This is a genomic window from Parafrankia sp. Ea1.12, from assembly GCF_900465275.1.
GTDB classification, from domain to species: domain Bacteria; phylum Actinomycetota; class Actinomycetes; order Frankiales; family Frankiaceae; genus Parafrankia; species Parafrankia soli.
In genome coordinates, this window is sequence record NZ_UBIZ01000459.1 from 1 (window position 1) to 56,285 (window position 56,285).

Genomic DNA, 56,285 nt, shown 5'->3' on the forward strand with positions numbered 1-56,285 from the left:
CGGGACGTCAGCTCGGCCAGCGGGGCGGTGTCGGAGGAGAGGTCCGCGCTGATGTCGAGTTCGCCGCGGGCCAGCAGCACCGTGATCCCGTGGTCGCCGATCGGCCCGGTGACCAGGACGGCGTCGCCCGGCCGGGCCCGCGCGGCGCCCAGGCGGACGTCCGCGGGGACGAGCCCGATGCCGGTGGTCGTGACGTAGCAGCCATCGGCCCGCCCGCGCTGGACGACCTTCGTGTCCCCGGTGACGATCGACACCCCCGCGTCGGTCGCCGCGCGGGCCATCGAGGCCACGATCCGGCGCAGGTCGTCGACGGCCATCCCCTCCTCGAGGATGACCGCGCAGGCCAGGTGCAGCGGGCGTGCCCCGGCGACCGCGAGGTCGTTGACCGTGCCGTTCACGGCGAGATCACCGATGTCACCGCCGGGGAAGAACAGCGGGGTGACGACGAACGAGTCGGTCGTCAGCGCCAGGCGCGTCCCGTCCACGGTGAACACCGCCGCGTCCTCGAGCGGTTCCAGCAGCGGGTTGCGCAGCCCCTCCAGGAACACGGCGTCGATGAGGGTCGCGGTGGCCTTGCCGCCCGCGCCGTGCGCCGAGGTGATGTGGGTGTCGCGCAGCTTCGGTCGGCGTCGCCGCGCGGCCTCGACCCGGTCCAGGACGCCGCTCTCGCTCCGGCCGGCGGCCACCTTCGCCGCGGTCATGCTCGGCTCATCTCCTTCGCGGGCTCGGTGGCGCGGTGCCGGGCGCGGCCGAAGTTGTAGTAGGCGGCGCAGGCGCCCTCGGGGGAGACCATGCAGGCACCGATCGGCGTCTCCGGGGTGCAGCCGGTGCCGAAGACCTTGCACTCCCACGGCTTGATGACCCCGGTCAGCACCTCGCCGCACTGGCAGGCCTTCGGGTCCTCGACCCGGGCACCCGGCGGCGCGAAGATCCGCTCGGCGTCGAAGGCGGCGTACCGCTCCCGCACCCGCATCGCCGACCACGGGATGCGGCCCAGCCCGCGCCACTCGAAGTCCGGCCGCGGCTCCAGCACCTCGTCGATCACGGCGAGCGCGACCGGGTTCCCCTCGGCCGCCACCACCCGGGTGTACTGGTTCTCCACCTCGCAGCGCCTGTCCCGCAGCTGCCGCAGCAGCTTGTGGATGGACTGCAGGATGTCCAGCGGCTCGAACCCGGAGACCACCAGCGGCCGGCCGTAGTCGCGGGGGATGAAGTCGTACGGCCGGCAGCCGATCACCGTCGAGACGTGCCCGGGGCCGACGAACCCGTCGATCCGCACGTCGGGGGAGTCCAGGATCGCCCGCAGCGCCGGAACGATCGTGATGTGGTTACAGAAGATCGAGAAGTTCGTCAGTCCCTCGGTCGCCGCCCGCCGCACCGTCAGCGCTGTGGACGGCGTCGTCGTCTCGAAGCCGATCGCCATGAACACGACCTGCCGGTCCGGGTTCGCCCGCGCGATCTTCAGCGAGTCCAGCGGCGAGTAGACCATCCGGATGTCGGTGCCCTCGGCGTTGGCGTCGAAGAACGAGCCGTGGCTGCCCGGCACCCGCATCATGTCGCCGAACGAGGTCATGATGACGCCGTCCTGGCGGGCGATGTGCATGGCGTCGTCGACCCGTCCCATCGGGATGACGCACACCGGGCAGCCCGGGCCGTGCACCAACGAGACCGCCGGTGGCAGGTGGTCCTCCAGGCCGTGCTTGTAGATCGTGTGCGTGTGCCCGCCGCACACCTCCATGAACGCGTACGTCCGGCCCGGCTCACAGAGCTCGGCTATCCGGGCGGACAGCGCCCGCGCGGTGCCCGCGTCCCGGTACTCGTCGACGAAGCGCATCTCCTCCGCCTCTCCGTGGTCGATCGCCGCTCCGCGTGGCCTGTCGCCCGCGCTAGTCGATGGACGAGGCGCGCAGCGCGGCCAGCTCGTCGTCGTAGGCACGCCCGATGCCGGTGAGGAAGTCCAGCGCCGCCCGCGCCTCGGCCTCGTCGATCAGGGACAGCGCGAACCCGACGTGGATGAGGACCCAGTCCCCTGGGCGCGGCGGGTGCTCGTCGAGCAACCCGATGTTGATCGCCCGCCGCACCCCGCTGACGTCCACCGTCGCGATGTCCGGGCGGTCTGGCCGGATCTCCACGACCTCACCCGGAATACCGAGACACACGCCGATCACATCCTGCTGAACTCGAGGTATCGGCGCAGATCGGGGGCGATGACGACAGTGGCTGCGCCGGCTCCGACCGCGACCGCGGCGAGCACCATCCAGTGCGACATGATCATTCCTCCCGTTGGGTCTCGATCCGCCTGACTGTGATCCCGGGCGCGCCGTCGATCTCGGACTGGCCGGAGATGACCGACCGGACGAGGCGCGCCGCCGGCTCGACGGCGGCCGCCACCGGCGGCGAGAGCCCGACCTGGTGATCCACCGAGGCCGGCTCGCAGCCGACCAGCAGCACCCGGTCGAGATGCCCGCCGAGCGTGTCGACCAGGTCGAGGACGACGTCCGGGCGCATCCCGTGCGCGTCGACCTCGGACGGCGCCCGCACGTCGGTCAGGTCCACGAGGGACACCGTGCCTGGTTCGTACCCGCGTCCGAGCGCGTCGACGAGCACCACCGTCGAATAACCGCCGGAGCACAGGTCGAAGGCCAGGTGCAGCCCGCTGGTCCCGTAGTCGGCGATGGTCACCCGCGGCGGCGGGCCGGTGCGCCGCAGGTGGCGGGCGACCTGCACGCCGAAGCCGTCGTCGCCGAGCAGTATGTTGCCGACGCCGGCCACCAGCGTGCTCACTGGTTCACTGTCCAACTCATTGCCGCTCCAGCTCGTCAGGGGTGAGGTACAGGAAGCGACCGAATTCCCGGCGCAGGTCAGCGCCGGGGTCGTCGTCCAGGGTCACCGCCACATGGGTCCGGCCGTCCACGTCGTGCAGGACGGCGGCGACGGTGGCGGCGCGGCCGTCGATGAACATGTCCTGCGCGTCGCTGCCGGTCGCGGCCCCGCTCGCCAGACCGGTCAGCGGGCCGGTCAGCATCCGTCCGGGCCGGGGTCGCAGCCGCACCGCGCTGCCCACCGCCGGCTCCGCGCCCGGTGTCGCGTCTGATGCCGGGCCCGGAGCCGGCGGTGGGATGACCCGGCCGCGGCCGTGCAGCTTCTCGGCCATCGCCGGGGCGAGCTCCGCGACGGACGCGAGCAGCTCGGCGGCCCGCGGATCGCCCGTGCGCGCCGCCAGCTTCTCCGCGTCGGTGAGCGTGGACGTCCGCAGGGCCAGCATCTCGTCGATCTCGGTGGCGTCGCAGAACGCGGCCGGGCTCTCCGCCGCGATCTCGGGATGGTCGGGCAGGGTGATCGGCGCGGCAAGCACCGTGTCCGAGCGGCCCGGGCGGCCCGGGCGGCCCGGGCGGCCGAGGAGCGCCGGCCACAGCCGCTCGTTGACGCAGGCCCGCGCGGCGTCCGCCGCCCACTCCGGCGGGTCGGCCAGTGAGAGGAAACAACCGCCGTACGCCCGGGCCACCACCTGGACGGCGACGAACGCCCGGCCCAGCGCCGCGTCCCGGTCGGCGGGCGGCTGGCCGGGCGGGACGGAGACGTTGCGGACGGTGGCGTGGATCCGGTACCCGCCGTAGGGGCCGGGCAGCGCCTGCGCGCCGAGCAGCAGTTCGCCGCGTCCCGGTTCCGGCCCGCCGAGCACCAGGCCCCGCCGGACGGGCTCGCCCGCCAGCTCGCCGACCCGCACCGAGAGCGCCCCCGCCGCGTCGCCGCGGGCGCCGCCGCCCTCCCACAGCCACCGGGCACCGATCCGGAGCGTCGTGCCCGGGCCGCCGTCCAGGAGGAACTCGGTGCGGGCGGCGGAGTGCTCGCCGGTGCCCGCCGCGGCGAACGCCGGCGGCATCAGCACGCCGAACTGCCAGTGGTGGCGGTTCTTCAGCGCGTCCTCCCGGTACGGGTAGAGGAGGTATCCCTCGTAAAGGACGGTGTCGGAGACCGCCCGCGCCGCGTCGTCGAGGAAGCCGACCGGGTCGGCCCGGGCGGGGGCGCCGTCGCCGTCATGAGTGCTCATGGTGTCGCTCCGGACAGCAGGGAGGTGATCGCGGCGTCCGCGGTCGGGATGGCGCGCTCCAGGCGGTACCGCGCGAGCGCGTCGACGGTGCGCCGGTCCAGCCGCAGCCACGCCTCGCCGGGGAAGTACATGTCGATCAGCTCCCGCCAGGTCGCGACCGGCAGCCGGTAGCCGGCCTCCAGATGCCAGGGCACCTGCTCGACCCGCAGGCCGTTCGGGCCGATCCCGAACACCGTCCCGCTGAACATCAGCCGCAGCGGGATCACCCCGTCGCGCAGCGAGCCGAAGTACCGCCCGGACGCGACCTCGAGGTCGTAGCCGCAGGGCACGGCGAGCTCGGTCTCGGTGGAGCCGGCGAAGCCCGGCACCACCGTGGAGACCGTGGCGAACTGGATCGGGTGCGGCGGGCCCGGGCCCGTCCCGAACAGGTGGGTGAGCGCGCGGGACTCGGCGGGGTCGTAGCGCCGGGCGCCCGGGTCGATGCGGATCTGGCAGCGCAGCGCCAGCGCGTGCAGCCGCTCGCCGCCGCGTTCGGCGATGCGCAGCCGGAAAAGCAGCGTCGGGGCCGCCGCGTAACGCTGCGGCGAGACGTCGAGGCAGTCGAAGCCCAGGTCAGCCATCGCGGGCCCCCACCCTGCCGTCAGGCGAACCCGCCCCGCTGTCAGGCGAACCCGCCCTGCGGCGGGCGTCGGCGAGGAAGGCGGCGAGCCGCTGCCGGGCCTGCGAGCCGCCGTCGAAGCCACGCCAGTGCAGCCGGAGCTCGCCGACCAGCCGGTAGCAGGCGTCGATCGGCAGCAGGTAGCCGCTCTGGCCGTCCCGGGTGGTGTGCACGAGCAGGCCCTCGACCTCGGGGGTGAGCTGCCAGCCCACCGCCGCGGCCAGGTCGGCATCGAAGCCGCTGGCCGTCGTGCTGGCCGGCAGCTCGCAGTGCGTCGCGCCTCCCGGGCTCGGGTAGAACGCGCCCACCGCCCCGTCGTGGATCACGAAGAAGGCCAGCCCGACGGGGATGCCCGCCGCCGCGAGCAGCTCGGCCCCGGCGGGGAAGGCCGCCGCGAACAGGTACCTCGTCGGCACCGCCCGGTAGCGGCCGCCGCCGGCGCCGGCCCGGGTGAACAGCAGCCGGCAGCCGGGACACGAACAGAGGATGGAGCGGGTGTCCAGGTCGGTGATGTGCCCGTGCTCCTCGGCGATCCGCTCGCCGCAGAGCTCGCAGCGCGCGGCGCCGGGGCCGGTGCCGGGCGCGAGGTAGCGGCGCAGCGTCGCGGTCACGAGGTGCCCACCCCGACCACGGGGAGCAGGGCCCGCCCCGCGGCGAGGTCGCCCGGCGCGGCGGCCCCGGCCCCCTCGACCAGCACGGTCACCTCGGGGGCGGCCGTCTCGACGGCGTCCTCGACCGCGGCGACCACCGTCGGGCCGGGCGGCCGGCCCGACGAGCGGACGGTGACGACCGGATCTTCCTCCGTGCCGGTGATCTCGAAGCGGAGGGTGTGTGCCCCGGGGAGCTCCCCGAGCCGCGCGAAGGCCTCCTCGACCCGGCGCCGGGTGCTCACCGGGTGCAGGCCGTGCATGGCCAGCAGCGCCCCGAGGTGGGGCTCCGCCGCGAAGGCCCGCACGTTCTCCGCGCCCGCGATCGCCGTGAGCTGGGCCAGGCCCGCCCCGTAGAACTCCATCAGTGCTCGGACGATCTCCTCGGCCAGCACCCTGGTCCGGCTGTCGCCCAGCTGCTCCAGCCGGGTGAGCAGGTCGTCCACCCGGGCCGCCGCCGCGCGCGGGTCGACCGAGTTCCGCGGGCCGGCCGAGTCGCGCTCGGCCGGGGCCCGTGGGCCGGCCGCGCCCCGCGGGTCCGTGCTCGCGACCGCCGTCCCCACTGCCATCGTGATCACCCGGCGGGGGTGAAGGTGTGCGGGGTGTGGACGACGTCCAGCGTGCGCCCGGCGCCGGTGTGCATGTGCACCCCGCAGGGCAGGCACGGGTCGAAGCTGCGGACAGTGCGCATGATGTCTATCCCCTTGAACGACTCCGGCGGGTTCTGCTCGAAGATCGGGGTGTTCTGCACCGCGTCCTCGTACGGGCCGGGCGTGCCGAACACGTCGCGCACGCTGGCGTTCCACGGCGTCGGCGGGTACGGGTGGTAGTTCGCGATCCGGCCGTCCCGGATGATCATGTGGTGCGACAGCACCCCGCGGACGGCCTCGGTGAACCCGCAGCTCACGGCCTCGTCGGGGACGTCGAAGGACTCCCATGTCTTCGAGTGGCCCGCCCGGACCTCGGCCAGCGCCTGCTCGGCGAAGTACAGCGCGCAGGCCGCCGCGTACGCCTGGAAGTAGGTGCGGGCGCGGTTGCGCTCCAGGGTGTTGCTCCAGCGGGGGATCGTCCACTCGTAGGTCCGCTCGCCGACCGTCGCCGACCTCGGCAGCGTGATCCGCACGCTGTGCCCGGTCGCGCGGACGTGGCCGATGTCGACCAGCCCGGACAGCGCCGTGCTCCACAGCCGGGCGATCGGGCCGCCGCCGGTGTCGAGAGGCAGGTGGTCGATGCCGTCGAACCAGCGCGGCGACATCACCCACGAGTACTTGTCGTCGAAGTCGCGCCGGCTCGGGTGGGGGATGGTGGTCTGGTTCCACGGGTGCCGCCGGTCGACCGGGTTCCCCAGCGGGTCGTGGGTGACGAACAGCGGCTGGTCGTCCCAGTCGTCGTAGTACGAACTGCCCAGCAGGACGCGGATGCCGAGGTTGATGTCGACGAGGTTGTTCGTGACCAGGTTGCCGTCGACGACCACCCCCGGGGTGACGAACATGCTCCGGCCCCAGTCGGCCATGTTCCGGTAGGTGAAGTCGCACCGCTCCGGCTCGTTGAACGCCCCCCAGCAGCCGAGCAGGATCCGCCGCCGGCCGACCTCCTCGTAGCCGGGCAGCGCCTTGTAGAAGAAGTCGAAGAGATCGTCGTGCATCGGGACGACGCGCTTGAGGAACTCGATGTAGCGCATCAGCCGGGTGAGGTAGTCCGTGAACAGCTGGACGGAGGCCACCGTGCCCACGCCACCCGGGTAGAGCGTGGATGGATGGACGTGCCGCCCCTCCATCAGGCAGAACATCTCGCGGGTGAGCCGGCTCATCCCCAGCGCCTCGCGGTAGAACTCGCCCTCGATCGGGTTGAGGGCGTGCATGATGTCGCCGATGGTCCGGTACCCGTGCTCGTCGGCGTGCGGCGACTCGGTGGCCCAGGCCAGCTCGAGTACCTCAGGATTGGTCTCGCCGACCATCTTCTCGCAGTAGTCGACCCCCACCAGGTTCTCCTGGTAGATGCAGTGATCGAACATGTACTCGGCGGCCTCGCCCAGATTGATGATCCATTCGGCGAGCGGCGGCGGCTTCACGCCGTACGCCATGTTCTGCGCGTATACCGAGCAGGTGGCGTGGTTGTCACCGCAGATGCCGCAGATCCGGCTGGTGATGAAATGGGCGTCGCGGGGGTCCTTGTCCTTCATGAAGATGCTGTAGCCGCGGAAGATGGACGACGTGCTGTGGCACTCGACCACCCTGCGCGCCGGCCAGTCGATCTTCGTGTAGATGCCGAGGCTCCCGACGATGCGGGTGATCGGGTCCCACGACATCTCCAGCAGGTGGGCGTCCCGGGCATCGGTTGCCGTGTGCGCCGAGGTGGTCGTCATGTCAGCACCTTCTCCCGCGCGCGATCGTCGTCCTGGCCTGCGTGGACGTCCCGGCGCCGCCAGTGCGGTTCGACGTCCGCCTTACGCATCGTGATGGCGCGCAGTCTGCGGATGACCGCGCCGTACAGGCCGCTCGCGGTGGTCGAGACGTGGGCGCCGGGCGGCTCGTCCATGAACGGCATGAAACGGTCCGGGAAGCCCGGCATCGTGCATGCGATGCAGATCCCGCCGACGTTCGGGCAGCCGCCCACCCCGTTGATCCAGCCGCGCTTGGGGACGTTGCACTTCACCACCGGGCCCCAGCAGCCGATCTTCACCAGGCACTGCGGGGTGCCGTACTCCGTGGTGAACTGACCTTCCTCGTAGTACCCGGCCCGGTCGCAGCCCTGGTGCACGGTGGCGCCGAACAGCCAACGCGGGCGGAGCTGGTCGTCAAGGGGGATCATCGGCGCCTGCCCGCTCGCCTGGTAGAGCAGGTAGGTGATCGTCTCCGACAGGTTGTCCGGCTGGACGGGGCAGCCCGGAACGCACACGATGGGGATCTGCGCCTTGGACTTCCAGTCCCAGCCGAGATAGTCGGGCACCCCCATCGCCCCGGTCGGATTCCCGGCCATCGCGTGGATGCCGCCGTAGGTGGCGCACGTTCCCGCGGCGAGGATCGCCAGTGCCTTCGGTGCAAGCCGGTCGAGCCAGGTGCTGGTCGTCACCGGCTGGCGGGTCACCGGGTCGTTCCCGAAACCGCTCCAGTAGCCGCCGTTCGTGATCAGGTCCTCGTTCGGAATGGACCCCTCGACGACCAGGACGAACGGATCGAGCTCGCCGTGGTCGGCCCTGCGGAACCAGTCGATGAAGGTGTCGGCGCCCTGCTCCGGCCCGGACTCGAAATCGATGAGCGGCCAGTGGACGCTCACCTTCGGCAGACCCGGCAGGGTGCCCAGAACGATGTCCTCGATGCTGGGCTGGGTGGCTGCGGTGAGCGCGACCGAGTCCCCGTCGCAGCTGAGTCCGGCGTTGATCCAGAGAATATGGATCGGATCCTCGACTGTGGACACGGTTCTCCCACCCCTTCCGGTCGTTCACCGGTCATTCACACGACGGCGATCGCCTCCCCGGCGTGCACCAGGACGGTGTCGCCGGCCTGCGCCTGCACAAGCGCGATGCTGATCTCCTCGACGCCCGCCGACGCCCGCGCCAGGGCCAGCCCGCCCTCCTCCAGGCGGACGATCTCCATCTCGATCACGCCGTCGGAACAGGTCACGCAGGAGCCCGTCGTCGCGGCGGCCGGGTGGCCGGCGGCCAGATCGGTCAGCTCGCCGGCAGGGTGGCAGGGCGGGGCGCTCGGACCAGATACCTCAGCAGGGTCCTTGCAGCGCGTGTTCATGAGCTAACGGTACGTCTGTGGTGTGGGCGGCACCACCGGGCGCCGCGGGGCGCCTCGCCGGCACCCGGCCGCCTCGTCCGGGCGGCGGGCCATACCCTCGAGGCATGGTCTTCGCCCGGTTGCGTGATCTTGTCGCCGGCGGTGGCGTCGCGGTGCTCACCGGAGCGGGGATGTCGACCGACTCGGGAATCCCTGACTATCGGGGGCCGAACGGCTCGCTGCGCCGGCACACGCCGATGACCTACCAGCAGTTCAACCGGGACCAGGCGGCCCGGCGCCGGTACTGGGCGCGCAGCCACCTCGGCTGGCGCCACGTCGCCGGGGCGCGCCCCAACACCGGGCACCGCGCTCTGGCGGAACTGGAGGCCGCGGGCCTGCTCGACGGCGTCATCACCCAGAATGTCGACGGGCTACACCGGGCCGCCGGGTCGCTCCGGGTCATCGACCTGCACGGCGAGCTCGCCCGGGTCCGCTGCCGGGCCTGCGGGGCGCTCAGTGCGCGGGCCGAGCTCGACCGCCGCCTGCGCGCGGTGAACCCGGGCTTCGCCACCGGGGTGGCCGCCGCGTCGCCGCTCGGCGCCGAGGTCAACCCGGACGGCGACGTCACCCTCCCCGACGAGGCGATCGACGGTTTCGTCGTAGTGGGGTGCGCCGGCTGCGGGGGCGACCTGGAGCCCGACGTGGTCTTCTTCGGCGCCACGGTGCCGCCGGCGCGGCTGGCGTCCGCGGTCGCGCTGGTCGAGAACGCCCGCGGGCTGCTCGTGCTCGGTTCGTCGCTGGCCGTCATGTCGGGCTACCGGTTCGTACTGCGGGCGGGAGAGCTCGGCATCCCGGTCGGGATCGTGAACCAGGGCCCGACCCGCGGCGACGCGCGGGCGGAGTTCACCGTCGACTCGCCACTGGGCGCCGTCCTGCCCCGCCTCGCCGCCGAGCTGCTCGGCGCGGCCGCCTGATGGCCACTGATGCGGATCACCCCGTCGGGGATCGCGCGGAGCTGACCCTGCGCGCCGCCGGGCCGGGCGACGTCGCCGCGCTTGTCGAGCTGATCGAGTCCGCGTACCGGGGCGAGCACAGCCGGGTTGGCTGGACCACCGAGGCCGACCTGCTGGGCGGCCAGCGCACCGACCCGGAGATGCTTGCCGCCGCGCTCGCCGAGCCCGACATCCGGATGCTCCTCGCGCTCGGCCCGGCCGGGGAGCCGGTCGGCTGCTGCCAGCTCCAGCGGCGCCCGGACGGCGCCTACTTCGGCATGTTCGCCGTCCAGCCGGACATCCAGGGGCGGGGGATCGGGGACCGTCTGCTCACCGCCGCGGAGGCACTCGCCCGCGACGAGTGGGCGGCGGCCCGGATGGAGCTGTACGTCATCTCGCTGCGCGCCGAGCTGATCGCCTGGTACGAGCGGCGCGGCTACCGGCGTACGGACCGCCACGAGCCCTTCCCCTACGGGGACACCCGGTTCGGCGTGCCGCTGCGCGACGACCTGGTCTTCGCCGTCCTGGAGAAGGACCTCGGCCACCGGGTCGACGTCGGCGGCCTCGCGCTGCACGTCGAGACCTGGACGGGCCAGGCGCATTCATCCACCCCGCTGCTGCTCCTGCACGGCATCGGTGGGAGCACCAGGGACTGGGCCGGGGTGTCCCGCGAGCTCGCCGGCGCCGTGTCGAGCCGGGTCGTGGCCTACGACCACCGCGGCCACGGAACCAGCGGGCGGGCGGCCCGCCCGGAGTACACCTTCGACCACCTCGTCCGCGATCTCGAGACCGTCGTCGCGACGCTGGAGCTGGCGCCGCTGCACCTGCTGGGGCATTCGATGGGCGGGGTGATCGCGCTCCGGTACGCGCTGGCCCACCCCGAGGCCGTCCGGTCGCTGATCCTGATGGACACCGCCGCGGCGCCGGCAGCGGGTGATCATCTGCTGTCCCGGCTGGGCATGGGCGCGCTCATGGAGGGCATCGCCGCCGCGACCGCGCTGCTGGGGCATGGGGACCACGCCGACCCCGCCGCCCTCGCCGCCTTCGGCCACGAGCTCAACGCCTACCCCTCGATGATCGACCGGCTGGGCGAGATCCGCTGCCCCACGACGGTCATCGTCGGCGAGCGGGACGTCCTGCTGCGCGGTGCCGCGCGGGATCTGGCCGGCGCCATCGAGGGTGCCCGGCTCGCGGTGATCGCCGGTGCCGATCACAACCCGCAGGCCAGTCACCCGCAGGCCTGGCTCAGCGCGGTGGAGCGGCACGCCGCCTTCTGAGAACCGCGGCCATTCATTTTCCGGCCCGGTGGCGGTGGCCGCGGTTGGCAGTGTCCACGGTCACGGGTTCTTCGCACGCCAGAATTTAGGACGTACTGAGATTTCGGGGCGGGATGGTGGCCTGCTTGGCAGCCCGTGTTCGGTCAATGGAGAATGGGTTCATGGCCGCTGGCGAAGATCCGCATCTGTCGTTGGTACGACCTGTCGAGCCCACCCCGCCGGACGGCTGCGGAGAGTGTCTGCGGGTCGGTTCGCAATGGGTGCACCTCAGGCTGTGTCTCACATGTGGCAATGTGGGGTGCTGCGACTCCTCTCCGTCGCGGCACGCCCGTGCCCATGCGCACACCCACGAGCACCCCATCGTCCGCTCGTACGAACCGGGCGAGGACTGGCGCTGGTGCTACGTCGACGAGGCCTACGTCTAGCGGGCACGGCTGCTTGGTCGGGCCCCACCTCCGCCGGGCCCGCTCCCTGGAAGAGGAGCGGGCCCACCGACCCGCCGGTGGGCTAGCGGCCGACCGGATGGCGCTGGTGGCGGTTCGCCCACAACGGCGCGACGAGCGCGACCAGGGCAACGGCGACGCCGACCTGAAGAATGTGCCGAATCCAGTCGATGCCCGACGTGTTACGCACGCCGATTGCGCTGGCGATCACGTTTCCGACCAGGGCGCCGACTATACCGACGACCACGGTGAGCCAGATTGGGATATCCTGCCGCCCGCGCATGATAAGTCGTGCGAGAAGACCGATGACGAGACCTGCCAGCACTATCCAAACAATTTGAAACACGACGGACGGCCCCCCTGGGTCGGGTGATGACTACCCCTCGGGTGTCCCCTCCTCGCAGGCATCGCAAACTGTGTCGTCGACCAGACAGGAATAATACGGATGACGTTGATGGCGGAACGCAGTGAGAACGGCGCTCCGTTCGACACGGGTGTTCGGCTGCTTGCGCCGGACGGCACTCTCGTCGACGACCCGCGTTTCACTGTGCGTGCTGACTCCCGGCAGACGGAGTCGTTCTACCGGGAGATGGTGCGGGCGCGCCGCCTCGACGAGGAGGCCACGGCGCTGCAACGCCAGGGCGAGCTGGTCCTGTGGATTCCGCTGCGGGGCCAGGAGGCCGCCCAGGTGGGCTCGGCGGCCGCCGCCGAGCCGGGGGACTTCCTCTTCCCCAGCTATCGCGAGCATGCCGTGGTCTGGCACCGCGGCATCCCCCCGGTCGAGGTGCTGCGCCTGCTGCGGGGCGTCACGCACGGCGGCTGGGATCCCGAGGCGTACAACGTGGCCAACTACGTGCTCGTGCTGGCGTCGCAGACCCTGCACGCGGTGGGCTACGGCCTGGGCGTCCGCCTCGACGGCGCAGCCGGCCAGGTGGTGATGGTCTACCTCGGTGACGGCGCGATGAGCCAGGGCGACGCGAACGAGGCGTTCGTCTGGGCCGCGAGCTTCGGCGCGCCGGTGGTGTTCTTCTGCCAGAACAACCAGTGGGCGATCTCCACACCCAGCGCGCGCCAGTCACCCGTGCCGCTGGCACGCCGCGCGGCGGGCTTCGGCTTTCCGGGCGTGCGGGTGGACGGCAACGACGTGCTGGCGGTGCATGCGGTGACCACCTGGGCCCTGGAGCACGCCCGCTCGGGTCAGGGCCCCGTCCTGATCGAGGCGAACACCTACCGGATGGCGCCGCACACGACGTCCGACGACGCCAGCAGGTACCAGGAGGCCGCCGAGGTCGCGGCGTGGCGGGCGCGCGACCCGATCGACCGGGTCGCGCTGCTGCTCGGCCACACGCACGACCCGGCCTGGTTCGAGGGTGTGCGGGCGGAGGCGGAGGAAGCCGCGGCCACGCTGCGCCGGGAGTGCCTGGCCCTGCCCGACCCGGCCCCGCGGACCCTGGTGGATCATGTGCTGGTGGGTGGCTCCGCGCTACTTCGGGAGCAGCGGGGTGAGATCTGGGAGGGTTGACGCCGTGATAGACGTTGAGCTTCGCGGCGTGTCCGACCCCCGGCCCGCGGCCGGTGAGAGCCCCCAGCCCGACCAGCCGAACGCCGATCAGAGCACAGAGCAGAGCACCGCGCGCACTGGCGAGCGCCCCGGCGACCCCCAGATCGCCGTGGTGCGGATCGACCGGCCCGAGCGCCGCAACGCGCTGGACACCGAGCACTGCCTCGGCCTGCGCGCCGGCATCGGCCGGGCGCTGGACGCCGGTGTCCGTGCCGTGGTCCTCACCGGCTCCGGGACGAGCTTCTGCGCCGGCGCGGATCTCGACCAGGTCTACGGCGAGGCCTTCACCGACGCGCTCTACGGGGCGCTGCACGCGCTCACCGGCGCGCCCGTCCCGGTGATCGCCGCCATCAACGGCCCGGCCATCGGCGCAGGGCTGCAGCTCGCGCTCGCCGCGGACCTGCGTGTCGCCGTCGAGGAGGCCTCGTTCGCGGTGCCGACGGCGCGGCTCGGCCTGTCGGTGGACCCGTGGACGCTGCGCCGGCTGGCCGAGCTGGCCGGCGGCGGCGCGGCCCGCGCCATCGTGCTGGGCTGCGAGAGCGTCCCGGCGCGCCGGGCCTTCGAGCTGGGACTGGTCCAGCGCGTCGGCGGGCTCGACACCGCCCTCGCCTGGGCCCGGGAGATCGCCGGCCTCGCGCCGCTGACCCTCGCCTACTCCAAGCGCGCGTTCAACGCGGCCGCCGACCCCGAGACGGTGCGTCCCGGTGAGGTGATGGCCGCCTACCAGGCATGCTGGACCAGCGAGGACGCGCAGGAGGGCCGCCGCGCCCGGACCGAGAAGCGCGCACCGGTCTTCCAGGGCAAGTAGCTGACAGCCGGCCGCGTCAGGCGGGCGTCAGGCGGGCGAGGAGACGGGACGGGACGGGACGGTGGTCGCGATGGCGAAGTTCGAGACACGCAATCCGGCGACGGACGAGGTCATCGGGACCTACCTGGCGATGTCCGCCGACGACGTGGCGGCGAGCGTGCGGTCGGCCCGGGCCGCCGCGGGGCAGTGGCGGGCCGCGGGCTTCGCGGGCCGCCGCGCCGCCCTGCTGCGCTGGGACGCCTGGCTCGCCGCCCACGACCGCGACCTGATCGAGCTCATACACCTGGAGAACGGGAAACCGGAGATCGACGGCCGGCTCGAGCTCCTCCTGGCCTGCGAGCAGCTGCGCTGGGCGGCGCGCAACGCGCACCGGGTCCTGCGCGCCCGCCGGGTCCGCACCGGGCTCGTGCTGGCCAACCACAAGGCCCGCATCGACCACCTGCCCTACGGCGTGGTCGGCGTGATCGGCCCGTGGAACTACCCGGTCCTGACGCCGATGGGGTCCATCGCCTACGCGCTGGCCGCGGGCAACACCGTCGTGTTCAAGCCCAGCGAGCTCACGCCCACCGTCGGCGTGTACCTGGCCGAGGCGTTCGCCGCCGCGAACCCGGACCTGCCCCCCGGCGTGTTCACCGCGGTGACCGGGCTCGCCGAGACCGGGGCGGCGCTGTGCACGGCCGGCGTCGACAAGATCGCCTTCACCGGCTCGGCGGCGACGGCGCGGCGGGTCATGGCCACCTGCGCCGAGACGCTGACCCCCGTCCTCGTCGAGTGCGGCGGCAAGGACGCGGCGATCGTCGCGGAGGACGCCGACCTGGCCACCGCGGCACGCGCGGTGGCCTGGGGGGCGACGTCGAACGCCGGCCAGACCTGCGCCGGGGTGGAGCGCGTCTACGTCGTCGCCGGTGTCCGGGACGCCTTCCTCGCCCAGCTGCGCCGCGTCCTCGCCGACATCCGGCCCGGGTCGGACGCCGGCGCCGACTACGGCCCGATGACACTGCCCCGCCAGAGCGAGGTCGTCCGCCGCCACCTCGACGACGCGCTCGCCCGCGGCGGGACGGCGCTGCTCGGCGGCCCGGAGTCGGTGCGCGTGCCGTACATCGACCCGATCGTGCTCGTGGACGTCCCCGAGGACAGCGCGGCCGTGCGCGAGGAGACCTTCGGGCCGATGATGACCGTGCGCACCGTCGCCGACGTCGACGAGGCCGTCGCCCTGGCGAACGGCACCGCCTACGGCCTCGGCGCGACCGTGTTCTCCCGGGCCCACGGCGAGGAGATCGCCGCGCGTCTCGACGCCGGGATGGTCTCGGTCAACGCGGTGCTGTCGTTCGCGGCGATCCCGGCGCTGCCGTTCGGCGGGAGCGGCGACAGCGGGTTCGGCCGGGTCCACGGCGCCGCCGGCCTGCGGGAGTTCGCCCGGCCGCGCTCGGTGGCCACCCGCCGGGTGGGCCTGCCCTGGGTCAACGCGACCAGGTTCAACCCTGCCCCGGGGACGTCCGCGGTGCTGAGGTGGCTCATCCGGCTCCGTCACGCTGTGGGGGGTCACGGGGCGGGGCGTCCAGACGCGGGCCGGCGCGATCCGTCGGGCCAGGGCCAGGGCCAGGGCCGTCGGCCGGCGCGAGCAGCCAGGCGAGCAGCTGGCAGCTGACGCCGGGGACGGCCGGCAGCCCCAGCTTCGCCCGCAGACCCGCCAGCACACCCACCTCGACCGGCTGCCCGCGCAGCGCGAGTACCAGTGCCGCGCGCTCCCGCTCGTCCAGCCGGAGCAGGTCCGGCGCGCGTTCCGGCCGGGTCACCAGCCGGCGGGCGACGTCGCCGTCGACGACGATCTCGCCCCGCACCAGCCGGCTCAGCGTCGAGCGCAGGACGTCGCGCTGGGTGATGTTGGACTTGAGCGCGTAGCCGGTTCCCGGCAGCGCCCCGCCGAGCAGCTCGGTGGCGTAGGGGGCCTCGTCGTCGGCGGAGAACACCAGCACCGCCACGTCCGGGCGGAACGCCTTGATCCGCCGCGCGGTGCGCAGCCCCTCGTCGGTGCCGGTGGGCGGCATCCGCATGTCGACCAGGGCGACGTCCACCGGGGCGGTGGCGGGTGTGGCCATCACCACCGAGACCAGGTCGGCGCCGCGTTCCACCACGGCGACGACGTCCACGCCGAGGCTGGTCAGCAGCGCCCGCAGGCCCTCGCGGAAGTGCGGGCTGTCGTCGGCGATCGCTACCCGCACGGGACCGTCACCCGGGTCGTGGTGGCGCCGCCGGCGGCACCGCGTACGGCGACCCAACCGCCCAGCGCCCGGGCGTGGTCGGCGGCGGCGCGTACCCCGCCGGCCACCGGCACCGCGCAGGTGACCTCGCCGACGAGCATCGCGCCCTCGGCGCGCACCTCGACCCGGGCGGCCCCCCACTCTCTCCTGCCCGCCGTCGGCCCCGCCGCGGCTGGTCCCGCCGCCAGCCCTGACACGCCCGGCCCCACCGCCAGCTCTGACACCACCGGTCCCGCCGCGGCCGGCTCCGGCATCCCCGCGGCCGTGTCCGGCGGTGGAACCGCGTCGGCGGCCGCGATGGCGCGCAGCGCGGCGGCGAGCGCCGCGTACATCGCCCGCTCGGCCGTCGTGTCGAAGCGGCCGGCGGGCACCCGCAGCAGGCTCGGGCCGCCCAGCCCCAGCCCCGCGGCGAGACTCTCCAACGCCGGGAGCAGGCCGTCCCGCTCCAGGACGGCGGGATGGGCCTCCCGGGCGATGTCGGCGAGCTCGCCGTGCGCCGCGCGCAGCCCCTCGCCGATTTCCGCCAGGGCCCGCGCGGTGGCCGGTTCCGACACCGTCCGGGCGACGTCCCCCGCCGCCGCGGCGAGCTCGGCCAGGCGCCGGCGGACGCCGTCGTCCAGCTCCCGCCCGACCAGCGCCCACTCGTGGGCCTGCGTGCGCGCGGCCCGCCGGCGTTCCTCACCCAGGCGGACGAGCTGCGCGCGCAGGCCGCTCTGCGCCCGCGCCTGCTCCAGCGCCGCGGCCGCCGCGGCCAGCGCCGCCGCCACCTGCCGCCGGTGGCAGCGCAGGACGGGATCGATGCTCAGCACCGCGACCGGCGCGCCGGCCGCGGACCGCACCGGGACGTACCAGCGCTGTTCCGGGCCCGGCCGGTCCGACCGTTCCCCCCGGTGGTCCTCCGGGGGGAGGTCCACCACCTGGCCGTGCAGATCCACCAGCACCTCCGTGTCCGGCTGGTGGCAGGTGTCCGGCTGGCGGTAGTAGACCTCGAGGGTGGCGTCGCGCAGCAGGGCCCGCAGCGCCGCCCGCACCGACGCCGGTGTCGGCGACCCGATCTCCCGGCCGAGCCGGTCGGCGGTCGTCGCCAGCAGCAGCCGGCGGTGGGCGCCGACGGCGAGCAGCGCGACGGGGGTGACGATCGACGCGGCCCCCTGCAGCGCGACCGCGTCCTCGACGCGGCCCAGCTCGGGTTCGGCCATCAGGCCCGGGTAGGTCACCGCGGTGACGAGCGCCACGAAGCCCGCCGAGAGCAGCACCGGACCGGCGACGACCCGCTCCAGGCCCCGCGCCGCCCGGATCCGGGCGACCGCCAGCAGCACGAACGTCACGGGCACCAGGACGTAGAGGACGAGCAGGACGTCCAGCGCCGCCTCGAAACGGGCCCGGCCGACGAGCAGCGGCGCGGGCCACAGCACACCGTCGGTGAAGCCGTTCCAGGACGGCCGGGAGATGACGACCGTCAGCACCTGCCCGCCCAGCAGGATCACCGCCGCGGATGTGACCCACCACCGGTCGGCCCGGCCGCGCAGGGTGTTCCCCGGGTAGAGCAGCAGCCCCCAGGCGTAGGCCACCCAGTAGACGGACTGGCCGAGGACGGCGATCAGCGGCAGCGGGCCGACGTCCCAGCTCATCAGCCAGGTCAGCGGGCAGCACAGGCCGCCGAGGGCCAGCAGCTCCCCACACCGGCGTGACGACGGGTCGCCGCGCAGCAGCATGCCGGCGACGACCAGCGCCACCGCCACCGCCACGTTCGGGACGGCGGCCAGCCGGTGGCGCTCCCAGTACGGCCACCCGGCGGCAACGGTCGCCGCGGCCACGAGCAGCGTCGTGGCCGTCGTCGAGGCGGCGAGCCGCGCCGTCGCGGAACGCCCGGAGCCGACCGGCATCCGTCAGGTGTACCCGAGCGAACGCGGGGTTCCTACCGGATGTCCCCCGGAACGGCCCCGGGTTATCCCGGTGCGTGACCGGGCCGTCCGGGGGACGTGAGAAGATCCGGTGTGCGTGTTGCGATCGCCGAGGACAGTGGGCTCATCCGGGAGGCGCTCAGCGTTCTGCTCGCGACCATCGGGGTGGAGGTCACCGCCTCCGTGCCGACCGGGACGGAGCTGCTCGCCGTCGTGCGGGACGCCCCGCCCGACGTCGCGATCGTGGACATGCGGATGCCCCCGACCAGGACCAACGAGGGGCTGCTGACGGCCCGCGCGCTGCGGCAGGCGCACCCGGGGATGGGCGTCCTGGTGGTCACCGCGCACGACGACGACCCGTTCGCCGCGGACCTGTTCGCCGGTGGCGCCGCCGGCATCGGGTACATGCGCAAGGACAACATCACCAACCGGCAGGCGTTGAAGGACGCCCTCGAGCGGCTCCGCGAGGGGCAGCCGGTCATCGACTCGCACATCGCCGCGCGGCTGCTCGCAGGCTACCCGCAGTCGCAGCGACTGAGCGGGCTGTCGGAGCGCGAGCGCCGCATCCTCGAGCTGATGGCCCAGGGCCTGTCGAACAGCGGGATCGCTCAGCGGGTGCACCTGAGCCCGAAGACGGTCGAATCCCACATCGCGAGCATCTTCACCAAGCTGGGGCTGCGGCCGGAGCCAACCGAGAACCGCCGGGTGCTCGCCGTCCTGGCCTGGGCGGACGCCGCCCGCCACGGCTGAGCCCGCCCGCCACGGCTGAGCCCGCCGGCCACGGCTGAGCCCGCCGGCCACGGCTGAGGCCGCCGCCACGCCTGCCGCCGGCCACCCGCCGGCGCCACGGTGGGCGGATTCGGTCGGCTCTGCGGGCCCGACCGCTTACACTCAGATGATCTTATCGTCGTCGTGCGAGGTGCCATGAGCGGGTCGGACGCCCTGAATCGCGTCATCACGTTCTGTGGGAAGTGCAGCTGCGGCTGCCCGGAGCTCTACATCGACCACCACGCCGCGGCCGACCGCCGGGTCGTCCTCACCGACGACTTCGGCCAGCGGATCCAGATGAGCATCGAACAGCTGGAAGTCATCGTCGACGAGGCTCGGGCGGGTCGCATCAGCTCGCTGGTGGCCGCCGAGCTCGCCGCTGGGGGGTGACCCACCGCCACCCGGTGGCCGCGGACCTGGTTCCGCTGGCCGGTCCGCTGGCCGTAGCCGCCGGCGTGGCCTCAATCATCGTCGCAATGATCCACTTGTGGCGGATGCGCGCCCTGTTCCGCCGCCCGGTGGCGGCGGACGGGCCGCGTACGCACGCGTCCGCCGCGGACGGCTGGATCGAGGGCGGGCACGTGCTGGTCGCGGCCGGGATGGCGGTCATGTTCACCGGCCCCGCCCGGCTCGTCGGCTCCTGGCCGTTCCTCGCGCTGTACCTGGCGTTGACGGCGGCGCTGCTCGTCGGGCTCGTCACCCATCCCCGGTGCAGTGCGCCGGGCATGTGGTCCTGCTGTGCGCTGCTCGTCGTGGAGGCGGCGGCGATGGCGTGCATGTCCGGGGCGGCCTGCGTCGCCGGCTGGCCGCTGCGCACCGACGGGGCGATCGGCGCCTGGTGTGTCGTCATCTTCGGCGGGGCGTGCCTGGCGGCGCTGGCCGGCCCGTCGGCGCGCCGGTTCGCCGCGCCGCCGCCGGCGCGCCCGCGCGTCCGTGAGCTGGCCGCCCGGCTAATCCGGATCTTTCCGGAACCGGTCGTCCCGCGCGGATCCCGACTGATCATGTCGGGTGGAATGATCCTGATGCTCCTCGCCCGTACCTGATCGCCCACTCCCGTACCCCCCGGGTGACCTGCTCCGAAACCGCGCATTCCACTCCCTGAGCGGGCGGCGAGCCCGAAGTGCGCCTACGGTCGGCCGGTCGGCAGATACGAGGCCCAAGGGGGCGGTCGCCATGCGTCGAGTCGTGTTCATCTCCGTACTGGCCGCCGCGGTCATCTTGAGCGGGGCGGCGTCTGCGGTGTCCGCCGCGCCGACCGCGGTGCAGTCACCCCCGGCCGCCACACCGGGCGCCGCGCGCAGCCCGGGTGCTGTGGCCAGCTCAGGTGCCGTGGCCAGCCCGTCAGGCCCTGGCAGCTCGGCCGTCGTGGCCGGTTCGTTGAGCCTGGCGGAGGCGTCGGGCCTTGTCCGCGGCCGTGGTTACACACCGATCACCACGGACGGCTACGAGCCCACCCACGATCTCAGCGTGATCGTCGGGCGGCTGTCCACCTCGGTGGACGGCCATCCGCAGCAGGCCTTCTTCTTCCACCGCGGCCGGTTCGTCGGGACGGACGCCGTCGCGAGCGCGGGCGTGCGGTGGGTGTGGTCGACCAGCGAGGTGGTGGCGCTGCAGTACGACCTGTACCGCCCGGCGGACCCGATGTGCTGCCCGAGCGCGGGCGCGGCGAGCGTGCGGTTCCGCTGGGACGGCACGTCGGTCGTGCCGCTCGACCCGATCCCGACCAGCAAGTGGACCGCCGCCGAGAGCCGCCGCTGACCAGCGACGCAGTGCCGGTGGGACCGCCGGCGGGTGGGACCGCCGCCGCGGCCGGGCCCGGGTCAGCCCCCGGGCCCGGCCGCGCTGGTCACGCCGGAGGTCAGTGGCCCTCGGCCGCCTCGACCAGCTCGGTGAGCACCCCGCCGAGGCCCTTCGGGTGCATGAACGCGATCCGGCTTCCGGATGTCCCGTGCACCGGCGTCTTGTTGACCAGGTCGAACCCGGTGACGGTGAGCGCCGCCAGCGCCGCGTCGATGTCCGCCACGCCGTAGGCGATGTGGTGGATGCCGGGGCCCTTCTTCGCCAGGAACTTCCCGACCGGGGTGTCCGGGCGCACCGGCTCGAGTAGCTGGACGTAGGAGCCGCCCGTGTCGCCGTGGTGCACCAGCAGCATCGCCTCGCGCACGCCCTGCGCCTCGTTCGTCTCCTGATGCGCGACCTTCAGGCCGAACGCCGCCTCGTAACGAGGGATGGCCTCCTCCAGCGAGGCCACGGCGATTCCGACATGGTCGATCCTGGTCAGCACAAAAATCGCTCCTGCCTCGTGGACGGGCGGCCCTGGTCGCGTCCTGCCTGGCGGGCCAGAACTCCGAGCCTGCCCGGATCCGGCCCGGCGGTCCACTGAAGCGGCAGGTCGGCCGTGTCGGGCGCGCCACCCCCGCCCGGCCACGGGCTTGGCCACGCCGCCCGGTCGCCGCCCCGTCGCGGCCCGGCACCGGCGTGCCCGGGCCGCGACGTGGACGGCTCGACGGCCGCGCGCCGCCCCTGGATCAGGCGAACAGCCTGTCGTGGGTGAGCGGGCCCACGACGCCGTCCGGGACGAGGCCGTTCTTCTTCTGGAAGTCGACGACCATGTGGTTGGTCTGCGGACCGAACCGGCCGTCGATGGTGATCGGGTAGCCGATGGCGGCGAGCCGCTTCTGCACCAGCGCCACGTCCCAGCGGACGCCCTCGACCCCGAGCCGCATGTAGCCCGAGCTGGCGGGCGCCGGTGCCGTCGCGGCCGGTGCGGCCGGTGCGGCCGGCGTGACGGCCGAGATCGTCCGGGCGCCGGTGCCGCTGCCCACCGCGGCCGCCGCCGCGGCGCCGCGGGCCAGGTACTTCACGTGCATGCCGTTCTTGTAGGCGCTCCAGGCACCGATGCCCTGGCTGGCGCATACCTGCCGTGCGGCCCAGGCGTTGACGTTCGGGTCGTAGAGGTTGCGGCTACCGACCCAGCTCGAGTGCGCGCGCATGTTGATCTGCCAGAGGCCGCGGGAGTCCTCACCGACCGTCGCGTGGGCCGTTGTGTTGCCGCCCGACTCGGCCAGCGCCACCGCGACCCAGGTGCTCAGCGGAATCCCGCGGCAGGACGGCAGGCCCGCGTTCTGCGCCGCCTGCGCGATGGTGACGTCGGAGACGGTGGCCGCGCTCGCCGGGCCCGCGGTGAACATCAGGCCCGCCGACGCGCCGATGACGCTCGCCGCGGTGACCACGGCGGCGCGGCCTCGCCCGGGTCCCCGTCCGGAGGTGTTCGGACGGCTGGACCTGCGGTGCTTTCCATGCGACATCTAAGAATCTCGTTTCTGCTATGAAGAACAGAGCTTCTGAATGTCCGGATGGGAAATTGATCCGTACACGGATCAAAAAGTTACGGCAACGATTCGCCCGGCGAGGGAAGCATGGCTCAGTGCGCCGGCGTTCTGTCGGCGTAAAAGTATTCCGGACCTGGTGGGTCTAGATTTCCTGCGTCAACCCCGGGATGCGGGCACTGTGCGGCCGCGGCGGCTGCCCGAGGGACGGGTGAAAGGCCCGCCTGGGTGATCCAGACATGCGTGCGTACACGACGATCCTTCCCGTACGCCTGCGAGGTTAGCTGTCGGGTTCGGGCCGGGAAGCCCGGTCGGCCTTTACCGCATCTGCGGCGCGGTCGACTTCACCCCGAGGACGGCCGCCCGTGCGCGGGTGGCCGTCCGGAGGAACGTGGTTCCCCCGCTTCTGCCCTGCTGATCGCTAGGAGGGGACGACGGGCCTAGGGCAGAACTCGGCGTACGGCCCGTCGCTTGCTGCGAGCCAGGACACCGTAACGAACTACTAAGGGTAATCGCAAGTACTAATTTTCTTGTACCGACGGCGCATCCTGGTCACGATGCGTACACAGAATCGAGATCGAGACACTCCGGGCAGTAACCGGCGACGCTGCGGCGCGGGCATCCGCCCGGACGTCGCCACACCCGGCGCGGACGGCGACCGGGGCTGCGGGGGAGCTGGGCCGGGCATGCCTCGGCCCGGGCGCCTTCGTGCGCGCCCGGGCCGAGGGTGAGGGGGAGTCAGCGGTGCCGTTGGGTCGGCCGGCTGGAGGTTCCCCGCTGGGTCGGTCAGACCCAGCCGGGCATCGGGTAGGCCGACATCAGGTCCCTGACCTCGCCCGCGATCCGCTCGATGGTCGCCTCGTCCGCGTCGCCGGCGGCCTTGACGGCCTCGTCGATCCAGGCGGCGAGGGTGGGCATCTGCTCCGGACGCAGCCCGCGGGTCGTGATCGCGGCGGTTCCCAGGCGCACCCCGGACGGGTCGAACGGCTTGCGCGGGTCGAACGGCACCGTGTTGTAGTTCAGCTCGATCCCGGCCCGGTCGAGTGCCTTCGCCGCCGGCTTCCCGGCGACTCCGCGACTCGTCAGGTCAATGAGGATGAGATGGTTGTCGGTGCCGCCGGTGATGAGATCGAAACCGCGTCCGGAAAGCGCCTCGGCGAGCGCCTTCGCATTCGCGACGACCCGGTGCGCGTACTCCCGGAAATCTGGTGTCGCGGCCTCCCGCAGGGCGACCGCGACGGCGGCGGTGGTGTGGTTGTGCGGGCCGCCCTGAAGGCCCGGGAAAACGGCCTTGTCGAGTGCCGTCGCGTGCGCGGCGTCCGACATGATCATGGCGCCGCGCGGGCCGCGCAGCGTCTTGTGCGTGGTCGTCGTGATGACCGGAGCGTGCCCGACCGGCGATGGGTGGGCGCCGCCGGCGATCAGCCCGGCGATGTGGGAGATGTCCGCGACGAGCACGGCGTCGATCTCGCGGGCGATCGCCGCGAACCCGGGAAAGTCGATGGTGCGGGGGATCGCCGTCCCGCCACAGAAGATCACCTTCGGCCGGTTCTCGAGGGCGAGGTCGCGGACCTCGTCCAGGTCGACCCGCCCGGTGTCCTGGCGGACCCCGTACCGGACCCCGCGGAACCAGCGGCCGGTCGCCGACACCGTCCAGCCGTGGGTCAGGTGGCCGCCGGAAGGCAGGCCCATTCCCATCACCGGGTCGCCGGGCTGCAGGAAGGCCAGGTAGACCGCGAGGTTGGCGGGGGAGCCGGAATACGGCTGGACGTTCGCGTGCTCGACGCCGAACAGCGACTTCGCCCGGTCGATCGCCAGCGTCTCGATCGGGTCGATGACCTGCTGGCCCTCGTAGTAGCGCTTGCCGGGGTAGCCCTCGGAGTACTTGTTCGTCAGCACCGAGCCGGACGCCTCCAGCACGGCGGTGGAGACGTAGTTCTCGGACGCGATCAGGCGGATTTTCTCGTACTGCCGCCGGGCCTCGGCCTCGACGAGGCCGCCGATCTCCGGATCGGCGGCGGTCAGGTGGGTCATCGCGGGCTCATGCATGTGTACCTCCACGCGGACAGACGTCTACGTCGGAGGCGCCCAGGCGCACGGCGCCGCCAGCAGCTTCGTCGCTTCCCGGTGGTTGCTTCCACCCGAGCGCGCCAGTCACGACCCTTCGCCCGCCATCGTAGTGGCTCGGTCCCGCTTCCCACCGGCGGGTGATCGGCGGCCCCTCCTCGGGTGCGCCGGCCCGCAATGGTGACGTTCGTCACGTCTGGGCTGTCGCTTCGGTTACGGATGGCATCCGAGCTGGCGGTTGAAGTCACCGGGATCGCTGCGCCGCCGCGGTGGTTAATGGCCGAAATGCCTGCCATCAAGAGGAATCTTTGGGAATCGGACATACCCGACAGATGGGATGGGGGCGGCTCCTTGCAGGTCATCGTCCCTGGTCAGCTGTTGACGCCGCCCCGGCCAATCGGGCATTGTCCACCTATGCGGTCGAGATTCCTCCCCGTGGCGTGTCGCTACGTGGACTACCGGCGGACGTCCAGCGCACTCTGTCGCTGACATTTCCGCTTCCGTATCGACCCCTCCGGCGGAAAGGTTCCAGCGGGAGACGCCGACCGCAGCCTGACCGTGCCATGTGATCGCGACCGTCGCTGCGGGTTTGCGGGGTCCAGCGTCACTGGCCAGGTCTCTCATCCCCGTTTCCACTCCACCCCTATCCATGTCTACCGAAGACATGTCCCAGGCGGAGCCCGAATTCAGGGCGTCGGTGACCGCTGATTGCGGCCTGCCTACGCATCGCTACGGGCCACGCCTGCTATTCCGCGCGCCCACTTTTCTGCGAAAGGACGACCGTCCCCCGTGAACGCACCTCTCCGAGCCGATTCGACGCTAATGGGCCGCCGTGGCTTCCTCGGTCTCGGCGTACTCGCTGGCTCCTCCCTGCTGCTCGCCGCCTGCGGCGACGACAGCGGTTCGGTCTCGTCCGCCGGCAAGGAGGGCGGGACGTTGCGTTGGGGCTGGTCGACCGTCACCTCCTGGGACCCGGTGACCTCGTCCGCGGGCTGGGACGTGCACGCGCTTTCATTGGCCTACGCCGCCCTCACCAAGCTCGACGAGAAGGGCAACCCGGTCCCGGCGCTGACCGAGTCGTGGAAGTACAACGCGGACGGGACCCAGGTGGCCTTCACCCTGCGGGCCGGCCTGACGTTCAGCGACGGCACACCGCTGAACGCGACCGCGGTCAAGAAGAGTCTCGAGCGGGGCAAGAGCTTCCCGGGATCGCTCGTCGCCGCGCAGCTCGCCACGGTGGAGTCGGTGGCCGCGGACGACGACGCCCGGACCGTCACCATCGAACTGGCCGCCACCGACTACCAGATCCCGAGCCTGCTCGCCGGCAAGACCGGCATGATCGTCAGTCCGACGGCCTTCGAGAAGGACGCGAAGGGGCTGGCCACCAAGCCGGTCGGGGCCGGGCCGTTCCGGCTCACCGAGTACGTGCCGAACCAGTCGGCGAAGCTCGTCCGGTTCCCCGAGTACTGGGACAAGGCGAACATCCACCTCGACGCCTTCGAGCTGTACCCGGCGCCGGAGGCGGCGACGGCGGTCCCGGCGCTGCAGTCCGGGCGGCTCGACGTCGCCCAGATCCCGGGCAGCCAGGTCGAGGCGGCGAAGGCCGCCGGCCTCGAGGTGCAGGTCATCCCCTCGCTGGTGACGACGGTTCTCGACGTGAACATCACCATGAAGCCGTTCGACAATCCGAAGGTCGTCCAGGCGTTCAAGCACGCCCTCGACCGCAAGGCGCTCGCCGACACCCAGACCTTCGGGCTCGGCGTGGTCAACTACCAGCCGTTCCCGCCGGGGTACGTCGGCCACGATCCGAGCCTGGACAACGCGTTCCCGTACGACCCGGCGAAGGCGAAGAAGCTGCTCGCCGAGGCCGGGTTCCCGGACGGCGTCGAGGTGCCGCTGACCACCACGGGCGTCAGCTCCGCTCTTGCCGAGCAGGTGCAGGCCCAGCTCGCCAAGGTCGGCGTGAAGCTCACCATCGAGACGATCCCGGCGGCGCAGGCCACCCAGATCATGTACATCCAGCACTCGAGGGCGCTGGCCACCGACGGCTTCGCCGGTCGTGACTCCGCTGTGCAGGCCTTCCAGGTGCTGTTCGGCGAGCAGGGCCTGATGAACCCCGGCCGGCAGACGCCCCCCGAGCTGACCGCCGCGCTGCAGAAGGTGCGGGAGACGCCGTTGGACGACCCGTCGTACCCGACGGTGCTCCGGGCCGCCACGAAGATCGCGGTCGAGAAGATGCCGAACATCTTCCTCTTCACCACGCCGCGTGTTCTCGCCCGCAAGAAGAGCGTCTCGGAGCTGGGCAGCTTCCTGGCAGTGCAGCGCTTCGAGGGCGTCCGGGTCGGGTAATGCCAGCCACCGACGGTGAGGGCACCAGATGACGACACTCGAGATCAGCCCGGCGGTCGAGCCGGCCGGCGCGGCGGCTGAGCCCCCGGCCGGCCGGCGGGCCGGCTGGGGCAGGGCATTCGCACGGCCGCTGCGCAGTGCGCTGTCGGTGGGCATTCCGGTGGTGCTGCTCTCCACCTTCATCACCTACGCGATGGGGGCTCTCACCGACACCAACCCGGCGGCCCAGGTGCTCGGCGAGACCGCGACACCGGCGGACATCGACCGGATGAACCACTACTTCGGGCTCGACCGGCCGCTGCTCGTCCAGTACTTCAGCTGGCTCGGCCGCGCCCTCACCGGCGACCTCGGGCGGTCCTACTTCACCACGCTCCCGGTCACCGACAGCATCACCCAGGCGCTGCCGGTGAACGTGTCGATCGCAGTCCTGTCCGTGCTGCTCGCCGTCCTGGTCGGCGGCGGGCTGGGCATCGGGGCGGCGCTGTCGTCCGGCGGCTGGTTCGACCGGGCGGTCACCATGCTGTGCTCGGCCGTGGCCACCGTGCCGCCGTTCGTCGTCGGCATCGGGCTGATCGTGCTGTTCTCGGTGACGGTCCCGATCCTTCCCTCCGGCGGCTACGTGCCGTTCACCGAGGATCCGGGCCAGTGGCTGCGGTTCGCCATCCTGCCGTCGATCGCGCTGTCGGTGGACGCCGCCGCCGGCCTCGCCCGCCAGCTGCGCACCTCCCTCGTCGGGGAGCTGCGGGCGAACTACATCACCGGGGCGGACGTCCGCGGGCTGACGAGGCGAAGGGTCGTCTTCGGGCACGCCCTGCGCAACGCCGCCGGGCCGGCGCTCACCCTCCTGGGTTACTCCATCCCGCAGCTCATCGGGGCCATGGTCGTCGCCGAGGCGGTCTTCAACCTGCCGGGCCTGGGCAAGCTCGGGCTCGACGCGGCGAGCAAGGGCGACATCCCGGTGATCCAGGGCGTGCTGGTCACCATGATCGGGCTTGTCGTGGTCTGCAACCTCCTGGTCAACGCCGCCCTGCTGCGACTGACACCGCACGCGAAGAGGCAGGAACGATGACGCGGAAGACAGCGGGCCCGTTGCGGCGGGCCGTGCGGCTGCGGTCCACGAAGATCGCGCTGGTGATCCTCGGTGCGGTCGCCGTGCTCGGGTTCCTCGGCGGCACGCTGGCGCCGTCCGACCCGCTCGCCCAGGACACCTCCAACCTGCTGGCCGGCCCGAGCGGCGCGCACTGGCTCGGCACCGACTACCTCGGGCGGGATGTGCTCAGCCGGCTGATGGACGCCACCGGCCGGTCGGTGGTCGGCGCCGTGGAGGCGGTCGCGGTGGCCTTCCTGCTCGGCGTGCCGGCCGGGCTGGGCTCGGTCGTCTTCGGCCGGGTCTTCGAGTGGGTGGCGCAGCGGCTGGTGGACGCGGTGATGACCCTGCCCTACATCATCTTCGCGATCGCCGTGACCGGGATCATCGGCAACGGCCGTGACCAGGCGATGCTCGCCATCGGGGTGCTGCTGGCACCGCTGTTCTTCCGGGTCACCCGCGCGGCGGCGCTCGGCTTCACCCGGGCCCAGTACGTCGAGGTCGCCGAGCTGCTCGGCGCGTCCCGCGGCTGGATCATCCGGACCCACATCTGGTCGAAGGTGCTCCCGACGGTCGCGGTCACCACCGCGCAGCTGTCCGCGGCCGCGCTGCTGGCCGTGTCCTCGCTGTCGTTCCTCGGCATCGGGGTGAAGCCGCCGGCCCCGACCTGGGGCGGGATGCTCTCCAGCGACCTGGGCTTCCTGGCCCAGCAGCCGTGGGCGCCGGCGATCCCGGCGCTGGCCATCATGCTGACCGCCGGCTCGCTGAACGCCATCGCCGACGCGATCCGCGACACCACGGGAATCGCGGTGGATCCGATCGGCCGCGGCGCGACCCGTCCGGACGCCGTGCCGGCGCTCCCGGGGGCTCCGGCCGTCCCGGGAGCGCCGGCCGTGGCCGTCCCCGAGCAGGAGGAGAGGATCCATGCCTGAGCCGGGAACCGGCCGGGGGGACCAGCTGCTGACGGTCGACGGCGTTCGGGTCGCCATCGGCGGCGGGCGGACCGAGGCCGTCCACGGGGTGTCGTTCGAGGTGCGGCGCGGCGAGGCGGTCGGGATCGTCGGGGAGTCCGGCAGCGGCAAGACGCTGGTCTGCCGGTCGGTGCTCGGGGTGCTCGCGCCCGGTTGCGCGGTGACCGCCGGCACGATCGACTTCGCCGGCACCTCGCTGGTCGGCCTGCCGCGCCGAGCCTGGGAGCAGCTGCGCGGTACCCGGATCTCCGCGGTGTTCCAGGACCCGGCCTCGTACCTCAACCCGTCCCAGACGGTGGGCCACCAGCTCGCCGAGCAGCTGCGGGTGAAGGTCGGCAAGCCGCGCCGGGAGGCCCGCACCGCCGCGGTGGCGCTGTTCGACGCGATGGGCCTGCACGAGCCCGAGCGGGTCTACCACCAGTACCCGCACGAACTGTCCGGCGGCATGCTGCAGCGGGTCGTGCTGGCCATCGCGGTGTCCGGCGAGCCGGAGCTCCTCGTCGCCGACGAGGCGACGACCGCCCTCGACGTCACCATCCAGGCCGAGGTGCTGGAACTGCTGGGCAGGCTGCGCAGGGAGCGCGGGCTGGCCGTGCTGGCCGTCTCGCACGACCTCGCCGTCATCGCCGAGCTCTGCGACCGGGTGCTGGTGTTCTACGCCGGCGAGCTCGTCGAGACCGGCCCGACGGCCGAGGTGCTCGACTCGCCGCGGCACCCGTACACCGAGGCGCTGCTGCGGGTCGCCTCGGTCGGCGACTGGGACCGACGCACCCTCGACGTCATCGACGGCGAGCCACCGCCGGTCGGCGCCGAGATCCGCGGCTGCCGGTTCGCCGACCGGTGTGACTTCGCCGCCCCGCAGTGCCGCTCCGGCCCGGTGCCGCTGACCGAGCAGGCCCCCGACCGGGCCGTCCGGTGCGTCCGGGCCAGCGAGATCGCGTTGAGCGGAGCAGGAGCTGTCGGAGCAGGAGCCGCCGTATGACCGACACCGATCTCGCCGACACCGACCTGGCTGACGACGGCCGTGCCACCACCGGCCGTGCCACCACCGGCCGCGCTGCCACCGGCGTCGGTGACACCGGCACCGGCACGGTGGCGGTCCTGCAGACTGAGCTGTTGCGGGTCGAGGGCCTCGGGCTGTCCTTCCCCCGGCCGGGCGGCGGTCGTCGGGTCCGGGTGCTGGACGACGTGGACCTGAGCGTCCGCGCCGGGGAGATCGTCGGTGTCATCGGCGAGACCGGGTCCGGCAAGACGACGCTGGCCCGGGCGATCGCCGGGCTCGGGGCCCCGGACGCCGGCCGGGTCCTCCTGGACGGCGTCGACATCTCCCAGCTGCGCGGCCGGGCCCAGCGGGACTTCCGGCGCAGCGGCGCGCTCCAGTTCGTCTTCCAGGATCCCCTGCGCGCCCTCGACCCGGACCTCACCATCGGGGCGAGCATCGCGGAGGGACTGGCGATCACCGGCACCGGAACCCGGGCGTCGCGGGCCGAGCAGGTGAGCGGCGCGCTGCGTCGGGTCGGCCTCGACCCGGCGGTCGCCGACCGGCTCCCCGCGCAGATCTCCGGCGGCCAGCGCCAGCGCGCCTCGATCGCCCGCGCCGTCATCGGACGTCCCCGGCTGCTGCTGTGCGACGAGCCGGTCAGCGCGCTGGACGCGTCCAACCGCAACCACATCCTGCGGCTGCTCGACGGGCTCCGCCGGCAGCTCGAGGTCGGGATCGTCCTCATCTCCCACGACCTCAGCTCGCTCGCCGGTATCGCCGACCGGGTGGTGGTGCTCTACCGGGGACGGGTGGTCGAGGACGGCCCGATCGCGGACGTGTTCAACCGGCCGCAGCATCCGTACACCGCGCTGCTGATCGCCTCCGCGCCGAGCGTCCGCCGCCAGGACCGGCTCGACCCGGCGTCGCTGCGGCCGGCCGCCGGCGCCGACCCCGGCGCCGACTCTGACTCCGACGGGGCGGCGCGGCGGTCGGCGGGCGGCTGCGTGTTCGCCCACCGGTGCCGCTTCGCCACCCACGCCTGCGCCGAGACCCCGCCGCGGCGGGCCGTCGCCGGCCGGCCGGCCGGCGAATGGGCCGCCGCGTGCCACCACGTCGAAACCTGGCGGGACCAGGTCACCGGCTCCACCGCCATCCTGAAGGAGTCCTCAGCGTGAGCATCGAGTTCATCGGTATCGCCAGCACCTTCGTCGGCAGCGAGTCGGAGGCGTGGTCCGGCCCCGTCGTCGACCCGGACTACCTGGAGCGCCTGGTGCGCACGCACGAGGATGCCGGGTTCGACCGGGTGCTCGTCGCGCACAGCTCCGCGACGCCCGACGGCTTCGTCATCACCGACCAGATCCTGTCCCGGACGACGACGTTGAAGGTGCTGCTGGCGCACCGGCCCGGCTTCACCGCGCCGACGATCGCGGCCCGCCAGTTCGCGACACTGGACGCCTTCCACCCGGGCCGGGTGGCGCTGCACGTCATCACCGGCGGCGACGACGCCGACCAGGCCCGCGACGGCGACCTCACCGACAAGGTGACCCGCTACCGGCGCACCGACGAGTTCCTGGACGTGCTGCGCCGCGAGTGGGAGTCGGCCGAGCCGTTCGACTACGACGGTGACTTCTACACGGTTCGCGGCGCCCGGTCGTCGGTCCGCCCCGAGGGCCGCATCCCCATCTACTTCGGCGGCGCGTCCGCGGACGCCGTCCGGGTCGGCGGCAAGCACGCCGACGTGTACGCGTTCTGGGGTGAGCCGATCGCCGGGATCGTCGAGCGGATCCGCGAGGTGCGGGCCGCCGCCGCGCCGTACGGCCGCGACCCCCGGTTCAGCGTCAGCCTGCGCCCCATCCCCGCGGACACCGAGCAGGCCGCCTGGCAGCGCGCCGCGGACATCCTGGAGCTCACCAGGCAGCGGGTCGGCGACCTGAAGAAGGTGATGAACGTCGACGGGTCGGCCCAGGTCGGCAGCCAGCGGCTGCTGCGCTACGCCGACCAGGCGGACGTCCACGACAAGCGGCTGTGGACCGCGGTCGCCAAGGCCACCGGCGCCGCCGGCAACTCCACCGCGCTGGTCGGCAGCTACGAGCAGGTCGCCGAGTCGCTCGTCGACTACGTCAACGTCGGGGTGTCGACGCTGCTCATCCGCGGCTTCGCGCCGCTGGACGACGCCCGGGACTACGGCACCCTGATCCGTCTCGTCCGCGAGCAGACCGCCGACCGCGAGCCCGTCGGCGCCTCCGCCTGACGACGGGCCCGGCCCGCGTTGTGACCGGCCTGCGGCCGACGACCTCGCACTGGGGCGCCTACGGCGTCCGGGTCGGCCCGGACGGTGGGATCACGGTGGTCCCGCATCCGGACGATCCGGCCCCGTCGCCGCTGCTCGGCAACGTGCCGGGCGGGCTGCGCCATCCGACCCGGGTGGCGCGGCCCGCGGTCCGCCGCGGCTGGCTGGAACACGGCCCGGGGCCGGCCGGCACGCGCGGGCGGGAGGAGTTCGTCGAGCTCGACTGGGACGAGGCGCTGGACCTGGTCGCCGCCGAGCTGGACCGGGTCCGCCGCGAGCACGGCAACCAGGCGATCTTCGGCGGCTCGTACGGCTGGGCGAGCGCCGGGCGCTTCCACCACGCGCAGAGCCAGCTCCACCGGTTCCTCAACACCGTCGGCGGCTTCACCTCGTCCCGGAACTCCTACAGCCTGGGCACGTCGCTGGTGCTGCTGCCCCACCTCGTCGGCAGCGCGGACGAGGTGCTGCGGGCCGCCTCGTCCTGGCCGACGATCGTCGAGAACACCGAGCTGATCGTCGCCTTCGGCGGCATCCCGGCCAAGAACGTGTTCGTGACGCCCGGCGGCGTCACCCGGCACGGCACGCCCGGGTACCTCGCCGCACTCGCGGCCCGCCGCGTCGAGATGGCGCTGGTCAGCCCGCTGCGCACCGACCTGCCCGGCGGTGTCGACATCCGGTGGTACCCGATCGTGCCGGCCACCGACGCCGCGCTGATGCTCGGGCTCGCCCACACCCTCGTCGCCGAGGGCCGTCATGACCGGGCGTTCCTCGACCGTTACACGGTCGGCTTCGGCGAGGTCGAGAACTACCTGCTCGGCCGAGCCGACGGCGTGGTCCGGGATGCCGCCTGGGCGGCGTCGATCTGCGGCATCCCGGCCGCGGACATCGTCGGGCTCGCCCGCCGGATGGCGGCCCGCCGGACCCTGATCACCGTGACCTGGTCGCTGCAGCGCATCGAGCACGGCGAACAGCCGGTCTGGGCGGCGCTCACGCTGGCCGCGATGCTCGGCCAGATCGGCCTGCCCGGCGGCGGCTTCGGTCACGGCTACGGCTCCATGGGCGACGTCGGAGACCCCGGCCCGACCGGACGCATCCCCTACCTGCCGCAGGGCCGCAACCCGGTCACCACCTTCATCCCGGTCGCCCGCATCGCCGACATGCTGCTGCATCCCGGCGCGCGGTACGACTACGACGGCGACCGCTACACCTACCCTGACATCCGCCTGGTCCACTGGGCGGGCGGAAACCCCTTCCACCACCACCAGGACCTGTTCCGGCTGCGCCGCGCCTTCGCCAGACCCGACACGATCATCGTGCACGAGCCCTACTGGACGTCCACCGCCCGGCACGCCGACGTCGTGCTGCCCGTCACCACCACCCTGGAACGCGAGGACATCGGCGGCGGCCGCCGCGACACCCATCTGCACGCCATGCACCGGGCGGTGGCACCGGTCGGCGCGGCCCGCGACGACTACGACATCCTCGCGGGCCTGGCCGGCCGCCTCGGCGTCGTCGACGCCTTCACCGAGGGCCGCGACGCCCGCGGCTGGATCGAGCACCTCTACACGGCCTGGCGCGCGGACCTGGTCCGGCGCGGAACGGACGTGCCCGCCTTCGAGGAGTTCTGGGCCGCCGGCGAGTACCGGCTGCCCGGCGGGCCCGGCCACCACACCCTGTTCGAACGGTTCCGCGCCGACCCGGACGCGCACCCGCTCGCCACCCCCAGCGGCCGGATCGAGCTCTTCTCCGCGACCGTGGCGTCCTTCGGCTACCCGGACTGCCCCGGCCATCCGGTCTGGCTGGAACCGACCGAGTGGACCGGCGCGCCACGAGCCGCCGCCTACCCGCTGCACCTCATCGCCAACCAGCCGGGCACCCGGCTGCACAGCCAGCTCGACGGCGGCGCGGTCAGCCAGGCCGCCAAGATCGCCGGCCGGGAGGCGGTGCGCCTGCACCCCGCCGACGCCGCCGCCCGCGGCATCGCCGCCGGCGACGTCGTCCGGGTGCTCAACGACCGCGGCGGCTGCCTCGCCGGCGCCGTGCTGACCGACGAGCTGCGCCCCGGGGTCGTCCAGCTGCCCACCGGGGCCTGGTTCGACCCGCTCGACGAGGACCCGGCGGATGAGCACGGAGAAGGGTCCCCGCCAGGAGCGGGACTGTGCGTGCACGGGAACCCGAACGTGCTCACCGCCGACGTGCCGACCTCCCGCCTGTCCCAGGGCTGCGTCGGCCAGCACGCCCTCGTCGAGGTCGAACGCTGGACGGGCGAGCCACCGCGGCTCACCGTCGACGCGCCGCCCCGGCTGGTCTCCCGACCGGGCCGGGGCGGCACAGTCTGACCGTCTGACGAGCTAGTCGAGCAGGTCGGGCTGTTCCTCGACGATGATCTCGTAGAGGGCCTCGAAGGACCAGCGGGCGCCCTCGTCACCTCGTGCCTGGCTGGCGGTGGCGCTGGCGATCTCGTGGTCCAGGAGCCGCAGCGTCCCGGCCGCCGCCGCGACGAGCTGGGTCCGCGCCGCCCGCTCCGCGGCGATGTACCAGTACGCCGCCGCCTCGACGCTGGTGCCGACGGTGAGCAGGCCGTGGTTGCGCAGGATCGCCAGCTTGTGCGGGCCGAGCGCGGCGGCGATCTTGCGGCCCTCCTCCTCGTCCAGCACGACCCCGTTGTACTCGTCGAAGATCACGTGATCCTCGTAGAACGCGAGGGAGTCCTGGGAGATCGGATGCAGCGGCTCGCCGATCGCGGCGAGCGCCCGGCCGTACAGCGCGTGGGTGTGCGCGGCGCCGACGACATCCGGTCGGGCGGCGTGGATCTGCGAATGGATGGTGAACGCCGCCCTGTTCAGCGGCGGCTTACCCTCGACGATCTCCCCTTTGTCGTCGACCAGCAGCAGGTTGGAGACCTTGATCCTGCCGAAGTCGAGGCCGAGCCGGTTGACCCAGAAATGGTCGGTCAGCTCGGGGTCGCGGGCGCTGATGTGGCCGGCCAGTCCCTCTGCGATGCCGAGCTTGGCGAAGAGCCGGTAGGCGGCGGCGAGTTTGCGCTTGCGGTGCAGCCGCTCCTCCTCGACCGTCCGGACCGGCACCGGCCGAGGCCACTGCCCGCCCTCGGCCGGCGCGACCAGCCCGGCCCACGGGCTCGTCCGCTCACCGTCGGACGTTGCCGGGGCCACCGTTGCCGGGGCCACCGTTGCCGGGGCCACGTCCGGCGTCGGCGCCGGCGGGATCGCCGGTGCCGGGGTGTCATGGGTGGAAAGTGTCATGTCTGGGGTTGTCCTTCCTCATCGGGCCTCAGCCTCATCGGGCCTCAGCGAGGACCGGCGGCGGGCAGACCGAGCGCCGTCCGGCCGGCCGTCGCGTAGACGACGTCGTCCTGCGGGGTGTGAACGCGGCTGCACAGCACGTCGCGCAGGTGGCGCTCCAGCGGATTGGCCCTGGTCAGCCCCGGGTTGCCGATCAGAGCGACGGCGTCCGTGACGGTCTTGACCGCGGCGGCCGTCACCGCGGTCTTCACCCCGTTGACCTGCGCCGCGACGTCCGGGTCGGCCGCGTCGGAACGCTGCGCGAACGCCCGGACGAGGCCGCGGGCGTTCGCCAGCGCCACCTCGATCTCGCCGACGGCGCTCTGGAACCGGGGCAGGCTCGACAGCGGCGCGCCCAGGTTCGTCGGGGTGCGTTCGTGCAGGTAGCCGACCAGCCAGTCGCGCGCGGCCTCGGCCACCCCCAGATAGATCGAGGCGATCGCCAGCGCGTTCCAGGCCGCCGCGGCCGGAACGAACGGAAGAGGCACCTCCCCGGCCGGCAGCCCGACGGCCGCGTCGGGGCCCACCCGCACCCGGTCGAACACCACGTCGTGGCTCTCGGTGGCCCGCATGCCCAGGTGGTCCCAGGTCCGCACGATCGTGATGCCGGGCGTGTCGGCCGGGACCAGGAACGAGCCGACCCGGGCCGCTCCCGAGGACGGCGGCCGCGGGTCGGTGGCGGGGTCGGTGGCCGCCCAGACCAGCATCCAGCGCAGCACCGGCGCGCCCGTCGAGTAGGTCTTGCGGCCGGTGATCTCCCAGCCGTCGCCGGTCCAGCGGGCGGTGGTGGCCGGCACCCCGCCGCGGGCGGGCGTGCCGAGGTCCGGTTCCACCCGCAGCGCGTTGATCAGCGCACCCTCGTCCAGGCAGCTGGCCACCACCCGTTCGTAGGTCCCCGCCGGCCAGCCGGGGGGATCGCCGACATGCGCGTGGAACAGCAGGTTCATCGCCAGGACGAGGGCGGTGGCCGGTTCACCCCGGGCCACCGCGCCCAGCACCTCGGTCACTGTGGCCAGCCCGGCCCCGGCCCCGCCGTACCGGCTCGGGACGGTCAGCGAGAGCAGCCCGGCGGCGTGCAGCGCCCGGATGTTCGCGACCGGGAAGGTGCCCGTCCGGTCGTGCTCGGCGGCGGTGGCCGCGAACTGGGCGGTGAGCTCGGGCAACAGATCCAGCCGGGGCTGGGGTCGCGGCTGCGGCTGCGGGCGTGCCAGCCCGGGGTCGGTCGCCGACCGCGCGGTCGGATCGGCCATACGGAACCTCCCGATGAACAGGCGCCGGGAACGCCCGGCGCGGGCGGTGGACACGGGGGACACGGGCCGGACCTTCACGGGAAGCCTGCCCGGCGGGCGCCGCCGCGGCTACCGGGCGCGGCTACCGGGCTCGGCCGCGGCTACTGACCGACGAGGGGCCGGACCGCCGCGAGAACGGCCGCGGACTCGGTGCGCACCATCCAGTCGGGATGGACGTCGGCGAACCGGACAGTCCGGTCGCGGTCGATGACGACGACCGTCGGGTACGGCAGCACCCAGTCCCCGGTGCCGAGAATCGCACCGAGATCCACGCCTCTGCCCCGGGACTCGTCGCGTGCCGCCTCCGCCGGCGCGAACCCGATACCGAACGAGTCGATCAGAACCCGGTCGGGGTCGCTGGCGACCAGGAACTCGGAACCGTGCCGCTCCTTGATCGCCGCCAGCCTCTCGGCGATCTGGGGGCTGACGATGACGAGGTGCGCATCCAGCTCGCGCAGGGCCGGCGCGAGGGTGAGCTGGTAGCCGCGCAGAACCCTGTTGCACGCGGGGCAGCCCTCGAACCGGAAGAAGACGAGCACCACCGGCCCGTCGGCCAGCAGGTCGTCGAGGACGACGGAGCCGCCACCGACCTCGGCCAGCGCGAAGGGTGGCACCACGTCGCCCGGTCTGACGAAGCGCTCGCGGTCCGCGTTCTCCTCGAGGGACCGCCGCAGGTCGGCGTGGGCCCGGAGCTGTTCCGGCGCCCATTCCTCGTCCCGGGTGGCCTGCAGCTCGTCCAGGAAACCCTGGACGGTCACCGGCACCGTTCCGGTCTGGCTCATCTGGAGGCTCTCCTTCTTCAGGGCTTTACGCCGTCGCCGCTTTACGCCGTCGCCGGTACGGGTTGCCGGGATTCGGTTCGCCCGGCGGCCGCCGCGGCGAGGTCGCGTCGGCGCACCTCGTCCCGGACCAGCGGAATGAGCTGCCGGCCGTAGTCCACCGCGTCGTCATAGGGGTCGTAACCGCGGATGAGCAGCGTGCTGACGCCGATGTCGACGTAGTCCAGCAGGGCCTGCGCCACCGTTTCGGGCGTGCCGACCAGCGCCGTAGAGTTGCCGCCGGCTCCCGTCGCGGCCGCCAGCGCCGTCCACAGGGCACGGTCGTGCCGCTCGCCGCGGGACGCCGCCGCCAGCTGCCGGGTGGAACCCACCGACGCCTGGCCACCCAGTGGCCGCCAGCCGCGCAGGGGCGCGCCGGCGGTGATCCGCTGCCTGGTCGCCGCGAGGATGCGCTCGGCCCGCTCCCACGCCAGCTCCTCGGTGGGCCCGAGGATCGGTCGGAAGGAGACGCTGATCCGCGGCGGCGTGGCCCGCCCGGCCGCGGCGGCCGCCGCGTTGACCTGCGCGATCTCCTCCGCGATCGCCTCCAGCGGCTGGGCGAACAGCGCGTAGACGTCCGCCTCCGCGCCGCCGACCCGGTAGGCCTCCGGGGACGACCCGCCGAAGTACAGCGGGATGTGCGGCTGCTGCACGGGCCGGACGTGACTCAGGTAGTCCTCGAAGCGGTAGAACCTGCCCTCGAAGGAGAACGGCTCGGCCGAGGTCCACGCCGCCTTCAGGATCCGCAGGTACTCGCCGCTGCGTGCGTAACGGTCCTCCTTGAGGAGGTAGTCGCCGTCCCGGCGCTGCTCCCCGTCGCTGCCCCCCGTGATGGTGTGCAGCGCTATCCGGCCGCCGGTGAACTGGTCCAGCGTGGCAAAGGTGCGGGCCGCCACGGTGGGAGACACGAAACCGGGCCGGTGGGCCACCAGGAAGCCCAACCGCTCGGTGTGCGCCGCGGCGTAGGCGGCGACATGTGTTCCGTCCGGCGAGCCCGAGGAGTAGCCGATCAGCACCCGGTCGAAGTCCGCGTCCTCGTGGGCCCGGGCGAACCGGCGGACATACCGGTGATCGATCAGCGGCCCACCCCCGTCCCGGATCTCCGACTGCTCCGTGGTGCTGATCAGACCGATGAACTCGACCGGCATGTCATCTCCCTCAGTAGTTCTGCCCGGCCGGGACCGGATTCCCGACCGGCCGGGACCGGGTTGGCGGATTGACGGACCGACGACCGCGGGTCGGGCTCCTGCCGTGCCGACGGCGCGCGCCGGAGGAGTGGCGGGTCCACGGCCACTCCGGCGGCGTCTCGCGGCCCACCGCGCCGCCCGTCGGCGGGGAATGCGGGCCGAGCCGCCAGCACCTCAGCCGGCCGAAGGGCAGGAGAGGACGCGAAAATCCGCTGTGGGCGCGGGGAATTCGGCAAAACCAAAAAGTGATTTCCGCGTCGAACGGGGTGGGTCGGCCAGCGGAATATCAGGTTCCGCGACAGCGGCCGGACCGCACCCGCGCGAAGTCCACGCACCGACGGCGGGTCAGCGCGGGGCGGACGTACATGCAGCAACGGTGCGGCAGACCTCGGCAATTGTCAAGTTTTCCGGTGTAGATAGCGGTGAAAGGGTGGATCGCCCGGCCGGCCGCGTGATCGATCCGGGGGCGTCGCCGTTCCGGCGCCTTGGGTATGTGATGAGGATCACTTTAAATCCGCACTTGACCGATCGACAAACTTTGGTCATGTTGGGTCCGTGTTGAGGACTGCGTACCTGGTCACGCGACAGCACATCGACCTGCTGCGAGTGACCTCCGCGAGCTGTCCGGACCGCCGCGGCGGGCTCTGACGCCCAGCGTCCGGGCCTGGACGGCCCGGCGGACGACAGGTCCGTGGTGGCCACGCCGACCTGGCGCGGTCACCGGGCCGCGGCGCCCTCGCGCGCCGACCTCAAGAAGCTACCCGGCGCCCATGATCTGAGCGCGTCTGGCGTAGCTGGTCCGCCTGGTCAGCCTGGCACGTCTGCTCCGCGGAACGGCTGATCCGTGGCGCGCCCGGTAAAGGCGTCGGTCGCCGAGCCCCGAAGGGTCACCCGTGCTCGGCGTGCGCACCCCGCTCCACCGACCGTGGTGCTGCCGCCCACCACCGGATCCCGGCGGGCAGGTGGTGCCCCGTCCACCGCCGACGAGAGCTGACGGACGGGCCGTCCGCACGGAAACGTCCGCACGGAAACGTTCGCCGCCCCGGTGTTCCGGCCGGCGGCGGTCCCCGAACTGCGCCGCGTGGGCGGAGCGGCGGGGCATTGGACAGATGACAGGGAGCACGAGTGGATCTCCGACTTTCCGGCCGACGGGCGATCGTCACCGGCGGCAGCCGCGGTATCGGGCGGGCGATCGCCCGAGCACTGCTTGCCGAGGGTGTGCAGGTCGTCATCGCCGCCCGTGACGCCGACGTGCTGAAAGCGGCCGCGGCCGACCTGACGGCCGCGACCGGCGGGACGGTGCTGCCGGTGGTCGCCGACACCGGCAGCGACACGTCCGTCCAGGAGCTGGTCGAGACCACCGTCAGCGAGCTCGGCGGCGTCGACATCCTCGTCAACAACGCGGCCAGACCCGGGGGCGCCGGCGGTCCCGGCGGCGCGCGGGCGCTGTCCACCGCGGACGTCGCCGCCGACTTCAACGTCAAGGTGCTCGGTTACCTGCGCACCGCCCAGGCGGTCGCCCCGCACTTCATCGCCCAGGACTGGGGACGGATCATCAACATCGGCGGGCTGGCGGCCCGTCAGGTCGGCCTCGCCTCCGGCTCCATCCGCAACGTCGGTGTCGCCGCCCTCACCAAGACCCTCGCCGACGAGCTCGGGGCACACGGCGTCACGGTGAACGTGGTGCATCCCGGACTGACCCTCACCGGTGACCATGGCGGCACGGTCGTCGTCCCCGACGAGTACCTCCAGGCCGCCGCCGCCCGCATCTCGATCGGGCGAGCCGTCACCGCCGACGAGGTGGCCTCGGTCGTGGCCTTCCTCGCGTCCCCGCTCGCGGTCGCGATCACCGGCGAGTCGATCGCCGCCGGCGGCGGCACCCAGGGCCCCATCCACTACTGACATCCGCTGCTGACCGGCAGCACCCGACCCGGCAGCACCCGACCGAAGGGACACCCAGTGACCACTGTCGTCGAACCGCCCGTCCGCTCGTCGTTGGCCGTCCAACCGCTGCAACCGACGATCGGAGCGGAGATCAGCGGCGTCGACCTCCGGGAGCCGCTCACGCCCGAGGTACGCGACGAGATCAAGGCGACCCTGCTGAAGTACAAGGTCGTCTTCTTCCGGGACCAGGAGCTGACCCAGGAGCAGCACGAAGCCTTCGCCCGGCAGTTCGGCCCCCTCTACACCCATCCGGGTGCCGCCAGGCCCGACTCCGGCGCCGCCCCGGCGATTCACCGGATCGCCAGCGAGGACTTCAAGAAGTACGAGAAGGCACATGTCCCGCAGGCCGGTGACGACACGTGGGACCCCTACCACACCGACACGAGCTGGCGGCTCGTCCCGACCTGGGGAGCGGTGCTGCGGGCGGTCCACCTGCCCGAGGTCGGCGGCGACACCGTCTGGGTCGACGCCGCGCTCGCCTACCAGGGCCTGTCCGACGACGTGAAGGCCCGGCTCGAGGGCCAGCACGTCGCCCACGACTACCGTGCCGCGCTGCACCAGTCCGGACACGACTATCCGGTGGTCGCCCATCCGGTCGTCCGCGTGCACCGGGAAACCGGCGAGAAAATCGCCTGGGTGAACTTCACGCAGCGGCCGACCATCCTCGGGCTCGACCGTGCCGAGAGCAGGGAACTGCTGACGGCGGTCATCGACCAGTACCGCAAGCCGGCGAACCAGGTGCGGTTCTCGTGGCGACCGGGCTCGGTCGCGTTCTGGGACAACCGTGCCACCGTCCACTACGCGGTCCGCAACTATGGAACGTTCCCGCGCCTTCTGGAAAGGATCCTCATCGCCGACGAGACGCTCTACGCCGACCTGTAGGAAGACCCTGCCGCACCGGTTCGACCTGATGACCTGATGCCGCCGGCGCGACACCCGGTCGATGCCCCACTTCGGACCTGGCGGGTCGGGGGGAAGTCCTCGGCCCGCCTCCGGACCGACCTGCATGCGTGGTGGCCAGCCAGCCATGGAGCGCGAAGACTCCGGACGCGTCGACGCGCGGGAGACGGATGCAGGGCCGCGGCGCTGGTGGATCCTGGGGGCTCTCTGCCTCGGCCTGGTCGTCGTCGAGGTCGACGCGAGCATTCTCAACGTCGCGATCCCGTCCATCGCGGCTGACCTTGACGCCGATCCGGCCGACATGGCGTGGATCGTCGACTCCTTCGTCCTCTCCTTCGCAAGCTTCATGCTCGTCGCCGGACGCCTGGGCGACCGTTTTGGGCACAAAAAGATACTCGAGGCGGGACTCCTGCTGTTCTCCCTGGCCTCCTTCGCCGCCACCTTCGCGGACTCACCCGCGGGCCTGGTCGCATGTCGCTCGGTCCTCGGTATCGGCGCCGCGGCTGTCCTGCCGACATCGAGAGCGCTGGTCATGGCGGCGTTCCCCTCCGCCGAGCACCCCAGAGCCCTGGGGTACTGGACCGCGGCAATAGGAGTGAGCTTACCGCTGGGACCTTTGCTCGGCGGGCTGCTCCTCGACCATTTCTGGTGGGGTTCCGTCTTTCTCGTGGGCGGGCCCGCCTCGCTGCTGGCCGGTGTCATCAACGCGGTGGTGCTCGGGCGTCAGAGGGCTGGTGGGGGCAAAGGCGGATGGGATCCGCCTGGGATTGCCCTGTCCGCGTTCGGAACAGCGGCATTGATATTCGGCATCATCGAGGGCCCTCGCCTGGGGTGGCTCTCCGCCACGATTCTGGCATGCCATGGCTCCGCCCTGGTGGCGCTGGCCGCCTTCTTCGCCTGGGAACGTCATGCGACGCACCCGGTGGTCGGACCGGAACTGCTGCGGGTGCGATCGTTCACCGTGGGCTCGATGGTCGCCGCACTCTCGCTGTTCGTGTTCAACGGGCTCCTCTTCGTGCTCACCCGGTACCTCCAGATCCTCGAGGGATACAGCCCTCTCCAGTCCGGTCTCCGAGTGATCCCGCTGGGAGCGGGATTCATGCTTGGCAGCGTCTCGTCACGCCGTGCGGCCCTGCGAATCGGTCAACGTGGCACGCTGGCCATCGGGTTCGCGGCGGTGGGATCGGCCCTCCTGGTACTCCTGCTCGGTACCTGGTCCGACGGTTATCTCGTCACGGGTGTCGGTGTTCTGATCGTCGGCTGGGGAACCGGGCTGACAATGGCCTGCGCCGTCCATCTGGCACTGAGCGAGGTTCCGGCGTCCACAGCGGGCGCCGCCGGAGCCTTCAGTAACTCGGTAAGGCAGTTGGGGGCGGCACTCGGCGTCGCAGTCCTCGGCGCCGCACTCGGGACGTCCGCGGGTAGAAGTGGCGCGCAGAACCCTTCTTCCTCTGATCCTGTCAGCAATACCGCTGGAAGCGTCGTAGCGGACATTGCGACCGCTCGTCCGGGCCTTGGCATGGAAAACGGGTTCAGGCTCGCCTTCGCCCTGGCGGCGATCGTGAGTTGCCTGGGCATCGCGGTTGTCGCCGCGGCTCTCAGGAAAGCTCGATCAGCCTGACGGGGGAGCGGCGTGGTCGACGTCGATGCCACGCTCGGCGAGCAGCGCCTCGACGTCCCGGCTGGGCAGCGTGAGCCGCAGACGACGGCGCGCCCGCCAGGGCGGCCACCTCCGGCGGAACCGGGGCCCGACGAACTCCGACACCGGTGCGACTGGACGAAGGCGGTAGCGCGTCCTCTGATCAGGCGGCGCGCCGACGGGGCCGCGCAGCCCACGCGACAGCCCTCGTCCCCGCGTGCGCGGGCTGCTGTTGATCGATCCGGGTCGACCTGGGATCGGGCGTCCCGCGCACGATCGTTCCTTCGCGCCGAGGCGCGTGCGGCCGTGCCGGCCAGCCCGCATCCACCGTTCATCGAGGGCCCATCGGCAACCTAACAAAGTACTGGGAAAAAGCTACCAAAGCTTGTGTCGTCGACTCGCGCGATACATGATCGGCCGCCTATGGCACATTCGTCCCGTCTTCACACCGGAACACGCCGATCATCCCCATCAACAAACAAGTCGACGGAGTGCGGTCTTGGAACTGGACGTCAGCGGTCTGCAGGTCACTTACGCGGGGGTCATTCGAGCCCTGCGGGGGGTTGACCTGCGTGTAGGGGCCGACGAGATCGTCGCTGTCCTCGGCAGCAACGGGGCAGGCAAGACCACACTGCTCCGCGCCGTCACCGGCTCGTTGAAACGCCACCGGGCCAAGGTTGACAAAGGGCAAGTGACATTCGGTGGGCGGCCCCTGGTGGGTGTGGACCCGGTCGACGTCGTCAACCGCGGCGTCGTTCTCGTGCCGGAGGGACGCCGCGTGTTCGGACGGCTGTCCGTGGAGGAGAACCTCAGGGCGGGCGCGATATCCGTCCGCGACCGCGCCGCCAGGGCCGAAGCCCGGAACAAGGTCTACGCAATGTTCCCCCGGCTCGCCGAGCGCCGCGGACAACGCGCCGCGCTGCTCTCCGGCGGCGAACAGCAGATGCTGGCCATAGGCCGGGCTTTGATGTCGAGCCCTCGGTTGCTGCTGCTGGACGAACCGTCGCTCGGTCTCGCGCCGCAGATCGTGGCGCACATCGGAGAGGTCCTGAAAGAGATCAACCGAGCGGGCACGTCGGTCATGCTCGTCGAGCAGAACGCGGCGATGGCACTCGGCGTCGCCGACCGCGGTTACGTCCTCGAGCTCGGCAGGGTGGAACTGTCCGGGCCGGCCGCCCAGCTGGCCGCGTCCGACAGCATCGCCTCCCTGTACCTCGGCCGGGGACCCGGCGACGACGTGAGCCGACGCGGGGCGGGCGACACCCCTGGCGGCCCGGACGGCCTGGACGGCCCGGGCGGGGGCCCTGGCGGTCTCGGCGGTGGCCGTGGGGGTTCCGCGAGCCCCGTCCCGGCGGCGACGTTGAGTCGTTGGGTCCCGCCCGAGAAGGGCCGCTTCGGCCTGCTGGGCGGCGCCGGTGCCGCGACCGGGGGCAGGTAGGCCGTGCCGATTCCGACGAGGCCCGGCCGCGGTGCCGGCGCTGCCCGGACCGTCCGTGGCGAAGCCGCAGCGCTCGACGTCGAGGCCGTGACCGTGCGGTTCGGGGCCCTCACCGCGCTGTCCGAGGTGTCGCTGCGGGCCGAGCCCGGAACGGTGCACGCCGTGATCGGGCCGAACGGCGCGGGGAAGTCGACGTTGTTCAATGTCATCTCCGGCGTGTACAGCGCCTCGGCCGGCAGCGTCCGACTCGGTGGGACGACGTTGACCGGGCTGCGGCCACACCGGATCACCGCGCTCGGCGTGGGCCGGGCGTTCCAGAACATGGCGGCCTCGCCCAACGAGTCGGTCGAGGAGAACATCATGCTCGGCCGGCACCTGCTGACCCGGTCAGGCTTCGTCAGCGCCGGGCTGAAACTGCCGTGGGCGGTCCGGGAGGAACGGCTGCACCGTGCGCGGGTTGTCGAGATCGCCGAGTTCGTCGGCCTCGGCCACGTCCTCCACCTGCCGCTGGGAACCCTTTCCTACGGCGACCGTAAACGGGTCGAGGTCGCCCGCGCGCTGACGACCGAGCCGCGGGTGCTGCTGCTCGACGAACCGGTCGCCGGAATGAACGCCGAGGAGACCAGGCGAATGTCGGAGATCGTGCTGGCGGTTCGCGAGTCGCTGGGCATCACGGTTCTGCTCGTCGAGCACGACATGTCCATGATCATGTCCGTTGCCGACCGGATCAGCGTGCTCGATTTCGGCCGGCTGATCGCCGACGGCACGCCCGCGCAGATTCAGAACGACCCCGCGGTCATCGCCGCCTACCTCGGCACCACAGCCGGCACCGACACCGGTGCGGCCTCGGTTCGCACCACGGCGAGTTCAGGCCACATATCGGCAGGACCAGCTCACACCACGGCACCATCCCAGCAGTAGCGGCGAGCGCCTCGGCCGCGTCCCCGCCCCGACCGGAGAGCCCAAGCTGTGACCACCTTTCTTTCCTTCCTGATAAACGGCCTGTCGCTCGGGTCGTTATACGCCCTGATCGCGCTCGGTTTCGTCATCATCTACAAGGCCAGCGAGATCCTGAACTTCGCACACGGCGCCTTCCTGTTGCTCGGCGCCTATGTCATCGCCCGACTGGAGCCGTCGGTCGGCTTCTTCGCCGCCGTCGCCATCGGCATCGTCGCCACCGCACTGGTCGCCTTCGTCTCCGAGCGGGTGCTGTTCTCCAGGGTGCGCAGTGCGCACATGGCATCCCTGGCGATCATGACGCTCGGCCTGGACCTGATCATCACGACCGACCTGACCAGGCGGATCGGCTCGAGCGTGCTGTCGCTCGGTCAGCCGTGGGGTGCCGGCGTCGTCCGCGTCGGCGGCGTCAGCATCAGCGAGAACCGGCTGATCGCGATCGTCGTGGCGTTCGTCCTCATCGGCCTGCTGTTCGCCGCGTTCCGCTTCACCAGCTGGGGCGTGGCGCTGCGGGCGGCGGCCGAGGACGGTGAGGCCGCCGCGCTCATGGGTATCCGGCAGGCGCGGGTCGGCGCGGTCGCCTGGATCATCGCGGGCGGCCTCGCCGCGGTGGCCGCCGTGTTCCTGACCGGCAGTCCGACGCCGGGCCTCGAACCCAACCTCCGCACGATCGCGTTCGCAGCGTTCCCGGCCGCCATCCTCGGCGGCCTCGACTCGACGACCGGGGCGCTGGCCGGCGGCCTGATCGTGGGAGTGGCCGAGTCGCTGTTCGCCGGCTACAACGCCAGCCTGACCTTCCTCGGTGGCGGTTTCAGCGTCGTCGTCCCCTACGCGGTGATGATGCTGGTGCTCGTCGCCCGGCCAGCTGGCCTGTTCGGGACGAAGGAGCTGCACCGTGTCTGACCCGACGACGCAGAGCACGCCCGCCGCCCCGCCGCCCGCCGCGCCGCCGCGCACCGCCACAGCGGCCGGTCGGGGCCGTCCGCCGGGCTTCCGCCGCCCAGCCGTGGGCAGCCTGCTGCTGATGGCACTCGTCGCGGTGCTGGCCATCCTGCCCTTCTACCTTGAGGAGTTCTGGCTGCGCACCGGCTTCGCGGTGTTCGGCGCGGCGATCGGCGCGATCGGCCTGAACATCCTGGTCGGCACCACCGGCCAGCTCTCCCTCGGGCACGCGTTCTTCCTGGCGGTCGGCGGGATCAGCTACTGCTGGCTGTCCGGCGAGTCCAACGACGCCGGCGCCCACCCGTACGTCGGTCTCGGGCTGCCGCCGCTGCTCGGCATGGTGCTCGCGGTCGGGATCTCAGGTCTGGCCGGTCTGCTCTTCAGTCCGATCGGTGCCCGGCTGAAGGGTCTCTACCTCGGTATCGCGTCGCTGGGCATGGTGTTCGTCGGCATCCACGTCTTCAACTCGGTCGACCAGGTCAGCGGCGGTCACAACGGACGCACCGTCCCCGAGTTCTCGCTGTTCGGGTTCACCTTCGACGACAGCGACCCCGAGCTTTACGTGCTCAACGTCGAGTTCGAGAAGTTCGAGCGGCTGTGGTATCTCGGCCTGGTCCTCGCGGTGGGCTGTTACCTGTTTGCCAGGGCGACGCTGAACGGACGTCCCGGCCGGGCGCTGCGCGCCGTGCGGGACAGCGAGATCGCGGCCTCGGTGAACGGCGTGAACGTCACCTCGTACCGGGCGAAGGCGTTCCTGCTCTCGTCGATGTACGCGGGCCTGTCCGGAGTGCTGTTCGCGCTGGCCATCGGCAGTGTGGCGCCCGAGTCGTTCGCGATAGAGATCTCGGTCCAGTATCTGGCGATGATCGTGCTGGGCGGGCTCGGTTCGGTGGGCGGTGCCTGCGCCGGCGCGGCGTTCGTCACCGCCCTGCCGTATGTGCTCGGGGAGTACGCCGCGTCGATTCCCGGCCTGTCCGAGCCTGGTACCGGCGGGGTGAGCTATTCTGAGGCCGCGCGTTATGCGTACGGTGCGGCCGTGATCCTGGTGATTATTTTCTGGCCCACCGGCCTGGCTGGGATAGCCCGTTCACTGAAGCTCATGAGTATGAGACGCGCGGCCAGGAACGCGCCAACCTGACCACGGGCGGATCTATTTCTCCGTAGTTTCTCGTCCCGAGACGGTCGCCTTCAACCACCTGTGCTCTGAACTGACCGGCTGAGCCGCAGCGGTCCTCCGCGCGCATTTTCCGCTCACAAATGACACGAAAGGAAACCAGGATGCGTGGCAACAGAGTCAGACACCACAGGCTGATGCGCCCGGTCGCTGCGATCGCCGTGGCCGCCGCACTCGCCGCCGCCGCGTCGTGCAGCACGAAGGCCGACGAGGAACCACCGGCGGAGAGCACGAGCGGCCCCGTCAAAACCGGTCCGGGGATCGAGGGCAATGTCATCACCTTAGGGGTGCTGACCGACTTCACCGGCCTGAACGCCGCCAGCGGGAAGGAGGTCACCGAGGGCCAGCGGATCTTCTGGGACCAGGTGAACGCCGACGGCGGCATCTGTGACCGGTTCACCGTGGAACTCGAGGTCAAGGACCACGGATACAACGTCCAGACCGCGGTCTCGCAGTACGCCGAGATCTCCGGGGACGTCCTCAGCTTCGTCCAGGTCCTCGGTTCCGGGATGGCGACGGCGCTCATCCCCGAACTTGAGAAGGACGGCCTGATCGGTATTCCGCTCGCCTGGGCCAAGAACCTCGCCGCGAGCGAGAACTACGCGGTCATCGGGCCCACCTACGACGTCGAGACCATCAACGGACTCGACTACCTGCTCAAGGAGGGGCTGATCAGTGAAGGCGGCAAGATCGGCCACATCTTCCACGACAGCGAGTACGGCAACAACGCGCTCGAAGGCAGCAAGTTCTTCGCCCAGCAGCACGGCATGACCGTCGTCGAGCAGCGGATCGGCCCGGCCGAGCCGGACATGACCTCCCGGGTCACCGCCCTCGCCGCCGAGAACGTCTCGGCGATCGTGCTCACCACCCAGCCCAGCCAGACCGCCGGCGTCGCCGCCGCGGCAGTGGGAGCAGGGCTCAACGTGCCGCTGCTCGGCAACGGCCCGACCCACATCCCGTCCCTGCTCGACACACCGGCCCGCGACGCCCTGATCGAGCACTTCTATCTCGTCGGGCCGACCGGCGGTGTCGGCCTTGAGCCCGCGGCTGACCTGCTGAAGGCGTACCAGACGAAGTTCCCGGGCGTCGAGCCGTCGAACAGCGTCGTCACCGGCTATGCCACGTCCAAGGTCATGGATCTGATCCTGGAGAAGGCCTGCGCCGACGGTGATCTCACCCCCGAGGGCGTCCTCGCCGCCAAGGCCGCCGTCAGCCCGGTCGACACCGGCGGGCTGACCGGCGAGCTGGACTTCTCCAAGCCTGGGTCGTCCCCGTCCAGGCAGGACTTCATCGCCCGTCCGAAGCCCGGTGTGCCGGGTGGCACCGAAGGCGTCGAGGCGAGTTACGAAGGACCGACAGTCGATTCCTACGTCCGTAGCTGAAGCTGAGGAATCTGACAGGGCCGCCCGGTGGGTTTGCTCGCCCACCGGGCGGTCCCGTCAACCAGGCTGCCCGCTCAACCGAGCGGCCCTGTCATGTGCGCTCCTTCCCGCTGAGCCGGCCTTCGCCATCGACGGCCGGGCCGGTTCGCGCGAGGACTCCGGGAAGGAGCGGGCCAGCGAGGGCCGGGCCGGCGCAGGGGCTTCCGGGGCACGTCGCAGTCGTGTGCAGACGGCCTGGGCGATGCTGACGAGGGTGACGTGGCGGTGCCAGCCGGTCCAGGAGCGTCCCTCGAAATGGTCCAGGCCGAGGCCGTCCCTGAGCTCGCGGTAGTCCTGCTCGATCTGCTGCCGGATCTTCGCGAGGCGGACCAGGCCGCGCAGCGGGACATCGGCGGGCAGGGTGGACAGCCAGTAGTCGCTGGGTTCTGCCACGCCCGGCGGCCATTCGGCCAGCAGCCAGCATTCCAGCGGGTTTCGGCCCGGGGCGCGGGTGGTGTTCCGGCTTGCGGGGCGGACCCGCTGGACGACGAAGCGCGAGCACATGGCCCCGGTCGGGTTGCCCGCGGCCACCGGGGCGTCGGCCCGCCAGGTCACAGACCGGCCGGCGGCATGTCCAGCGGTGGTGACCAGGGCCCGGAGATCGCGCGGCGGGTCGGGCCGGGCGGGTGAGGGCGGCCGTCCACCGGCCGGATACGGCGCGGTGACCGGCACCGCGTCGGTGGGGTAGGCGGTCGCGGTCGACGTCACCGCCAGCAGGTAGGGGACACCCCGGTCGGTCAGCCCCTGCCGGAACGCGGCGACGTCACCGTAGCTGGCGTCCGCCACGACCGGGCGCACCGGCATTCCCCACCCGCGCAGCTCGTCGACCATGTCCAGGGCCAGGCGCCACTTCTCCTGATGCCGCTGGTCGTCCGGAATCGCCGCCCGTGCCCGCCGGGCCCAGGCCGCCGCGATCTGATCCGGATCGTCCAGGGCCCTGTCGTCCCACGAGGCGGGGAGGAACAACCGCCAGTTCAGCGCCGCCGAGGCCCAGTCGGTCGCCGCGTGCACCGACACCCCGATCTGACAGTTCCCGACCCTGCCCAGAGCACAGGAGTACATCCGGGCCACCCCGGGCGACGCCGGACCGTCCTTGGGGAAACTGCTGTCGTCCACGACGAGCGCGACCGGATCCACGAACCCGACCGCCCACCGGGTCAATCGCCGACGAACCTCAGAATGGCTCCAGGTCGAGCTGGTGATGAACTGCTGCAGACACTGATGATCAATCCCGAGCCGGTCCGCCATCGGCCGCATTGACTTGCGCTTCCCGTCAAGCAGCAGGCCGCGCAGATACAGCTCGCCCTTCTCCCGCTGGTCACGTCGCCGCAGCCCACCCAGCATCTGCTCGGCAAAGGCCTCGAGTACCGGGCCGACCCGCTTCATCTCCTCCGGACCCACGGTATCGATCCCACACCGTCGAGAGCGGTTCCTGAACCCGAAGACCAACAAAAAACCAACAAAATGTTACTGCCTGGTAGGGTGGCACATGGTGGGTGGAGTGTGACCACATTTGCGCTGGGCGGGGGGCCGGTCGGAGATCCGGGTCGGGAAGCCCGCCCCATCGACGCTCGGCGGGAGAACAATCGGTCGAGTCCGGCCACATCGACTCAAGGCCCGACTTCGGCCGATGCGCGGATGAAAACAATTACGAACGAACCGCCTAAAACCCCAGGTCAACGCCGGTAACCCAGTTCTGGCACCCCGCAGGGTGATGGCGCTGGGGAATGTGATGCGCAGGCCCAGTCCGTCAGGTCAGGTCTGGTCAGGTACAGGTCCGTAGGCACTGACGGTTTCGGTCAGGACGGTCTCGAGGGGGGTCGGGGCGAGGCGGAACGTCTGCTCGGTGAGGGTGGAGTCGAGCAGGTCGGGCTGTTCCAGGGAGTACATCATCTCGATAACTTCCCGCATGACCGGGTTCACGGCTCCGGTCGCGGCGAGCTGATCGGTGGACATCGCCGTCAGGATGGGTGCGGGCGCCCCGGCGATGGTCGCGAGCCGCGTGGTCAGCTCCCGCACGGACAGTGCCGCGGTGGAGGGCACGTGCCACGCCCGTCCCCACGCAAGGTCGTCGCCGGAGAGGGCTACGGCGGCCAGGGTTCGGGCGGCGTCCCCGATGTAGGACCAGGTTTTCGGGGCGTCCAGGTCGCCGGGGAAGGCTGCCGGCTCACCGCGCAGGACGAGGGGTGCCACCGTGAAGTTGTACAGCGAACCGGCCCCGGCGCCCAGAAACGCCGAGGCCCGGACCTCGGTCACGCGGGCTCGACCCGCGCGGTGCGCCTCGAGGGCATCGGTCCACATCCGGGCCCGTACCTGGCCCTTGACGGATACCGGTGCCATCGGTAGATCTTCGGTGAAGCGGCCGTTGACGATGCCGTAGCCGTAGGTGTTGCCCATCATCACGTAGCCGGCGCCGGTGCGTTCAGCCGCGTCCAGCAGCGCCGTCGCGAGCGGCGGGAACTCGTCCGGCCACCGGTCGTACGGCGGCATCGCGGTGTTGATCAGCGTCGTAGCGCCCTCGGCGAGTCGGGTCAGCGCATCGGCGTCGGTCGCGTCGGCGGCGATCCGCTCGATCAGCGGGTGCTCGGGTCCGCCCCCGCGCCGGCTGACCAGTCGGACGCGGTCACCCTGCCGGGCCAGCAGCTCAGCGGTGGGGGCTCCGGTGCCACCGGCACCGGTGATCACGTGCAGCGCCATGGTGTTCGTCTTCCGCTCGGCGGGCCCGCACGGGTTCGCGGGTACCTGCCTCACCCTGCTGCCTGCCAGAAACATACGGTAGTGGCCTGAACGCCACGTAGCCCAAGGATCAGGCCATGCTTCGGATCGTCGTTGTCGCCGTCCCGCCAGTCACCACCCTTGATCTTTCCATCCCGGCGGCGGTGTTCCCGGCTGCGGTGGTCGACGGCCAGCCGGGCTATGAAGTCATGATCTGCACGCCCGAGCCCGGGGTCGTGCCTGGGTACATCGGGCCCAGTGTTGTGGTGGACCGGGGCCTCGACGTGATTGACAGCGCCGACACCGTGATCGTCACGGGAACCGGCGCTCGCGCCCACGCCGGCCAACGGGTCCTGGACGCGCTACGGCGGGCCGCTGACGACGGCCGTCGCATCGCCTCGATCTGCACGGGCGCCTTCGTGCTGGCCCAGGCCGGGCTGCTCGACGGTCGCCCGGCCACCACGTACTGGCAGTACTCCGACGAGATGCGCCGCCGCTTCCCGGCCGTCGACCTGCGGCCCGACGTCCTGTACGTCGACGACGGGACGATCCTGACCTCCGCCGGACTGGCCGCCGGTCTCGACCTGTGCATTCACATGATCCGGCGCGACTACGGGGCGGTGGTCGCCAACGCCGTCGCCCGAGCCGCGGTCATCGCGCCGGTCCGTCCCGGCGGCCAGGCCCAGTTCATCGAGACGCCGCTGCCACCGGAAAGCGGGACGTCGCTGGCCCAGACCCGCACCTGGGCGTCGGACCACCTCGCCGAACCGCTGACCCTCGGCCGCCTCGCCGCCCACGCCCACACCAGTACCCGTACGCTCACCCGCCGGTTCCGGGAGGAGACTGGTCTGAGCCCCTTGCAGTGGTTGCTGCACCAGCGGATCGACCGGGCTCGTGAACTCCTCGAGGCGACGGATCTGCCGATCGCCGTCGTCGCCCGGCAAAGCGGCCTGGGAACCCCCGAGTCGCTGCGCCTCCACCTCCTGCGCCGCAACGGGCTCACCCCCAGCGCCTACCGCAGCGCATTCACCCGCGTCGGACCAACCCCGACCTGACCAGCCGCGTAACGGCCAGTCACGACAACGGCTCGGTCACCGACAGTCGGACACTCCCTCGTGTTCATTCCCGCCGAGCGGCTGCTCGCCCCCGGGAGCATCGACCGCTGGGACAGCGCCGTGCGACTGTGGGATACCAGCGTCCGCGGCGCGGACGTCCAGCCCCTCATCGATGGCGATGGATCTGGCTACCGGGCTCGCCGTGATCTGACGGTTTCCCACCTCCCGGCGACGGTGATCTCAGTATCCAGTTGGATCGATGATGCCGGGACGGCCTCATCGATCGTCATAGCACGTCCGAAGCGTCGGGTTCCTGGGTTTTTTGTCTACGTAGGCGTCGCCTACCCCGAACCAGTCCAGCTGCCGTAGATAGCTCCACCGTGAGTTCCGGCCTATTTCGGCGCGCAGCTGCGCTGCGACAGATTCCGGAGCCATCACGACGGAGAACAACGATGGATACCGATAGTAACAGAATTCGATGTTTATCGTAACCCTGAGCTGCCACGTCCCGTCGGACGTCGGATTTATCTCCCCCGGCACGGAACGCAGGAAGTGGACGGACTTGTTGGTGCTTAGGACGAAGTAGCTGTAGCCGGCGCGAGCATGATCTTCCGGATGTGGGTCGACGATCCGTCCGGAGAGGAGATATGTGTTCCGCTGCTCGACGACGAGCCTCCCGCCCACCGGCACCGGCACCCCGTCGACCGCGACGTCTGTCAGATGGATGCCGAAGGGATTCGGATGTGTCTGGTCGGGGAGGGACGGAAGCTGATCATAGGTCTTCGTGCCCAACGCGACGCGTAGGAATGTGGCGGCCAGCCCGAAAAAGGTCAGGGCGATGAGCGCGACGTGGAGAGAGCGTCGCATCACGGCCGCCGTTTTCTCGCGCCTCGCCCGAACAGCGAACGCCCACCACACGGCCGCTCCGATCACCGCTACAAGCGCGGTGATCGCGACGATGAAGAGGTCGTCGGAGAGGGCGAGGAGCGAGTCGCCCTTCGCCTGCGTGACCTGCACCGCGGACCCGTGAGAGATCATGGGCGGTCCGCGGTGGGCAACCTTGGACTTTCCGCGTCCAGCGGGTCCTGAGGCGGAGCGAGATGGTTCTGGATATCAATGTGACGGAACTGGTACGCGACACCGACCTGGCGTAGAACACCCCGTCCGCAGGCGTCCTCCAGGAACGGGAAGAGCGTCAGCGGCAGTTGGCGGTCGAACGCAAGCCACGCCCGCACCACCGTGAACCAACCCCACACGGCACCCAACGTGGCGGCACAGGGTCCGGCCGCCGCAGCAATGAGGAGGCCGGCCGGAGCACCGATGACAAAGCGCGTCGACAACGCGGACCCCGACGCCAGCGCAAGCCCGAGCCCTCCCGTCACGCCCCCCATGGTTCCGCTCACCAGCGCCAGGGAGACGAAGGTGGCACGGTCGCGGGCGAACACAGCCTGCGGAGTTGCAGCGGCCAGAGGGTCGACCGGCGCGGTCTGGACACCTGCGAAAACGGCACCGAAAACACCTATCAGGACGCCTACGGCCAGTCCGCTGGCCAGCGTCACGAGGTACGTGACCCCACCGCCCACAGCCAGCATGAGCGGCAGCCGCACCGGGCTCGGCCGCCACCGCAGGCGCTGCGCCGGCGAGGAGGTCCCGACATAGGCAGCCGCCAACCACAGCAGACCCGTTGCCAGACCGGACGCGAGGCCCGCGAACATTCCGGCGGCCCTCGCCGTACTTACCGGCGAGCGGTCAAGCACGGTCATGCCGAGACCGAAAAGTGATCCGACAGTGCAACCAGCGGTCACGCCGATCGCAACACTGGTCAGTACGCGCAGCATCGAGGTGGGAACTGCCTTCGGTAGCTCCCACCAGAACAGGTCCGGCATACCGCGGCAGTTGTCCCGCAGATGCCGGGCAAGGAAGCGCAGCGAACGCTCCGCCTGCTCGGCGCGCCCGGTGTCGCGATAGGCGGCGGCCACGAATTGACTCAGCAGGTGTCGTTCGACCGCCCCGCGATCCGGGAATCTGATCTGGTCCAGCACCTCGACCAGATCAGATTCCCGGCCGCTTCCTCCAGCGTACGCCGTGCGCGCGAGCCAGATCATCAATGGCGACATGAGCGCTTGGGCGGCCGGCAGGGTCGGGTCGGAGGTCACCGCCTCAAGGAGGTGATCCCAGTGTGTCGCGCGCCCTCTTCCCTCGATGGTCCGCAGATACCTACGAACGTCGGCCGGGTCCACCGGCCGGAGTTCGACACCGGCGGCCGCGTCGAGTCCCACCGAGGGCACGCTGAAGGCGGGGCTTGTGTCGGAGGTCATGATGGCGGCCCGATACTCGTCCGTACGGGACGAAAGCACCAATGGTTGGCCGGGCAGCAGTGCATGGTTGATTGCCGCCAGCGCCCCTGGACGCACATGTTCAGGCATTTCATCCAGGCCGTCGAGAACGGGCAGTATCTTTCCGGCCTCGATGAGCTCCCGGGCCATCGTCCGGCGGGCTGGACCAACCCTCTGCATCAGATACGGATGAACGACGATGAGGCGTTCTTCGAGCCAGGCGAAAAGATCCTGGGCCGGATCCCAGGTGGACAGCGATATGAGTACGGGAACCTCTGCTCCGGGCTGCCGGGTGGCGAGCCTGTCCACCACCAGGCGAATGAGAATCGTGGTCTTCCCCGAGCCCGCGCCGCCTAGGACTACCAGCCTGCGAGTCGGGATACCGTCGAGCGCCGCCGCGAGTTCGTTCTCACCGCCGACCAGCTCGTGCGGCCCGGCGAACCAGTGGCTGGTGTCCGGTTCAGGACGTCCCGGTCCGTGCGCGACTCGGATGAGAGTCTCCCAGTCGTCGCACAGATCCAAGGGTGCGGCCGTCCACCGCACGGACAGCGTGTTCCGGTTGAGCTGAAGTCTTCGAATCTGTTCCGTCCATTCGCCGCGGACAGCGACCTCTAGGTCGTTTGCGGCGTAGTTGGGCCAGAACTGTTTTGGCCAGGCATCCCGGATCAAAAATACGAAGAAATAAAGGCAAGCGCAGCCGAGTGCGGCCGGGAACACCGTCGTCATGAAGCCGACACCGGCGGCGATGGTGAGCCCGCCGGCAACCGTGGTACAGCCCAAGGTGAGGCTTAGGGTCTGTTCCAAGTTCGGATCATGGGGTTGGCAGGGTGCGTAGCCAGAGGATGGATCCGCGCAGGTGGAGTCCTGCGGTGTAGCTTTCGGGTGTCTTGTCGTAGCGGGTGGCCAGACCCCGCCATTCCTTGATCTTGTTGATGCCGCGCTCCACGGTGTTGCGGTCTTTGTAGAGCGTGGCGTCGTGGCTGACCGGGCGGCCTCCG

Annotated in this window: 51 protein-coding genes, 2 pseudogenes and 2 riboswitches; of the genes and pseudogenes, 26 read left to right on the top strand and 27 right to left on the bottom strand. The window is 71.7% G+C overall.

Going from position 1 to position 56,285, the window contains the following annotated elements:
- The 11 genes from hypE to FMEAI12_RS27095 all read right to left on the bottom strand — a co-directional run.
- On the bottom strand, positions 1 to 701 hold a 701-nt coding region (hypE, locus tag FMEAI12_RS27045), incomplete at its 3' end, for a hydrogenase expression/formation protein HypE (protein WP_112108306.1).
- Positions 698 to 1,834, bottom strand: coding sequence for a hydrogenase formation protein HypD (gene hypD, locus FMEAI12_RS27050; protein WP_112108307.1), 1,137 nt, complete (start codon positions 1,832 to 1,834; stop codon positions 698 to 700). The genes hypD and hypE, both read right to left, overlap by 4 nt.
- Positions 1,835 to 1,886: 52 nt before the next feature.
- Positions 1,887 to 2,159: a HypC/HybG/HupF family hydrogenase formation chaperone gene (locus FMEAI12_RS27055; protein WP_020460081.1), complete on the bottom strand. Its 273-nt coding sequence runs from the start codon at positions 2,157 to 2,159 to the stop codon at positions 1,887 to 1,889.
- A 112-nt stretch (positions 2,160 to 2,271) separates the two neighbouring features.
- Positions 2,272 to 2,784, bottom strand: a complete 513-nt coding sequence (locus tag FMEAI12_RS27060) for a hydrogenase maturation protease (protein WP_071064449.1) — start codon at positions 2,782 to 2,784, stop codon at positions 2,272 to 2,274.
- 16 nt (positions 2,785 to 2,800) lie between these two features.
- Entirely contained in the window at positions 2,801 to 4,051 is a 1,251-nt protein-coding gene (locus tag FMEAI12_RS27065; RefSeq protein ID WP_112108308.1) for a hypothetical protein, read from the bottom strand.
- A complete protein-coding gene (locus tag FMEAI12_RS27070; RefSeq protein ID WP_112108309.1) occupies positions 4,048 to 4,671 on the bottom strand; it encodes a DUF6084 family protein in 624 nt (207 codons plus the stop codon). Before FMEAI12_RS27070 ends, FMEAI12_RS27065 begins: the two co-directional genes overlap by 4 nt.
- Positions 4,664 to 5,320 (bottom strand): DUF5947 family protein, encoded by a 657-nt coding sequence (locus tag FMEAI12_RS27075; RefSeq protein ID WP_071064442.1) that lies wholly within the window; start codon positions 5,318 to 5,320, stop codon positions 4,664 to 4,666. Before FMEAI12_RS27075 ends, FMEAI12_RS27070 begins: the two co-directional genes overlap by 8 nt.
- Positions 5,317 to 5,925, bottom strand: a complete 609-nt coding sequence (locus FMEAI12_RS27080; protein WP_112108338.1) for a hypothetical protein — start codon at positions 5,923 to 5,925, stop codon at positions 5,317 to 5,319. Before FMEAI12_RS27080 ends, FMEAI12_RS27075 begins: the two co-directional genes overlap by 4 nt.
- Positions 5,926 to 5,930: 5 nt before the next feature.
- Positions 5,931 to 7,721, bottom strand: a complete 1,791-nt coding sequence (locus FMEAI12_RS27085) for a nickel-dependent hydrogenase large subunit (protein WP_112108310.1) — start codon at positions 7,719 to 7,721, stop codon at positions 5,931 to 5,933.
- Positions 7,718 to 8,773 carry a hydrogenase expression protein HypE gene (locus FMEAI12_RS27090; protein ID WP_112108311.1) on the bottom strand — a complete coding sequence of 352 codons (1,056 nt, stop codon included), beginning with the start codon at positions 8,771 to 8,773 and terminating at the stop codon, positions 7,718 to 7,720. Before FMEAI12_RS27090 ends, FMEAI12_RS27085 begins: the two co-directional genes overlap by 4 nt.
- 35 nt (positions 8,774 to 8,808) lie before the next feature.
- A complete protein-coding gene (locus tag FMEAI12_RS27095; protein WP_071064436.1) occupies positions 8,809 to 9,102 on the bottom strand; it encodes a HypC/HybG/HupF family hydrogenase formation chaperone in 294 nt (97 codons plus the stop codon).
- 104 nt (positions 9,103 to 9,206) lie between these two features.
- On the opposite strand from FMEAI12_RS27095, the gene FMEAI12_RS27100 reads away from it, so the two are divergent.
- The 3 genes from FMEAI12_RS27100 (at position 9,207) to FMEAI12_RS27110 (ending at position 11,775) form a co-directional block, all read left to right on the top strand.
- A complete protein-coding gene (locus FMEAI12_RS27100; RefSeq protein ID WP_112108312.1) occupies positions 9,207 to 10,055 on the top strand; it encodes a Sir2 family NAD-dependent protein deacetylase in 849 nt (282 codons plus the stop codon).
- Positions 10,055 to 11,350, top strand: a complete 1,296-nt coding sequence (locus FMEAI12_RS27105) for an alpha/beta fold hydrolase (RefSeq protein WP_112108313.1) — start codon at positions 10,055 to 10,057, stop codon at positions 11,348 to 11,350. The genes FMEAI12_RS27100 and FMEAI12_RS27105 overlap by 1 nt, the downstream gene beginning before the upstream one ends.
- A gap of 161 nt (positions 11,351 to 11,511) precedes the next feature.
- A complete protein-coding gene (locus tag FMEAI12_RS27110) occupies positions 11,512 to 11,775 on the top strand; it encodes a UBP-type zinc finger domain-containing protein (RefSeq protein WP_083391079.1) in 264 nt (87 codons plus the stop codon).
- 82 nt (positions 11,776 to 11,857) lie between these two features.
- Here the strand turns inward: FMEAI12_RS27110 and FMEAI12_RS27115 are convergent, their stop codons facing one another.
- Positions 11,858 to 12,139: a GlsB/YeaQ/YmgE family stress response membrane protein gene (locus FMEAI12_RS27115; protein WP_083391076.1), complete on the bottom strand. Its 282-nt coding sequence runs from the start codon at positions 12,137 to 12,139 to the stop codon at positions 11,858 to 11,860.
- Positions 12,140 to 12,238: 99 nt separating this feature from the next.
- On the opposite strand from FMEAI12_RS27115, the gene FMEAI12_RS27120 reads away from it, so the two are divergent.
- The 3 genes from FMEAI12_RS27120 (at position 12,239) to FMEAI12_RS27130 (ending at position 15,810) form a co-directional block, all read left to right on the top strand.
- Entirely contained in the window at positions 12,239 to 13,315 is a 1,077-nt protein-coding gene (locus FMEAI12_RS27120; protein WP_071064427.1) for a thiamine pyrophosphate-dependent enzyme, read from the top strand.
- A complete protein-coding gene (locus FMEAI12_RS27125) occupies positions 13,296 to 14,162 on the top strand; it encodes an enoyl-CoA hydratase (protein WP_200835428.1) in 867 nt (288 codons plus the stop codon). The genes FMEAI12_RS27120 and FMEAI12_RS27125 overlap by 20 nt, the downstream gene beginning before the upstream one ends.
- Before the next feature lie 70 nt (positions 14,163 to 14,232).
- Positions 14,233 to 15,810: an aldehyde dehydrogenase family protein gene (locus FMEAI12_RS27130; RefSeq protein WP_112108314.1), complete on the top strand. Its 1,578-nt coding sequence runs from the start codon at positions 14,233 to 14,235 to the stop codon at positions 15,808 to 15,810.
- Positions 15,811 to 16,147: 337 nt separating this feature from the next.
- On the opposite strand, the pseudogene FMEAI12_RS38700 reads toward FMEAI12_RS27130, so the two are convergent.
- Positions 16,148 to 16,384, bottom strand: a pseudogene (locus FMEAI12_RS38700) (response regulator transcription factor); the annotation flags it as partial.
- The gene (locus tag FMEAI12_RS27140) at positions 16,375 to 18,309 is read right to left on the bottom strand and encodes a hypothetical protein (RefSeq protein ID WP_112108315.1); all 1,935 of its coding nucleotides are present in this window, start codon (positions 18,307 to 18,309) and stop codon (positions 16,375 to 16,377) included. The pseudogene FMEAI12_RS38700 and the gene FMEAI12_RS27140, both read right to left, overlap by 10 nt.
- Before the next feature lie 111 nt (positions 18,310 to 18,420).
- Here FMEAI12_RS27140 and FMEAI12_RS27145 point away from each other — a divergent pair, with 111 nt between their 5' ends.
- From FMEAI12_RS27145 to FMEAI12_RS27155, 4 genes are all read left to right on the top strand, one after another.
- Positions 18,421 to 19,077 (top strand): response regulator transcription factor, encoded by a 657-nt coding sequence (locus FMEAI12_RS27145; protein ID WP_020460099.1) that lies wholly within the window; start codon positions 18,421 to 18,423, stop codon positions 19,075 to 19,077.
- A gap of 174 nt (positions 19,078 to 19,251) precedes the next feature.
- Positions 19,252 to 19,485: a hypothetical protein gene (locus tag FMEAI12_RS37375; RefSeq protein WP_041254064.1), complete on the top strand. Its 234-nt coding sequence runs from the start codon at positions 19,252 to 19,254 to the stop codon at positions 19,483 to 19,485.
- The gene (locus FMEAI12_RS27150) at positions 19,482 to 20,138 is read left to right on the top strand and encodes a DUF5134 domain-containing protein (RefSeq protein WP_165938714.1); all 657 of its coding nucleotides are present in this window, start codon (positions 19,482 to 19,484) and stop codon (positions 20,136 to 20,138) included. Before FMEAI12_RS37375 ends, FMEAI12_RS27150 begins: the two co-directional genes overlap by 4 nt.
- 130 nt (positions 20,139 to 20,268) lie before the next feature.
- On the top strand, positions 20,269 to 20,853 hold the full coding sequence (locus tag FMEAI12_RS27155) for an LppP/LprE family lipoprotein (RefSeq protein ID WP_112108317.1): 585 nt from the start codon (positions 20,269 to 20,271) through the stop codon (positions 20,851 to 20,853).
- Between the two features lie 100 nt (positions 20,854 to 20,953).
- On the opposite strand, the gene mce is transcribed toward FMEAI12_RS27155, so the two are convergent.
- The 3 genes from mce to glyA all read right to left on the bottom strand — a co-directional run bounded on the left by mce (position 20,954) and on the right by glyA (position 24,473).
- Complete coding sequence (gene mce, locus FMEAI12_RS27160) at positions 20,954 to 21,379, bottom strand: methylmalonyl-CoA epimerase (protein ID WP_020460102.1); 426 nt, start codon at positions 21,377 to 21,379, stop codon at positions 20,954 to 20,956.
- A 244-nt stretch (positions 21,380 to 21,623) separates the two neighbouring features.
- Positions 21,624 to 22,403 carry a peptidoglycan-binding protein gene (locus FMEAI12_RS27165; RefSeq protein WP_112108318.1) on the bottom strand — a complete coding sequence of 260 codons (780 nt, stop codon included), beginning with the start codon at positions 22,401 to 22,403 and terminating at the stop codon, positions 21,624 to 21,626.
- Between the two features lie 275 nt (positions 22,404 to 22,678).
- A riboswitch (cyclic di-AMP (ydaO/yuaA leader) is annotated at positions 22,679 to 22,892 on the bottom strand.
- A gap of 318 nt (positions 22,893 to 23,210) precedes the next feature.
- Positions 23,211 to 24,473 carry a serine hydroxymethyltransferase gene (gene glyA, locus FMEAI12_RS27170; protein ID WP_071065917.1) on the bottom strand — a complete coding sequence of 421 codons (1,263 nt, stop codon included), beginning with the start codon at positions 24,471 to 24,473 and terminating at the stop codon, positions 23,211 to 23,213.
- Between the two features lie 30 nt (positions 24,474 to 24,503).
- Positions 24,504 to 24,592, bottom strand: a riboswitch (ZMP/ZTP riboswitch).
- 688 nt (positions 24,593 to 25,280) lie between these two features.
- Here glyA and FMEAI12_RS27175 point away from each other — a divergent pair.
- From FMEAI12_RS27175 to FMEAI12_RS27205, 7 genes are read left to right on the top strand one after another with little or no spacing between them, the layout of a single operon-like run.
- A complete protein-coding gene (locus tag FMEAI12_RS27175; protein ID WP_235014588.1) occupies positions 25,281 to 26,840 on the top strand; it encodes an ABC transporter substrate-binding protein in 1,560 nt (519 codons plus the stop codon).
- A 28-nt stretch (positions 26,841 to 26,868) separates the two neighbouring features.
- A complete protein-coding gene (locus tag FMEAI12_RS27180) occupies positions 26,869 to 27,909 on the top strand; it encodes an ABC transporter permease (RefSeq protein WP_112108320.1) in 1,041 nt (346 codons plus the stop codon).
- Positions 27,906 to 28,859, top strand: a complete 954-nt coding sequence (locus tag FMEAI12_RS27185) for an ABC transporter permease (RefSeq protein WP_112108321.1) — start codon at positions 27,906 to 27,908, stop codon at positions 28,857 to 28,859. Before FMEAI12_RS27180 ends, FMEAI12_RS27185 begins: the two co-directional genes overlap by 4 nt.
- Complete coding sequence (locus tag FMEAI12_RS27190; RefSeq protein ID WP_112108322.1) at positions 28,852 to 29,880, top strand: ABC transporter ATP-binding protein; 1,029 nt, start codon at positions 28,852 to 28,854, stop codon at positions 29,878 to 29,880. The genes FMEAI12_RS27185 and FMEAI12_RS27190 overlap by 8 nt, the downstream gene beginning before the upstream one ends.
- Positions 29,877 to 31,055: an ABC transporter ATP-binding protein gene (locus FMEAI12_RS27195; RefSeq protein ID WP_112108323.1), complete on the top strand. Its 1,179-nt coding sequence runs from the start codon at positions 29,877 to 29,879 to the stop codon at positions 31,053 to 31,055. Before FMEAI12_RS27190 ends, FMEAI12_RS27195 begins: the two co-directional genes overlap by 4 nt.
- Positions 31,052 to 32,131 carry an LLM class flavin-dependent oxidoreductase gene (locus FMEAI12_RS27200; protein ID WP_112108324.1) on the top strand — a complete coding sequence of 360 codons (1,080 nt, stop codon included), beginning with the start codon at positions 31,052 to 31,054 and terminating at the stop codon, positions 32,129 to 32,131. Before FMEAI12_RS27195 ends, FMEAI12_RS27200 begins: the two co-directional genes overlap by 4 nt.
- 20 nt (positions 32,132 to 32,151) lie before the next feature.
- Positions 32,152 to 34,509, top strand: a complete 2,358-nt coding sequence (locus FMEAI12_RS27205) for a molybdopterin-dependent oxidoreductase (RefSeq protein WP_200835429.1) — start codon at positions 32,152 to 32,154, stop codon at positions 34,507 to 34,509.
- Between the two features lie 12 nt (positions 34,510 to 34,521).
- Here the strand turns inward: FMEAI12_RS27205 and FMEAI12_RS27210 are convergent, their stop codons facing one another.
- The 4 genes from FMEAI12_RS27210 to FMEAI12_RS27225 form a co-directional block, all read right to left on the bottom strand.
- Positions 34,522 to 35,433: a class II aldolase/adducin family protein gene (locus FMEAI12_RS27210; RefSeq protein ID WP_112108325.1), complete on the bottom strand. Its 912-nt coding sequence runs from the start codon at positions 35,431 to 35,433 to the stop codon at positions 34,522 to 34,524.
- Positions 35,434 to 35,477: 44 nt separating this feature from the next.
- Positions 35,478 to 36,785, bottom strand: coding sequence for an acyl-CoA dehydrogenase family protein (locus FMEAI12_RS27215; RefSeq protein ID WP_235014590.1), 1,308 nt, complete (start codon positions 36,783 to 36,785; stop codon positions 35,478 to 35,480).
- 77 nt (positions 36,786 to 36,862) lie between these two features.
- Positions 36,863 to 37,543: a peroxiredoxin-like family protein gene (locus FMEAI12_RS27220; protein ID WP_112108326.1), complete on the bottom strand. Its 681-nt coding sequence runs from the start codon at positions 37,541 to 37,543 to the stop codon at positions 36,863 to 36,865.
- 41 nt (positions 37,544 to 37,584) lie between these two features.
- Entirely contained in the window at positions 37,585 to 38,727 is a 1,143-nt protein-coding gene (locus FMEAI12_RS27225; RefSeq protein ID WP_112108327.1) for an LLM class flavin-dependent oxidoreductase, read from the bottom strand.
- 1,164 nt (positions 38,728 to 39,891) lie between these two features.
- Between FMEAI12_RS27225 and FMEAI12_RS27230 the strand changes: the two genes are divergently transcribed.
- From FMEAI12_RS27230 to FMEAI12_RS27240, 3 genes are all read left to right on the top strand, one after another.
- Positions 39,892 to 40,668, top strand: a complete 777-nt coding sequence (locus FMEAI12_RS27230; RefSeq protein WP_112108328.1) for an SDR family NAD(P)-dependent oxidoreductase — start codon at positions 39,892 to 39,894, stop codon at positions 40,666 to 40,668.
- 57 nt (positions 40,669 to 40,725) lie between these two features.
- Positions 40,726 to 41,592, top strand: coding sequence for a TauD/TfdA family dioxygenase (locus tag FMEAI12_RS27235; protein WP_112108329.1), 867 nt, complete (start codon positions 40,726 to 40,728; stop codon positions 41,590 to 41,592).
- A gap of 124 nt (positions 41,593 to 41,716) precedes the next feature.
- Complete coding sequence (locus FMEAI12_RS27240; protein WP_235014593.1) at positions 41,717 to 43,231, top strand: MFS transporter; 1,515 nt, start codon at positions 41,717 to 41,719, stop codon at positions 43,229 to 43,231.
- Here the strand turns inward: FMEAI12_RS27240 and FMEAI12_RS36740 are convergent.
- Positions 43,223 to 43,375, bottom strand: a complete 153-nt coding sequence (locus tag FMEAI12_RS36740; RefSeq protein ID WP_160144336.1) for a hypothetical protein — start codon at positions 43,373 to 43,375, stop codon at positions 43,223 to 43,225. The two genes, FMEAI12_RS27240 and FMEAI12_RS36740, sit on opposite strands and share 9 nt — an antisense overlap.
- A gap of 379 nt (positions 43,376 to 43,754) precedes the next feature.
- Between FMEAI12_RS36740 and FMEAI12_RS27245 the strand changes: the two genes are divergently transcribed.
- The 5 genes from FMEAI12_RS27245 to FMEAI12_RS27265 all read left to right on the top strand — a co-directional run bounded on the left by FMEAI12_RS27245 (position 43,755) and on the right by FMEAI12_RS27265 (position 49,142).
- Positions 43,755 to 44,687 carry an ABC transporter ATP-binding protein gene (locus FMEAI12_RS27245; RefSeq protein ID WP_368672112.1) on the top strand — a complete coding sequence of 311 codons (933 nt, stop codon included), beginning with the start codon at positions 43,755 to 43,757 and terminating at the stop codon, positions 44,685 to 44,687.
- Positions 44,688 to 44,774: 87 nt separating this feature from the next.
- Positions 44,775 to 45,608: an ABC transporter ATP-binding protein gene (locus FMEAI12_RS27250; protein ID WP_368672113.1), complete on the top strand. Its 834-nt coding sequence runs from the start codon at positions 44,775 to 44,777 to the stop codon at positions 45,606 to 45,608.
- A 48-nt stretch (positions 45,609 to 45,656) separates the two neighbouring features.
- On the top strand, positions 45,657 to 46,547 hold the full coding sequence (locus tag FMEAI12_RS27255) for a branched-chain amino acid ABC transporter permease (protein WP_112108332.1): 891 nt from the start codon (positions 45,657 to 45,659) through the stop codon (positions 46,545 to 46,547).
- On the top strand, positions 46,540 to 47,724 hold the full coding sequence (locus FMEAI12_RS27260) for a branched-chain amino acid ABC transporter permease (RefSeq protein WP_235014597.1): 1,185 nt from the start codon (positions 46,540 to 46,542) through the stop codon (positions 47,722 to 47,724). Before FMEAI12_RS27255 ends, FMEAI12_RS27260 begins: the two co-directional genes overlap by 8 nt.
- Positions 47,725 to 47,864: 140 nt before the next feature.
- Positions 47,865 to 49,142, top strand: a complete 1,278-nt coding sequence (locus tag FMEAI12_RS27265) for an ABC transporter substrate-binding protein (RefSeq protein ID WP_160144337.1) — start codon at positions 47,865 to 47,867, stop codon at positions 49,140 to 49,142.
- 57 nt (positions 49,143 to 49,199) lie between these two features.
- Here the strand turns inward: FMEAI12_RS27265 and FMEAI12_RS27270 are convergent, their stop codons facing one another.
- Positions 49,200 to 50,567 (bottom strand): IS701 family transposase, encoded by a 1,368-nt coding sequence (locus FMEAI12_RS27270; RefSeq protein WP_235014600.1) that lies wholly within the window; start codon positions 50,565 to 50,567, stop codon positions 49,200 to 49,202.
- A 369-nt stretch (positions 50,568 to 50,936) separates the two neighbouring features.
- Positions 50,937 to 51,878: an NAD-dependent epimerase/dehydratase family protein gene (locus tag FMEAI12_RS27275; protein WP_112108334.1), complete on the bottom strand. Its 942-nt coding sequence runs from the start codon at positions 51,876 to 51,878 to the stop codon at positions 50,937 to 50,939.
- A 116-nt stretch (positions 51,879 to 51,994) separates the two neighbouring features.
- Between FMEAI12_RS27275 and FMEAI12_RS27280 the strand changes: the two genes are divergently transcribed.
- A complete protein-coding gene (locus FMEAI12_RS27280; RefSeq protein ID WP_112108335.1) occupies positions 51,995 to 52,951 on the top strand; it encodes a GlxA family transcriptional regulator in 957 nt (318 codons plus the stop codon).
- A gap of 276 nt (positions 52,952 to 53,227) precedes the next feature.
- Here the strand turns inward: FMEAI12_RS27280 and FMEAI12_RS27285 are convergent, their stop codons facing one another.
- The 3 genes and pseudogenes from FMEAI12_RS27285 to FMEAI12_RS27295 all read right to left on the bottom strand — a co-directional run.
- On the bottom strand, positions 53,228 to 53,968 hold the full coding sequence (locus FMEAI12_RS27285; RefSeq protein ID WP_112108336.1) for a hypothetical protein: 741 nt from the start codon (positions 53,966 to 53,968) through the stop codon (positions 53,228 to 53,230).
- 17 nt (positions 53,969 to 53,985) lie between these two features.
- Positions 53,986 to 56,091 carry an NACHT domain-containing protein gene (locus tag FMEAI12_RS27290; protein ID WP_112108337.1) on the bottom strand — a complete coding sequence of 702 codons (2,106 nt, stop codon included), beginning with the start codon at positions 56,089 to 56,091 and terminating at the stop codon, positions 53,986 to 53,988.
- A 7-nt stretch (positions 56,092 to 56,098) separates the two neighbouring features.
- Positions 56,099 to 56,285: pseudogene (locus tag FMEAI12_RS27295) on the bottom strand (IS5/IS1182 family transposase); the annotation flags it as partial.

Excerpts from the sequence above, each read along its gene's own strand:
- hypD (WP_112108307.1), bottom strand. The coding sequence starts at position 1,834 with ATGCGCTTCGTCGACGAGTACCGGGACGCGGGCACCGCGCGGGCGCTG.
- FMEAI12_RS27065 (WP_112108308.1), bottom strand. The coding sequence starts at position 4,051 with ATGAGCACTCATGACGGCGACGGCGCCCCCGCCCGGGCCGACCCGGTC.
- FMEAI12_RS27070 (WP_112108309.1), bottom strand. The coding sequence starts at position 4,671 with ATGGCTGACCTGGGCTTCGACTGCCTCGACGTCTCGCCGCAGCGTTAC.
- FMEAI12_RS27080 (WP_112108338.1), bottom strand. The coding sequence starts at position 5,925 with ATGGCAGTGGGGACGGCGGTCGCGAGCACGGACCCGCGGGGCGCGGCC.
- FMEAI12_RS27085 (WP_112108310.1), bottom strand. The coding sequence starts at position 7,721 with ATGACGACCACCTCGGCGCACACGGCAACCGATGCCCGGGACGCCCAC.
- FMEAI12_RS27095 (WP_071064436.1), bottom strand. The coding sequence starts at position 9,102 with ATGAACACGCGCTGCAAGGACCCTGCTGAGGTATCTGGTCCGAGCGCC.
- FMEAI12_RS27100 (WP_112108312.1), top strand. The coding sequence starts at position 9,207 with ATGGTCTTCGCCCGGTTGCGTGATCTTGTCGCCGGCGGTGGCGTCGCG.
- FMEAI12_RS27105 (WP_112108313.1), top strand. The coding sequence starts at position 10,055 with ATGGCCACTGATGCGGATCACCCCGTCGGGGATCGCGCGGAGCTGACC.
- FMEAI12_RS27110 (WP_083391079.1), top strand. The coding sequence starts at position 11,512 with ATGGCCGCTGGCGAAGATCCGCATCTGTCGTTGGTACGACCTGTCGAG.
- FMEAI12_RS27120 (WP_071064427.1), top strand. The coding sequence starts at position 12,239 with ATGACGTTGATGGCGGAACGCAGTGAGAACGGCGCTCCGTTCGACACG.
- FMEAI12_RS27130 (WP_112108314.1), top strand. The coding sequence starts at position 14,233 with ATGGCGAAGTTCGAGACACGCAATCCGGCGACGGACGAGGTCATCGGG.
- FMEAI12_RS27140 (WP_112108315.1), bottom strand. The coding sequence starts at position 18,309 with ATGCCGGTCGGCTCCGGGCGTTCCGCGACGGCGCGGCTCGCCGCCTCG.
- FMEAI12_RS37375 (WP_041254064.1), top strand. The coding sequence starts at position 19,252 with ATGAGCGGGTCGGACGCCCTGAATCGCGTCATCACGTTCTGTGGGAAG.
- FMEAI12_RS27155 (WP_112108317.1), top strand. The coding sequence starts at position 20,269 with ATGCGTCGAGTCGTGTTCATCTCCGTACTGGCCGCCGCGGTCATCTTG.
- FMEAI12_RS27165 (WP_112108318.1), bottom strand. The coding sequence starts at position 22,403 with ATGTCGCATGGAAAGCACCGCAGGTCCAGCCGTCCGAACACCTCCGGA.
- glyA (WP_071065917.1), bottom strand. The coding sequence starts at position 24,473 with ATGCATGAGCCCGCGATGACCCACCTGACCGCCGCCGATCCGGAGATC.
- FMEAI12_RS27180 (WP_112108320.1), top strand. The coding sequence starts at position 26,869 with ATGACGACACTCGAGATCAGCCCGGCGGTCGAGCCGGCCGGCGCGGCG.
- FMEAI12_RS27185 (WP_112108321.1), top strand. The coding sequence starts at position 27,906 with ATGACGCGGAAGACAGCGGGCCCGTTGCGGCGGGCCGTGCGGCTGCGG.
- FMEAI12_RS27190 (WP_112108322.1), top strand. The coding sequence starts at position 28,852 with ATGCCTGAGCCGGGAACCGGCCGGGGGGACCAGCTGCTGACGGTCGAC.
- FMEAI12_RS27195 (WP_112108323.1), top strand. The coding sequence starts at position 29,877 with ATGACCGACACCGATCTCGCCGACACCGACCTGGCTGACGACGGCCGT.
- FMEAI12_RS27210 (WP_112108325.1), bottom strand. The coding sequence starts at position 35,433 with ATGACACTTTCCACCCATGACACCCCGGCACCGGCGATCCCGCCGGCG.
- FMEAI12_RS27220 (WP_112108326.1), bottom strand. The coding sequence starts at position 37,543 with ATGAGCCAGACCGGAACGGTGCCGGTGACCGTCCAGGGTTTCCTGGAC.
- FMEAI12_RS27225 (WP_112108327.1), bottom strand. The coding sequence starts at position 38,727 with ATGCCGGTCGAGTTCATCGGTCTGATCAGCACCACGGAGCAGTCGGAG.
- FMEAI12_RS27240 (WP_235014593.1), top strand. The coding sequence starts at position 41,717 with ATGCGTGGTGGCCAGCCAGCCATGGAGCGCGAAGACTCCGGACGCGTC.
- FMEAI12_RS27265 (WP_160144337.1), top strand. The coding sequence starts at position 47,865 with ATGCGTGGCAACAGAGTCAGACACCACAGGCTGATGCGCCCGGTCGCT.
- FMEAI12_RS27270 (WP_235014600.1), bottom strand. The coding sequence starts at position 50,567 with ATGAAGCGGGTCGGCCCGGTACTCGAGGCCTTTGCCGAGCAGATGCTG.
- FMEAI12_RS27275 (WP_112108334.1), bottom strand. The coding sequence starts at position 51,878 with ATGGCGCTGCACGTGATCACCGGTGCCGGTGGCACCGGAGCCCCCACC.
- FMEAI12_RS27280 (WP_112108335.1), top strand. The coding sequence starts at position 51,995 with ATGCTTCGGATCGTCGTTGTCGCCGTCCCGCCAGTCACCACCCTTGAT.